Origin of the sequence: Lentzea rhizosphaerae, from assembly GCF_042649515.1 — a bacterium.
In the GTDB taxonomy this organism is placed as follows: Bacteria; Actinomycetota; Actinomycetes; order Mycobacteriales; family Pseudonocardiaceae; genus Lentzea; species Lentzea aerocolonigenes.
The window spans coordinates 344418-395773 of record NZ_JBHRZI010000017.1 but is presented as its reverse complement, the minus strand read 5'-3'; the positions used below and the strand labels follow the sequence as shown (position 1 = coordinate 395773).

Annotated in this window: 47 protein-coding genes and 1 pseudogene (1 of these 48 only partly in view); 22 read left to right on the top strand and 26 right to left on the bottom strand. The window is 68.6% G+C overall.

Going from position 1 to position 51356, the window contains the following annotated elements:
• Positions 1–236: 236 nt before the first annotated feature.
• Positions 237–1597, bottom strand: a pseudogene (locus tag ACFOWZ_RS23465) (IS701 family transposase).
• A gap of 64 nt (positions 1598–1661) precedes the next feature.
• Positions 1662–2726, bottom strand: a complete 1065-nt coding sequence (locus ACFOWZ_RS23460; protein WP_382375827.1) for an LCP family protein — start codon at positions 2724–2726, stop codon at positions 1662–1664.
• Between the two features lie 34 nt (positions 2727–2760).
• On the opposite strand from ACFOWZ_RS23460, the gene ACFOWZ_RS23455 reads away from it, so the two are divergent.
• From ACFOWZ_RS23455 to ACFOWZ_RS23425, 7 genes are all read left to right on the top strand, one after another.
• On the top strand, positions 2761–3180 hold the full coding sequence (locus ACFOWZ_RS23455) for a DUF6542 domain-containing protein (RefSeq protein ID WP_382375825.1): 420 nt from the start codon (positions 2761–2763) through the stop codon (positions 3178–3180).
• Positions 3181–3262: 82 nt separating this feature from the next.
• The gene (locus tag ACFOWZ_RS23450) at positions 3263–5155 is read left to right on the top strand and encodes a bifunctional polysaccharide deacetylase/glycosyltransferase family 2 protein (protein WP_382375823.1); all 1893 of its coding nucleotides are present in this window, start codon (positions 3263–3265) and stop codon (positions 5153–5155) included.
• 150 nt (positions 5156–5305) lie between these two features.
• Positions 5306–5869 carry a TetR-like C-terminal domain-containing protein gene (locus tag ACFOWZ_RS23445; protein WP_382375821.1) on the top strand — a complete coding sequence of 188 codons (564 nt, stop codon included), beginning with the start codon at positions 5306–5308 and terminating at the stop codon, positions 5867–5869.
• A 78-nt stretch (positions 5870–5947) separates the two neighbouring features.
• Positions 5948–7144 (top strand): cytochrome P450, encoded by a 1197-nt coding sequence (locus tag ACFOWZ_RS23440; RefSeq protein WP_382375819.1) that lies wholly within the window; start codon positions 5948–5950, stop codon positions 7142–7144.
• Positions 7141–7335 (top strand): ferredoxin, encoded by a 195-nt coding sequence (locus ACFOWZ_RS23435; protein WP_382375817.1) that lies wholly within the window; start codon positions 7141–7143, stop codon positions 7333–7335. The genes ACFOWZ_RS23440 and ACFOWZ_RS23435 overlap by 4 nt, the downstream gene beginning before the upstream one ends.
• 305 nt (positions 7336–7640) lie before the next feature.
• The gene (locus ACFOWZ_RS23430; protein ID WP_382375815.1) at positions 7641–8570 is read left to right on the top strand and encodes a hypothetical protein; all 930 of its coding nucleotides are present in this window, start codon (positions 7641–7643) and stop codon (positions 8568–8570) included.
• A 280-nt stretch (positions 8571–8850) separates the two neighbouring features.
• Complete coding sequence (locus tag ACFOWZ_RS23425) at positions 8851–11775, top strand: AfsR/SARP family transcriptional regulator (RefSeq protein WP_382375813.1); 2925 nt, start codon at positions 8851–8853, stop codon at positions 11773–11775.
• Here the strand turns inward: ACFOWZ_RS23425 and ACFOWZ_RS23420 are convergent.
• The 5 genes from ACFOWZ_RS23420 to ACFOWZ_RS23400 form a co-directional block, all read right to left on the bottom strand.
• Positions 11772–12572, bottom strand: a complete 801-nt coding sequence (locus ACFOWZ_RS23420) for a phospholipid scramblase-related protein (protein ID WP_382375811.1) — start codon at positions 12570–12572, stop codon at positions 11772–11774. The genes ACFOWZ_RS23425 and ACFOWZ_RS23420 overlap by 4 nt on opposite strands.
• Positions 12573–12660: 88 nt before the next feature.
• The gene (locus ACFOWZ_RS23415; protein ID WP_059362331.1) at positions 12661–12852 is read right to left on the bottom strand and encodes a ferredoxin; all 192 of its coding nucleotides are present in this window, start codon (positions 12850–12852) and stop codon (positions 12661–12663) included.
• Entirely contained in the window at positions 12849–14066 is a 1218-nt protein-coding gene (locus ACFOWZ_RS23410) for a cytochrome P450 (RefSeq protein ID WP_382375809.1), read from the bottom strand. The genes ACFOWZ_RS23415 and ACFOWZ_RS23410 overlap by 4 nt, the downstream gene beginning before the upstream one ends.
• Positions 14063–15658, bottom strand: a complete 1596-nt coding sequence (locus ACFOWZ_RS23405; protein ID WP_382375807.1) for an ABC-F family ATP-binding cassette domain-containing protein — start codon at positions 15656–15658, stop codon at positions 14063–14065. The genes ACFOWZ_RS23410 and ACFOWZ_RS23405 overlap by 4 nt, the downstream gene beginning before the upstream one ends.
• Positions 15659–15765: 107 nt before the next feature.
• Positions 15766–16302, bottom strand: coding sequence for a TetR/AcrR family transcriptional regulator (locus ACFOWZ_RS23400; RefSeq protein WP_382375805.1), 537 nt, complete (start codon positions 16300–16302; stop codon positions 15766–15768).
• A 71-nt stretch (positions 16303–16373) separates the two neighbouring features.
• On the opposite strand from ACFOWZ_RS23400, the gene ACFOWZ_RS23395 reads away from it, so the two are divergent.
• The 3 genes from ACFOWZ_RS23395 (at position 16374) to ACFOWZ_RS23385 (ending at position 19898) form a co-directional block, all read left to right on the top strand.
• Positions 16374–17420 carry an FAD-dependent monooxygenase gene (locus ACFOWZ_RS23395; RefSeq protein WP_382375803.1) on the top strand — a complete coding sequence of 349 codons (1047 nt, stop codon included), beginning with the start codon at positions 16374–16376 and terminating at the stop codon, positions 17418–17420.
• 219 nt (positions 17421–17639) lie between these two features.
• Positions 17640–18809 carry a nitric oxide synthase oxygenase gene (locus tag ACFOWZ_RS23390; RefSeq protein WP_382375801.1) on the top strand — a complete coding sequence of 390 codons (1170 nt, stop codon included), beginning with the start codon at positions 17640–17642 and terminating at the stop codon, positions 18807–18809.
• 24 nt (positions 18810–18833) lie between these two features.
• Positions 18834–19898, top strand: coding sequence for an APC family permease (locus ACFOWZ_RS23385; RefSeq protein WP_382375854.1), 1065 nt, complete (start codon positions 18834–18836; stop codon positions 19896–19898).
• A 40-nt stretch (positions 19899–19938) separates the two neighbouring features.
• On the opposite strand, the gene ACFOWZ_RS23380 is transcribed toward ACFOWZ_RS23385, so the two are convergent.
• Both ACFOWZ_RS23380 and ACFOWZ_RS23375 read right to left on the bottom strand, forming a co-directional pair.
• Complete coding sequence (locus ACFOWZ_RS23380) at positions 19939–20247, bottom strand: zinc ribbon domain-containing protein (RefSeq protein WP_382375799.1); 309 nt, start codon at positions 20245–20247, stop codon at positions 19939–19941.
• 253 nt (positions 20248–20500) lie between these two features.
• Positions 20501–21073: a helix-turn-helix domain-containing protein gene (locus ACFOWZ_RS23375; protein ID WP_382375797.1), complete on the bottom strand. Its 573-nt coding sequence runs from the start codon at positions 21071–21073 to the stop codon at positions 20501–20503.
• Positions 21074–21175: 102 nt separating this feature from the next.
• Between ACFOWZ_RS23375 and ACFOWZ_RS23370 the strand changes: the two genes are divergently transcribed.
• From ACFOWZ_RS23370 to ACFOWZ_RS23360, 3 genes are read left to right on the top strand one after another with little or no spacing between them, the layout of a single operon-like run.
• Positions 21176–22273, top strand: a complete 1098-nt coding sequence (locus ACFOWZ_RS23370) for an NAD(P) transhydrogenase subunit alpha (RefSeq protein WP_382375795.1) — start codon at positions 21176–21178, stop codon at positions 22271–22273.
• Complete coding sequence (locus ACFOWZ_RS23365; RefSeq protein WP_045309221.1) at positions 22270–22536, top strand: NAD(P) transhydrogenase subunit alpha; 267 nt, start codon at positions 22270–22272, stop codon at positions 22534–22536. The genes ACFOWZ_RS23370 and ACFOWZ_RS23365 overlap by 4 nt, the downstream gene beginning before the upstream one ends.
• Complete coding sequence (locus tag ACFOWZ_RS23360) at positions 22533–23891, top strand: NAD(P)(+) transhydrogenase (Re/Si-specific) subunit beta (protein ID WP_382375793.1); 1359 nt, start codon at positions 22533–22535, stop codon at positions 23889–23891. The genes ACFOWZ_RS23365 and ACFOWZ_RS23360 overlap by 4 nt, the downstream gene beginning before the upstream one ends.
• On the opposite strand, the gene ACFOWZ_RS23355 is transcribed toward ACFOWZ_RS23360, so the two are convergent.
• Genes ACFOWZ_RS23355 through ACFOWZ_RS23345 form a run of 3 tightly spaced genes read right to left on the bottom strand, consistent with a single transcriptional unit; the run spans position 23857 to position 27730 of the window.
• The gene (locus ACFOWZ_RS23355; protein ID WP_382375791.1) at positions 23857–25830 is read right to left on the bottom strand and encodes a diguanylate cyclase domain-containing protein; all 1974 of its coding nucleotides are present in this window, start codon (positions 25828–25830) and stop codon (positions 23857–23859) included. The genes ACFOWZ_RS23360 and ACFOWZ_RS23355 overlap by 35 nt on opposite strands.
• Positions 25831–25882: 52 nt before the next feature.
• Complete coding sequence (locus ACFOWZ_RS23350; protein ID WP_382375789.1) at positions 25883–26686, bottom strand: SAM-dependent methyltransferase; 804 nt, start codon at positions 26684–26686, stop codon at positions 25883–25885.
• Between the two features lie 9 nt (positions 26687–26695).
• Complete coding sequence (locus ACFOWZ_RS23345) at positions 26696–27730, bottom strand: MFS transporter (protein ID WP_382375787.1); 1035 nt, start codon at positions 27728–27730, stop codon at positions 26696–26698.
• Between the two features lie 57 nt (positions 27731–27787).
• Here ACFOWZ_RS23345 and ACFOWZ_RS23340 point away from each other — a divergent pair, with 57 nt between their 5' ends.
• Genes ACFOWZ_RS23340 through crcB form a run of 3 tightly spaced genes read left to right on the top strand, consistent with a single transcriptional unit; the run spans position 27788 to position 28918 of the window.
• Positions 27788–28228, top strand: a complete 441-nt coding sequence (locus ACFOWZ_RS23340; RefSeq protein WP_382375785.1) for a MarR family winged helix-turn-helix transcriptional regulator — start codon at positions 27788–27790, stop codon at positions 28226–28228.
• Between the two features lie 4 nt (positions 28229–28232).
• A complete protein-coding gene (locus ACFOWZ_RS23335; RefSeq protein WP_382375783.1) occupies positions 28233–28583 on the top strand; it encodes a fluoride efflux transporter FluC in 351 nt (116 codons plus the stop codon).
• Entirely contained in the window at positions 28580–28918 is a 339-nt protein-coding gene (gene crcB / locus ACFOWZ_RS23330) for a fluoride efflux transporter CrcB (RefSeq protein WP_382375781.1), read from the top strand. The genes ACFOWZ_RS23335 and crcB overlap by 4 nt, the downstream gene beginning before the upstream one ends.
• Here crcB and ACFOWZ_RS23325 read toward each other — a convergent pair.
• The 3 genes from ACFOWZ_RS23325 to ACFOWZ_RS23315 all read right to left on the bottom strand — a co-directional run bounded on the left by ACFOWZ_RS23325 (position 28863) and on the right by ACFOWZ_RS23315 (position 34411).
• On the bottom strand, positions 28863–31526 hold the full coding sequence (locus ACFOWZ_RS23325) for an NACHT domain-containing protein (protein ID WP_382375779.1): 2664 nt from the start codon (positions 31524–31526) through the stop codon (positions 28863–28865). The two genes, crcB and ACFOWZ_RS23325, sit on opposite strands and share 56 nt — an antisense overlap.
• 88 nt (positions 31527–31614) lie before the next feature.
• Positions 31615–33876, bottom strand: a complete 2262-nt coding sequence (locus ACFOWZ_RS23320; RefSeq protein ID WP_382375777.1) for a HelD family protein — start codon at positions 33874–33876, stop codon at positions 31615–31617.
• A gap of 106 nt (positions 33877–33982) precedes the next feature.
• Positions 33983–34411, bottom strand: coding sequence for a MarR family winged helix-turn-helix transcriptional regulator (locus tag ACFOWZ_RS23315; RefSeq protein WP_382375775.1), 429 nt, complete (start codon positions 34409–34411; stop codon positions 33983–33985).
• Between the two features lie 135 nt (positions 34412–34546).
• Here ACFOWZ_RS23315 and ACFOWZ_RS23310 point away from each other — a divergent pair, with 135 nt between their 5' ends.
• The 3 genes from ACFOWZ_RS23310 to ACFOWZ_RS23300 are packed head-to-tail and all read left to right on the top strand — an operon-like array spanning position 34547 to position 36091.
• A complete protein-coding gene (locus ACFOWZ_RS23310; protein WP_382375773.1) occupies positions 34547–35149 on the top strand; it encodes a hypothetical protein in 603 nt (200 codons plus the stop codon).
• 1 nt (position 35150) lies between these two features.
• Positions 35151–35369: a DUF6343 family protein gene (locus tag ACFOWZ_RS23305; RefSeq protein WP_236703275.1), complete on the top strand. Its 219-nt coding sequence runs from the start codon at positions 35151–35153 to the stop codon at positions 35367–35369.
• A 56-nt stretch (positions 35370–35425) separates the two neighbouring features.
• Positions 35426–36091: a TetR/AcrR family transcriptional regulator gene (locus tag ACFOWZ_RS23300; RefSeq protein WP_382375771.1), complete on the top strand. Its 666-nt coding sequence runs from the start codon at positions 35426–35428 to the stop codon at positions 36089–36091.
• On the opposite strand, the gene ACFOWZ_RS23295 is transcribed toward ACFOWZ_RS23300, so the two are convergent.
• The 3 genes from ACFOWZ_RS23295 to ACFOWZ_RS23285 are packed head-to-tail and all read right to left on the bottom strand — an operon-like array spanning position 36079 to position 39035.
• Positions 36079–37419, bottom strand: coding sequence for a dihydrolipoyl dehydrogenase family protein (locus ACFOWZ_RS23295; protein WP_382375769.1), 1341 nt, complete (start codon positions 37417–37419; stop codon positions 36079–36081). The two genes, ACFOWZ_RS23300 and ACFOWZ_RS23295, sit on opposite strands and share 13 nt — an antisense overlap.
• A gap of 21 nt (positions 37420–37440) precedes the next feature.
• A complete protein-coding gene (locus ACFOWZ_RS23290) occupies positions 37441–37800 on the bottom strand; it encodes a VOC family protein (RefSeq protein ID WP_382375767.1) in 360 nt (119 codons plus the stop codon).
• A gap of 11 nt (positions 37801–37811) precedes the next feature.
• A complete protein-coding gene (locus ACFOWZ_RS23285) occupies positions 37812–39035 on the bottom strand; it encodes a hypothetical protein (RefSeq protein WP_382375765.1) in 1224 nt (407 codons plus the stop codon).
• A gap of 143 nt (positions 39036–39178) precedes the next feature.
• Here ACFOWZ_RS23285 and ACFOWZ_RS23280 point away from each other — a divergent pair, with 143 nt between their 5' ends.
• Together ACFOWZ_RS23280 and ACFOWZ_RS23275 are read left to right on the top strand one after the other, a co-directional pair.
• Positions 39179–40525, top strand: coding sequence for a S8 family serine peptidase (locus tag ACFOWZ_RS23280; protein ID WP_382375763.1), 1347 nt, complete (start codon positions 39179–39181; stop codon positions 40523–40525).
• Between the two features lie 200 nt (positions 40526–40725).
• Complete coding sequence (locus ACFOWZ_RS23275) at positions 40726–41229, top strand: DUF3145 domain-containing protein (protein WP_382375761.1); 504 nt, start codon at positions 40726–40728, stop codon at positions 41227–41229.
• Positions 41230–41294: 65 nt separating this feature from the next.
• Here the strand turns inward: ACFOWZ_RS23275 and ACFOWZ_RS23270 are convergent, their stop codons facing one another.
• The 6 genes from ACFOWZ_RS23270 to ACFOWZ_RS23245 all read right to left on the bottom strand — a co-directional run bounded on the left by ACFOWZ_RS23270 (position 41295) and on the right by ACFOWZ_RS23245 (position 49451).
• Positions 41295–41825 (bottom strand): hypothetical protein, encoded by a 531-nt coding sequence (locus ACFOWZ_RS23270; RefSeq protein ID WP_382375759.1) that lies wholly within the window; start codon positions 41823–41825, stop codon positions 41295–41297.
• A gap of 576 nt (positions 41826–42401) precedes the next feature.
• Positions 42402–44120 carry an ABC transporter ATP-binding protein gene (locus ACFOWZ_RS23265; protein WP_382375757.1) on the bottom strand — a complete coding sequence of 573 codons (1719 nt, stop codon included), beginning with the start codon at positions 44118–44120 and terminating at the stop codon, positions 42402–42404.
• The gene (locus tag ACFOWZ_RS23260) at positions 44120–45742 is read right to left on the bottom strand and encodes an ABC transporter ATP-binding protein (RefSeq protein WP_382375755.1); all 1623 of its coding nucleotides are present in this window, start codon (positions 45740–45742) and stop codon (positions 44120–44122) included. Before ACFOWZ_RS23260 ends, ACFOWZ_RS23265 begins: the two co-directional genes overlap by 1 nt.
• A 142-nt stretch (positions 45743–45884) precedes the next feature.
• Positions 45885–46043: a SapB/AmfS family lanthipeptide gene (locus ACFOWZ_RS23255; RefSeq protein WP_156094277.1), complete on the bottom strand. Its 159-nt coding sequence runs from the start codon at positions 46041–46043 to the stop codon at positions 45885–45887.
• Between the two features lie 39 nt (positions 46044–46082).
• Positions 46083–48650 carry a class III lanthionine synthetase LanKC gene (gene lanKC, locus ACFOWZ_RS23250; protein ID WP_382375753.1) on the bottom strand — a complete coding sequence of 856 codons (2568 nt, stop codon included), beginning with the start codon at positions 48648–48650 and terminating at the stop codon, positions 46083–46085.
• A gap of 591 nt (positions 48651–49241) precedes the next feature.
• A complete protein-coding gene (locus tag ACFOWZ_RS23245) occupies positions 49242–49451 on the bottom strand; it encodes a hypothetical protein (RefSeq protein WP_382375751.1) in 210 nt (69 codons plus the stop codon).
• Positions 49452–49479: 28 nt separating this feature from the next.
• On the opposite strand from ACFOWZ_RS23245, the gene ACFOWZ_RS23240 reads away from it, so the two are divergent.
• Positions 49480–49827 (top strand): hypothetical protein, encoded by a 348-nt coding sequence (locus ACFOWZ_RS23240; protein WP_382375749.1) that lies wholly within the window; start codon positions 49480–49482, stop codon positions 49825–49827.
• 110 nt (positions 49828–49937) lie between these two features.
• On the opposite strand, the gene fabF is transcribed toward ACFOWZ_RS23240, so the two are convergent.
• Both fabF and ACFOWZ_RS23230 read right to left on the bottom strand, forming a co-directional pair.
• Positions 49938–51173, bottom strand: a complete 1236-nt coding sequence (gene fabF, locus ACFOWZ_RS23235) for a beta-ketoacyl-ACP synthase II (protein ID WP_382375747.1) — start codon at positions 51171–51173, stop codon at positions 49938–49940.
• On the bottom strand, positions 51170–51356 hold the 3' portion of the coding sequence (locus tag ACFOWZ_RS23230; RefSeq protein WP_030465146.1) for an acyl carrier protein. It continues 50 nt past the right edge of the window; 187 of the gene's 237 nt are visible here — the last part of the coding sequence; its start codon lies beyond the right edge, outside the window; its stop codon occupies positions 51170–51172. The genes fabF and ACFOWZ_RS23230 overlap by 4 nt, the downstream gene beginning before the upstream one ends.

The following is a 51356-nucleotide window of genomic DNA, read 5'->3' as shown; positions in this document are numbered from 1 at the left end:
ATTACATTCGCCGCTAAGTACAGCCAACTGACGGACACGACACCGTGAGAGCGCGACTACCGGCGCTTTTGCTGCCCAGACTCCTGGTCGACCTGACAAAGCACTACTAGTAGTGCTCTGTCAGGTTAGTCGGTAGTTGTTGTGGCGTAGCGGTTTCACGGTTTGGTGGTAGGTTTGGCACACGCCGGTCCAGGTCGCGAGGAGCTGTTGCAGTTCGCGGATGACCTTGTAGAGGGTCAGGCCGGCGCAGCCGCTTTTGGGTCGCGTCGCAGCTGGGTGAGGAACAGGTGTGCGGCGGTGACCAGGGTGACGTGGCGGTGCCAGCCTTGCCAGGAACGGCCTTCGAAGTGGTCCAGGCCCAGGCCGGTCTTGAGTTCGCGGTAGTCGTGCTCGATCCGCCAGCGGATCTTGGCGTAGCGGATGAGGTCGGTGTGGCTGGTGGTGGCGGGAAGGCTGGACAGCCAGTAGGTGACCGGTTCGGGCTCGTCGTCGGGCCATTCGGCGATCAGCCACCGCTCGGGCAGGACGCCGTCCTCGCCGTCACGGGGGACGCGGTGCCCGGCGGGACGGACCCGCAGGAACACGAACTGGGAGGACAGGGCGCCCTTGCTGCCTTCGCGCCAGGTGATGGTGAGCGCGGCTTCACGGCCGGCGGCGGCCACGTGCCGAGCCAGGCTGACCGGCTCGTCCGGGTAGGCGGGCGTGTCAGCGGGCGGGCGGCCGCACCGGCCTGTCCCGGACCATTCCCGTGCGACGGGAACCGCTTCGCTGGTGTGGGCCAAGGCCTCGCCTTTGAGCTGCACGCTGTAGGCGATGTCCCGCTCGTCGAGCGCGGCACGGAACTGGCCGTTGTCGCCGTAACCGGCGTCGGAGACCAGCACTGGCGGCCGCAACCCGTGTTCGGCGAGTTCGTCGAGCATCTCGACGGCCAGCGTCCACTTCGGACGATGGCCTTCTTCTTCGGGTATGCCGCACCGGTCACGTCGTGTCCTGGCGGCCTCGGTGACCGCCGCCACGTCCACCTCGACCCCTGCATCGGCTCGCTCACCGGCCGGTGCGGCGGCTCGTGGTGCGTTCTTCAGCGTCTTGCGGCGCTTGGCTTTGGCCGCCTTGACCGCGGCCGGACCGGCCTTGGCGGTGTCCCAGGACTCCGGCAGGAACAGCCGCCAGCCCAGCGGGCAGGAGGCGGTGTCGGTGACCGCGTGCACGCTGACCCCGATCTGGCAGTTGGCGACCTTGCCCAGGGTTCCGGAGTACTGCCGGGCCACGCCCGGTGAACTCGTACCGTCTTTGGGGAAGCCGCTGTCGTCGACCGCCCAGGCCACCGGACCGATCGTCTCCACCGCCTTGCGGGCCAGCCGCACTCGCACCGCGTCGGTGTCCCAGGTCGAGGTCGTCACGAACTGCTGCAGCCCTTGGTGATCCACCCCAGTCGTTCCGCCATCGGCTGCATCGACTTGCGCTGTCCGTCCAGCAGCAGCCCACGCAGATACGTCTCCCTCTTGGCCCGCTGATCAGACCGGACCAAAGGGGCGAACACTTCCGCCGCGAAGTCCTCAAGACGTTGCCGGACATAGACAAGCTCGTCAGGGGTCACCCGGACATGAAACCGCCCGGCCCGCCCGGGGTCCCCACGACACGCCGAACCTAACAAAGCACTACTAGTCCACGCACGGAATGCCGTCGTTCGGCGGCGGGGGAGGCGGGGCGGTGGCCAGTTCGGTCACCTTCGCCTGCACCTTGGCCTGGTCGACCTTGTTCACGTCGAGCCCGCCGAGGTGCGCGCTGCCCTCGATCGGCAGCGTGTCGAACCGCACCTCCGACGGCAGGTTCCTGGCGAGGTCCGCCAGGTCGAACCGGGCGTCCAGCACGACGTCCTGCTTCGCCATGTCGATCATCGCCTGCACCGCGGTCACGTCCGCGCCCTTCAACCGCTTCGTCACGGCCGACAGGAACGCCTGCTGCCTGCGCGTGCGGCTCAGGTCGCCGTGCGGCAGCCCGTGCCGCTGCCGCACGAACGACAGCGCCTGGCCGGCGTCGAGGTGCTGCGGCCCCGCGGGGAAGTCCGCGCCGGACAACGGGTCCTTCGTCGCGGCGCGCAGGCAGACGTCCACGCCACCGAGGCCCTCGGCGATGTGGAAGAACCCGATGAGCGAGATCTCCACGAGGTGGTCGACGGGCTGGTTCAGGAACGTCGACACCGTCTCGACCTGCGCGCGCCGTCCGGCCTCACGTCCCGCGCGTTCCAGCTCCCGCTTGTCGTGCGTCCCGGCGGCGCGCAGACGGTCCTCCTCGACGATCTTGGCCCGGCCGTACGCCTCCTTGATCTTGCCCTCGCCGCCGGACGACAGCGGCACGAGGTTGTCGCGCGGCACGGACATCGCCACCGCGGGCCCGGAAGCGGGGATGTGCAACAGGATCAGCGTGTTCGCGTTGTAGCCGCCGCGGTCGCTCTCACCCGCCTGCATGCGCCGCAGCACGTCGTCGGGCAGCGGCTCGCCGTGCAGGTCCAGCCGGGTGGTCAGACCCATGATCAGGATGTTGCGGCCGGACGTCGAACGGGGAGCGTCGTCGAGTGCGTAGGACCGCTCGACGCTGGTCGAGATGGTGGACACGGTGGACCACGCGATGCCCGCGGCGACGAGGACCACGGCGCACAGGCTCACCCACGCGGTGCGCAGCAGGACGAGCAGGACCGTGCGGTGACGGACACCACGTGATTTCACGAACGAGACACCCCCTGAACTATTCTAGGTGGTCATGGGGGTTGAGCTGCCGAGTCTGGCGGCGGTCGCGGTGCTGGCGGTGTTCGCGCAGGCGGGAATCTGGCTCGACGGAGACAACCTCGGCGTGCCCTTCGGCGTGTGTCTGGTGACGGGTGCGGTGATCGCTTCCGCACTCGTGCGTCGCGTTGGGTTGTGGACGGTGGCACCGGCGCCACCGGTCGTGTTCGTCGTCGTCGCCGCGGGCAACGCCGCGTGGCAGCGGCAGTCACACCGGCAGTCGTGGTGGGGGAGCAGCGAGGAGTTCGCCGCCGACGCGGTCCCGTGGTTCGTGGGCGGGTTTCCGTCGCTGGCGGCCGCGGTCGGGGCGGCGCTGGTCGTCGTGGCCGTCCGCATGATCACTTGGGGGAAAGAGAAGTGCAGGTCTTCGTCGACGGCAACGGCGGCAGACGGGTAGTCGCGAGGCTGGTCAGCCTGACTGTCGCGAGTGGACTGATCGCGTTCGCCGCCGTGGTCGGTGGCACGCTGCTGGGAGCGTGGTGAACCGCACTCCGCGGGTGCACTGGATCTCCATCCTGCTCGGCCTGCTCGTGCTGATGAGCGTGGTGTCGTTCCACGCCTACACCGCGGTCAGGCCCGAGCCGGTGCGGCACGTGGGAGCCGTGCGGGAGTTGCCGGAGCACACGCTCGCGCTGGCTTTCCACGGCGGCCCGGATCCGAAGTGGACACCGCGTGCGCTGGACGTGCTCAGGGACGCGGGGATCAAGGCGACCTTCTTCGTCACCGGTACGCAGGTCACCCGCAACCCCGAGGTGACCAGGCGGATCGTCGCGGACGGGCACCAGATCGGCATCGACGGCTTCCGCGCGGAGGGGGATCACACCAACCCGTTGAACCTGGAGTTCGCCCAGGCCGCGCTGGCCGACGCGCTCGGCGTGCACGCGCGGCTGGTCGGCGCGCCGGCCGAGGTCGACAGCGGTGACCGCGACTTCCAGGACATCGGCACGCTGGTGCGGATGTCGTTGCGGGAGAAGGGAGGCGTGGTTCGGCTGCACGACGACGGCAGCATCGGCGCCGACATCGCCCGCGAGCTCGTGAAGGCACCTGGCTACCGGTTCGTCACGGTCACCGGCGACCAGGCGGTCGAGGCCGGCGCGGCGGAACGGTTCACCGGCACCGTCACCACGTGGTCGCAGCGCAACGGCGGTGTGGTGCTCGTGCTGCTCGGCACGGCCATCGCGATCGCCGCGCTGCTCGGCATCCTGCGCACGCTCATGCAGCTGGGTCTCGCGCACACCGACCGACGGCTGCGACGGGAGAGCGAGCAGGCGCCGCCGCCGTGGTTCGCGCCGCCGGTCTCGGTCGTCGTCCCGGCCTACAACGAGGCGCTGAACATCGCCGCCACCGTCCGGTCGATCGCCGCCAACAACCACCTCGCCGACGTCGAGGTGATCGTGGTCGACGACGGCTCGACCGACGGCACCGCGGACCGCGCCGAGGAGCTGGACCTGCCGGGCGTCACCGTCATCAGGCAGGCCAACCAGGGCAAGCCCGCCGCGCTCAACGCGGGCATCCGCCGGGCCAAGCACGACGTGCTGGTGCTGCTCGACGGCGACACGATCTTCGAGCCGGACACGATCGGCCAGCTCGTGCAGCCGTTCGCGGACAACGGCGTCGGCGCCGTCTCGGGCAACGCCAAGGTGGGCAACCGTCAGGGTGTGCTCGGACGCTGGCAGCACCTCGAGTACTGCGCCGGTTCCAACCTGGACCGGCAGATCCTGCACGCACTGCGCTGCATCCCGACGGTGCCGGGCGCGGTCGGCGCGTTCCGCAAGGCCGCGATCACCGACGTCGGCGGGGTCAGCGACGCCACGCTGGCCGAGGACACCGACCTCACGATGGCGGTCACGCGCGCGGGGTGGCGGGTCGCCTACCGGCCCCAGGCGAAGGCGTGGACCGAGGCGCCGGTCACCGTCCCCAGCCTGTTCCGTCAGCGTTATCGCTGGTCGTACGGCACTTTCCAGGCGATGTGGAAACACCGCGGCGCGCTGGTGGAGCGCGGGCCGATGGGTCGGTTCGGGCTCATCTACCTCGTGGTGTTCCACCTCTTGCTGCCGCTGCTGGCCCCGATGATGGATCTGTATGTTGTATACGGTTTTCTGGTGGCGGATGCGCCCCTCGCGGCCGTCGTGTGGACGGTATTCCTTCTACTGCAGACAGCGAGCGCGGGCTACGCGCTGAGGCTGGACGGCGAGTCGCTCAAACCGTTGTGGGCATACCCCCTACAGCAGATCGTATACAGGCAGCTGATGTACGCGGTCGTCATCCAGTCGTTGATCACGGCGGTCCACGGCACCCAACTGCGGTGGATGTCGGTGCGGCGGACGGGTCGGCTCGCGGACGCACCTGGCGGTACGGTGCACGTCACCTGAGTAAGCCACGACGCGAGTTCGCGTCGGTCGTCCGGTTTCCTCTTCGGGTCAACCGCCGCAGGCGATTCGGGCCGAAGCGGAGGCCGGACGACCGACTTGAAGGCGAACTCGCCGCCGTCTGCGGAGCAGCGGCCGAAGACAAGGAAGTCGGTGGGTCGCACGCCCTTGGACGCGCCCGCGCGTCAGCAGGAGCTCTTCTCCGCCGTGCTCGCCGTGCTGGCCGAGGTCGGCTACGCCCGGTTCAACATGGATCTCGTCGCGGCCAGGGCACGCGCCAGCAAGGCGAGCCTCTACCAGCGCTGGCCGTCGAAGGCGCGGCTGATCACGGCCGCGTTGAAGGCGAACCTGCCCGAGCTGCCGCAGCCGGACGAGGGGACGTTCGCCGAGGACGTCCGGCAGATCCTGCGCGCGTGGGGCGAGCCCTCGCCGTTCGACACCGCCGGGATCTTCCTCGGGTTGCTGGAAGGCAGTCGCCAGGACGCCGATCTCGCGTGCCTGCGCGAGGAGCACATCGACCGCGCCTACACGGAGCACCTCCAGATCGCGGTGGACCGGGCGAAGGCGCGCGGCGAGCTCCCGGAGCGCCTCGACGCCGGCATCCTCATCACCGCCCTGATCTCGACGTTCGTGCTGCGTTCCGACGAGCACGGCGTGATCGACGGCATCGTCGACGGGCTGCTGAGTCCGCTGATCGGTACCTTTCGGACCAAATAACTCGTCAGATCGTAGTTTCTTCGCTACGTTCGGTCATGGTGTCAAAAGAACAGTTCTGTTCTGTTGAGGGGAAACGCCGTGACCGAAGCTGCCGTCTGCCCAGTCCCGCACGAGAACCGCACGCATCCGCTCGGTGCGCCCGCCGGCTTCGAGGAGGCCCTCGGCAACGGCCCGGTGAAGATGCTCTGGCCCAACGGGGTCGAGGCCTGGGTCGTCAGCAGCTACGCCGGCGTCCGCCAGGTGCTCTCGGACAGCCGGTTCAGCGCCAACAAGGAGGGCGCGCCCGAGATGCGCACCGAGGGCGAGCAGGTCCTCGGCCTGCCGGAGCCGGGCAACATGAACGTGATGGACGGCGACGAGCACCTGCGTCTGCGCCGGCCGTTGTCCCGCGCGTTCATGGTCAAGCGCCTCAACGAGATGCGCCCGCGGATCCAGGAGATCGTGGACCAGCACTTCGACGAGATGGAGCGCAGGGGCGAGCCGGCAGACCTCGTGTCGTCGGTGTGCCTGCCCGTGCCGTCACTGGTGATCGCCGAGCTGCTGGGCGTCGCTCCGGAGCACCAGGAGCTGTTCCAGGCCACCTCCAGGGAGATGTTCGGCAAGAACGGCTCGAGGGCCGAGTACGAAGCGAAGGCCGCGGAACTCGGTGAGGTGCTCGCGAAGGTCGTGGAAGAGAAGAAGGCGTCGGGCTCCACCGACGACCTGATCGGCCTGATGGTCAACGACACCGACTTCGAGATGGACGAGCTGCTGATGCTCGCCATCGGCCTGCTCGCCGCCGGTCACGAGACGACGTCGAACTTCTTCGGCCTGTTCACGCTGACGTTGTTCGAGAACCCCGACCAGCTCGCGGTGCTGAAGCGCGACCCGAGCCGCGCGGACGTGATCGTCGAGGAGCTGCTGCGCTACACCATCGGCAAGCTCGGCGGCGCGGGCCTCGCGCGCAGGGCGCTCGAGGACGTCGAGGTCGACGGCGTGACCATCCGGGCGGGCGACTGGGTGACCGTGTCGTCCCACGCGAACCTCGACGAACAGCTGTGCCCGCACGCGGGCGAGCTCGACCTGGAACGCAGGGCGGTGCCGCACCTCGGGTTCGGGTTCGGCCCGCACCAGTGTCTCGGCGCGAACCTCGCTCGCGCGGAGCTGCAGATCCTGCTGCGCACGTTGTTCACGCGGTTCCCGGACGTGCGCCCGGCGATTCCCGTGGCCGAGATGGCGTTCCGCGAGGACATGATCACCTATGGCGCGGCCGCGATCCCGGTGGTGTGGTCGTGACGGTCCGGATAGACCAGACGAAGTGCATCGGATCGGGCCAGTGCGTGCTCGCCGCACCGGACGTGTTCGACCAGTCCGACGAGAACGGACTCGGCCTCGTGCTGATCGCCGAGCCCCCTGCCGAGCTGCTGCCGGGCGTGCGTGACGCCGTGGACCGCTGTCCCGCTCAGGTGGTGAGCCTGGAAGAGTGACCTGATCGGCCGTTCCGGTGAGGTGTCATCACGGGAAATTGATTCAGTTCCGGTGCGCTGACACCTCGATGGCCCCTTTCCGATCACCATGATCGTCCAGAATCGTAAGCGCGACCACCACGGCGTTGTGGTGGTCGCGTCCCCGTTGCCCTGGAGAGTCGAAAGACCCTTCCCGACCAGGCCGAACAGCGGGATGGTGACGGCGGCGCGGTGAGTACCGGCGGTGTGTAACGGGTACCTGCACGGGTGTCCGGCGCACGTCAGGAGGGCCAGCTATGTTCAACGGCGATGCATTTCCAGCTCGCGTGGACAGAACCGACGTGCGGCATGTCGAAACGTTGACCAGCGCGCTTCGGGCACTGGATTACGAATACGGCGGCGGTTCCTGCCGGGACGCCTGCGTCGCGCTGTTGAACTGGGCGAACCCGCTGCTCGACACCGGCTCGTCCGGACCGGTTCTCCAACGCCTCCAGGTCGCCATCGCGGACCTGCACAACCTGGCCGGCTGGGCGTCGTTCGACATGGGCCTGCTGGAGTCCGCACACCTGCACTTCGGCCGTGCGATGCAACTCGCGCGCGTGTCGGGCAACACCGAGTTGGAGGCCAACATCCACTACCGGATGGGCCGCGTGCACCTGCACTACGAACTCGCGGAAGACGCTTTGGCGTCGTTCCAACGAGGTTTGCCCATCGCACAGGCCAGTGGGTCCACGTTGGCCGTGTCGATCCTGCACGCCAACGAGGCGTGGGCGTTCGCGAAGATGGGTGCGGAGAAACAGGCGTTGCGCCAGTACGCCCGTGCGGAGGAAGAGTTTGAACGCGCGGAAAGCGAGGACGCACCGCCGTGGGCGCGGTTCTTCGACCTGGCCGACCTCGTGTCTATCGGCGGCATGGTGCACACGGAGCTCGCACGCACCTGTGACGTCAAGTACGCGCGGTCAGCGATCCCGTTGCTCACCAGGGCGATCTCGTCCGGGGGAGAGGACGCGTCACGCAGCCAGTCGTTCCGGCTGGCCGCACTCGCGATGAACTACCTGGTGCAGAACGAGACCGAGCAGGCGCGAGACATCGGGGAACAGGCGATCGCCGTGTCCGGCGCCATCCGCTCGGCCCGCACGCGTGATCGCATGCGGCCGTTGAAGCAGGAGGCGGACCGGTTGCGTGGCAACGAAGCCGCGGACGAGCTGTCGTCGCGCCTCAGCGCGTTCATGAGCACTTCGCAGGGTGCGGCCTGAGGTCGTGAAAGGCGTCGCCGGGGCCCGAGGAGAGGTTTGGGCTTCGGGCCCCGGCGACGCCATGGCCCGAGCAACGTCTAGCTGGGGGGCCTCGACGTCGCTCGGAGTCTGGTGTGGGCGGTCAGCAGCGGATGTCGGTGCGCGCCCGGTAGATCTGCGCGCCGGAGCCGAGCAACTCACCCGCGGCGATCGCTGTTGACCTCTTCATGGGCGAGAAGCATCACGTGACCCGCTGACATTTCGCTGACACTTGGGGTTACCGCCTGGTTAGGATCGGGCCATGCAACGGCGTTGGGGGTTCAGGGTTCTGGGATCGTTGCAGGTCATCGACTCCGGCCGGGTCGTGGAACTCCGCTCGGCCAAACAGCGTGTCCTGCTCGCGGCGTTGTTGATGAAGGCGAACGCGCCGGTTTCTTCGTACGAGCTGATGGAACACCTCTGGGGTGAAGAACCGTCCGGCTCGGCGCGCGCGACTCTGCAGACGTACGTCATGCGGTTGCGACAGTCGCTGGACGACCTCGCCGACCGCCAGCTCGTCCGGACGTGGCCGACCGGCTACTCGATCCACGTCGACGACGACCAGCTCGACCTGCTGACGTTCCAACGGCTGCGGGCGGAGGCGCGGCGCGCACCCGACCTGGAGACCGAGGCCCAGCTGCTCGGTGAGGCCGCGGCGCTGTGGCGCGGGCCCGCCCTGGACCAGGTGTCCTCGCTGCGCATGGAACAGACCGACATCCAGCGCCTCAACGAGCAGCGCTGGGAGGTGCTGGAACGCCGCAACGACGCCGAACTGCAGCTCGGGCGGCACGACCAGATCGTCGACGAACTGAGGTCCGTCGTCGCGGAACACCCGCTGCGCGAACGCTTCTGGTACCAGCTGATGCTCGCCCTGCACCGCTCCGGCCAGCAGGCGCAGGCACTCGACGTGTACCGCAGGGCCAGCGAGGTGCTCGCCGACGAGCTCGGCATCGACCCCAACGCCGAACTGCGCGCCCTGCACATGGAGGTGCTGGCGGGCTCCTCCACGCCTGTCGCCGTCCAGTCCGGACCGTCCTGGCTGCCGCCCGCGGTCGGCGACTTCTCCGGCAGGGCAGAGGAGGTCGCGCGGCTCACGGCGGGCTTGCGCGCCGGCGGGACGTGGACGATCACCGGTCCGGGCGGCGTCGGCAAGACCTCGCTGGCCGTGCACTGCGCGCACCTCGTGCGGGACGCGTTCCCGGACGGCCAGTTGTACCTGAACCTGCGCGGCGGCGAGCAGAAGCCCGTCGAACCGGCCGCGGCCCTGGACCGGTTGCTGCGCGGCCTCGGCGTGTCCGGCGGTGCCATTCCGTCCACTGTGGACGATCGGGTCGACCTCTACCGGGATCTGTTGTCGGACCGGCGGATCCTGGTCGTGCTGGACAACGCGATCAACGAGGCGCAGGTTCGGCCGTTGCTGCCGGGCACGACCTCCGGCGCGGCGCTGGTGACCTCACGGGCGGCGCTCGCCGGCCTGGAGGCGGCTCACGTCGTGCCGTTGGACGTGCTGCCTTCGTCCGACGCGCTGGCGCTGCTGCACGCGGCCGTCGGCGAGGCCCGCTGTGCCGCGGAACCCGATGCGGCACAGGAGATCGTGACGTACTGCGGCAAGCTGCCGCTGGCGTTGCGGGTGGCGGCGGCACGTCTGGTCGCCCGCCCGCACTGGCAGCTCGCGAAGCTCGCCGGCCGGTTGTCCGACGAACGCCGCCGGTTCGACGAGCTGTCGCTGGGCGACCTCGACGTGCGGGCGTCCCTGGCCCTGTCCTACGACGGGCTCGACTCCTCGCACCGCACCGCGTTCCGGCTGCTGTCGCTGGTCGACACCCCGGACTTCCCGGTGTGGATGGCGTCTCCGCTGCTGGGCATGGACCTCGACGACGCGGAGGACCACGTCGAGGCACTGGTCGACGCCCGCCTGGTCGACTACGCGGGCCGCGACGCCCTCGGACAGGTGCGGTACCGGCTGCACGACCTGCTGCGCGCGTTCGGCCGCGAGGCGGCGTCGGAGGACCCGGCGATCGCGTTGAAGGTGATGTTCGAGCAGTGGCTCGACCTCGTCACGCGCGCGGACGTGGAGCTGCCGCACCAGGCGATCAGGCTGGAACCCGTTGCGCTGGAACGGTTCGACCTCGGCGACGCGGCCGAGTGGTTCGACGCGGAGTGGCAGAACCTCCACGCGGTGATCACGCAGGCCGCCGCGCTCGGGCTGGGCGCTCTGGCCGCCGAGCTCGCGATCCGGTCGGCGGCGTTCTGCGACCTGCGCGCGCGGTTCGACGACTGGGCGCAGATCAACGAGCTCGGGTTGTCCTGCGCCCCGCCGGAGCGCAGACCGGTCCTGATCCAGCAGCGGGGAATCCTGTGCGGCCGGTTGCACCGCTACGTCGAGGCGTCGGCCGACTTCGCCGCCGCCCAGGAGGGTTTCGCCGCGTCCGGTGACGTGTGGGGCGAGGCCTACGCCTGGTACGGAATGGGCTGGATGCACGAGTGGAGCGGCCGGTCGGCGGAGGCCCGCGAGGCTCATCGTGAGGCCATGACCCGGTTCGTGGCGTCGGGGAACCCGCACGGCGAGGTCGAGGTGCTGTGCTCGCTGGGCGCCATCGAGCGGCGTGCCGGTGGGCTCGCCGCGGCGCGGGACTACCTGGAACGGGCGCGGCGCATCGCCCGTCAGCTCGGCGACGAGCAGAGCGAGCTGATGGCGACGCTGGAGCTGGGGCGGCTGCACCAGTTCACCGGTGAGCTGGAGATGTCGGCGGCGTTCCTGCGGTCGTCGCTGGCCGCCGCCCAGAAGCTCGGTGATCCGGACTTCGCCGCGAACATGCGGGTGTTCCTCGCCGACACGCTGATCCGGTCCGGGCAGATCTCGCTGGCCGAGGAGCAACTGCGGCAGGCGTGGGAGTTCTTCGAGGAGCACGACGACGAGCACGGCCGGATCTGGGTGTGGCGCTTGAGATCCGCGCTGGCCGAGACGCCGGAAGAGGCGGTGCGCCTGGCCTCGCTGGCGCTGGAGCACGTGCGGGGGATGGACTCGCCGCCGGAGCTCGGGCGGTCGTTGCGGGTGATGGGCGACGCCCTGGAGCGCGCCGGACGCGTGGAGGAGGCCCGCGAGCACTGGCGGCAGGCCGAGGAAACGCTGACGGCGGCGGGGTTCCAGGCGGAGGTCGACGAGCTCCGCCTGGCGACCGGCTAACCCTGGTTCTGGCTGAGCACCGTGTCGACCGTGACACCGGACGCCACGATCATGCTCAGCAACGGGTCCGGCACCTGGCGGTGGAACTGCACGACGTAGTTGTCCGCCGTGGAGAACATCGCCTTCGAGAAGCCCTGCCACGTCTTGGTGATGCGCGCGACCTCGGTGTCGGTGTGGTCGCGCAGCGAGAAGTTCCACGCGCGCCAGTTCTCCGCGTAGATGCCGCCGATCTGCATCCCGTTGCACACGTAAGCGAACCGGACCTTGCCGAACACGTTCTCCTGGACGATCTCGCCGATCGGCATGCCGTCGCCGCGTTCGACGATCACCTTGGACTTCCACATCGTCGCCGGGCGGGTGACGCGCAGCCGCGGATGCCCCTGCGCGTCCCGGATCTCCAGCCGCACGTCGAGCATCGAGTCGAGCTTGGTGAAGGCGCGCAACGCTTTCGCGGCGCCGGACTGGCCGACCTGTTCGACGGTGCCGATGTGGCGGGCGTGCTGGTCGTAGATGACGTAGGAGTTCGACATCTCGATGAGCTTCGCCTTCTGGTTCACCACCAGGACGGGCTCGGTGAACAGCGTGCCACCGCCACCCTGCACGACGCCCTGGACTCCGGCGCGCTGGACCTGCTGGGCCACCTTCTCCTGGCCCGTGCCGCCCATCTGGAGCTCCGCGTGGTGCGCGTCGTCCTGCTGCTGGCGCGGCTGCACGTGGGACGTCCACTGCGTGCCGTCCCACCAGCGGACGAAGCGCGGGTCGGCGTTGTCCGGGTACCAGCCGGGCGCGGTGTTCACAGCGTGAGCGTACGACCTCACGACGACCGGCGGGGGTGCCAGGCGACAGGGCACTTGTCGTCGCCTGGCAGCTCTTCCCGCGGGCGGATCAGCTGATCGTGATCGCGCTCGCCGGGCACAGACTCGCCGCTTCCTTCGCGGTGGCCTCGTGCGCGGCGTCCGGGTGCTCCTGCAGGAGCACGACCGTGCCGTCCTCTTCGCTCTGGTCGAAGAGGTCCGGGTCGGTCAGAACGCACATTCCCGAACCGCAGCACTTCGACTGGTCGACGGAAATCCTCATGCCGACCACGCTACTGGCAACGAGTGGACTCCGTAGATCCCCATGTCGGTGCGCAGCGGCACCTCCTCCGGCGCCACGTCGAGCCGGAGGTCGGGAAACTCCTGGAACAGCCTGGAGAACCCGATCCGCATCTCGATGCGGGCGAGCTGCTGGCCCAGGCACTGGTGGATGCCGTGCCCGAACGCGACGTGCCCCGACGCGGGCCGGCGCAGGTCGAGCTCCTCGGGGTTGCCGGGGAACTTGTCGGGGTCGCGGTTCGCCGCCGGCACGTGCATCAGCACGGTGTCGCCCGCCCTGATCAGGTGTCCGTCGATCTCCACGTCCTCGACCGCGGTGCGGACCGGTCCGAAGTGGATGATCGACAGGTACCGCATGAGCTCCTCGACGGCGTTGTCGATGACGTCCGGCTCGTCCTTGAGGATCTTCAGCTGATCAGGGTGCTGCAGGAGCGTGAACGTGCCGATGCCGAGCATGTTCGCCGTGGTCTCGTGACCGGCGAGCAGGAGCAGCATCGCCATGTTCGACGCTTCCTCGTCCGTCGGCTCGCCGGTGGCCAGCAGGTCGCTGATCATGTCGTCGCCACCGGGGTTGGCCTTCTTGCGGGCGATGAGCTCCCGCATGAACTCCTGGATGCGCGCCATGGCCTCCATGGACTCTTTGAAGGTCGAGTCCAGGCTCAACATCTTCGCGGTGTCCTCCTGGAACCTGTGCCGCTCGTCGTAGTCGACGCCGAGCAGCGCGCAGATCACCAGTGACGGCACCGGCAGCGCGAACTCCTTGACCAGGTCGGCCTTCCCGTTCAACGACCGCATGTGCTCGAGCTGGTCGTCGACGATCGTGCCGATCCACTCGGACAGCTGGTTCATCCGCCGGACCGTGAACTGACCCTGCAGCATCTTGCGCAGCCGGGTGTGGTCCGGTGGGTCCTGGCTGAGGAACATGCCGGGCTCGACCTTGCGGGCCTCTGCCTGCTCGGGCACGTCGCCCTGGAAGCGCGTGTCGAGCATGTGGTGCTTCTCGGGGTTGTTGCTGAACTTGGGGCTTCCCAGGATTTCCCGGACCTGGTGATGTCCCGTGACCAGCCAGCCGAGGTGACCGTCGGTGAACCTCAGCCTGCTGATGCGGGCCTTCTCACGGATCTCGGTCACCTCGGCGGGCGGGTCGAACGGGTTCTGGCGCGTTGTGGGCAGCTCGTCGGAGATCAGTTCGGTCATCTCGCACACCTCCCAGTGCTCGGCAGAAGACCTTCTTCCGAAGCTACAGAACTTTCATGACTCCGTGAAGGTGAATTGAGCGTTACGGTCCGCCACGAGGCGAAATCTGTCCGCATCTGACGGTCGTGGGTCGCGACGGCCACGGCCGCGCGGGTCTGGAGCAGTGCTTCCGTCAGCTCGTCGACCAGAGCGATCGACAGGTGGTTGGTCGGTTCGTCGAGCAGCAGGACGTGCGGGCCGCCGCTCAGCAGGATCGCCAGCTCGAGCCGCCTGCGCTGTCCAGTGGACAGCCTGCCGACCGGGCGCGCGAGGTCTTTCCCTCTGAGCAGGCCGAGTTCCTCCACGCGCGAACACAGCTGGGCCGCGGTGGCGTCCTCGTTCTCGAACGTGGACTCCTGGGCCAGCAGCGCGACGCGGCCGGCGTGGTGGACCGTGCCCGTCGCCGGTGTCAGGCGACCGGCCAGGACGTCCAGCAGCGTCGACTTGCCGGCCCCGTTCGGACCGGTGATGAGCAGCTTCTCGCCCGCGCTGAGCGAGATCGGTTCGGTGAGGTTCAGCCTTTCGGGTACTTCGAGCGGGGTGGCGTGCAGCAGGTCGCCGCTCGCCTCCAACTCCGGCGGGGTGAAGCGCAACGGTGGCGGGGGAGCGTCGACGCGCTGGTCGTCCAGCTCTTCCAGCCTCCGCGCGACGGTGCGCATCTTGTTCGCCGCGCGCGTGCTGCGCTTGTGCTTGAACGCGCCCTTCGGCGGGCGCCAGGCGTCCTTGAGGCGTGACTGGGCGCGTTCGACCTTCTCAGCCAGCTCGTCGTGCTCGGCCTCCTCCTGGGCGAACCGCTGCTCCCAGCGCAGGCGTTCGGCGCGCTTGGCCTCCTTGAACGCGCGGTAGCCGCCACCGTGCAGGTGCACCTCGCCGTCCGGGGACGGGTCGAGGTCGAGCAGCTGGGTGCACACGTCGTCCAGCAGCGTGCGGTCGTGGCTCACGAGCACCACGACACCGTGGTGCTGCTGGAGGCGTTCGGTCAGGAAGGTCAACGCGCTCGCGTCGAGGTGGTTGGTCGGTTCGTCGAGCAGCAGGACGTCCGCGCGTTCGGCGAGCAGGCACGCGAGCCGGACGCGATAGCGTTGTCCCACCGACAGAGTCGCCAGTGCGGCCGACCTGTCGTGGTCGGCGTCCAGTGCCTTCAACGCGATGCCGGCGCGGCGTTCGGCGTCCCACGCCTCGATGGCTTCGGCGTGGGCGAGGGCTTTCTCGTACCGCTGCTCGTCGAAGGGCTCCGCCGCACTGTCCAGTTCGGACAGCGCGGTGCGGCTTTCGCGCAGCGCTTCTGACAGCAGGTCCCCCACCGTTTCGCCGTCGTGGAACGGCATTTCCTGTCGCACCAGGCTCAACGAACCGTGGCGCGTGACAGTTCCCTGGTCTGGAGCCAGGTCCTCGGCGAGCAGGCGGAGCAACGTGGTCTTGCCGCGGCCGTTCTCGCCGATGATGCCGAGACGCTGGCCTGCCGAGACCTTCAGCGAGATGCCGTCGACGACGGGGACGGCCTCATAGCCCTTGGTGAGATCTTGGGTCGTCAAATGAACGTGCGAGCGCACGGGGATCCTCTTTTGGGTATGCGAAATCAGGACGTGTTGCGTGGTGGCACACGTCCGTGATCAGAGGTAGAAGACCCCGTACCCGAATCCCATGAGATCCACGGTACTTACGGTCGCAACGCCTTTTCGACCGCCCGCTTGAGGTCCCGCACGTTCTCCTCGGTGCCGGGCGTCGGTCCGGTCGTGCTGCCGCCGCCGACGAGCCGGTAGAAGAGCAGGCCCTCGATGAACGCGGTGATGTGCGCGCCGGAGCGTTCGGGATCTTCGTGGCCCAACGCCTGTGCGAGTGCGGTCGCCTGCTCGCGCGGGGAGTGGGTGAGGATCGTCTTGAGCTCCGGGTGGTGCGTGGCTTCGAGCATCGCCGCGTACCTGGCGAGCGTCCGGTTCCGCTCGACGAGCCAGCCGTCGATCGTCCGCGCGATACCGCCGGCGAGGTCGTCGGGGTCGAGCACGATCTCCTGCTGCTCCTGCACCGCGAGCCGTTCCACGAACCCTTCGATCAACGCCTTGCGGGTGCGGAAGTACGCGCTGGTGGAGCCCTCCGGCAGGCCGGCCTGGCGGTCGACCGCGCGGTGGGTGAGGCCGCGCATGCCCTGCTCCGCCACGAGCTGGATCGCGGCGTCCGTGATCAGGTCCTTGCGCATGTGTCGCTTGTCTCCCTCCACCGCCGCATTCTACAGGTGTAGATTTCTCTACACCTGTAGAGGAGGGTGCGATGAAGGCGATCGTGGTGGGCGGCGGCATCGGCGGACTGGCGGCGGCGGTGTCGTTGCGGCGTGTCGGCTGGGAGGTCGTCGTCCACGAACGTGCCGCGGCGTTCGGCGAGATCGGCGCCGGCGTGGGGGTGATGCCGAACGCGGTGCGTGCACTGGAGTGGATGGGCGTGGCGGACGAGGTCCGGCGACTGGGCACCCCGCGCGTGTCCGGCGGGGTGCGGGCGTCGGACGGGAGGTGGCTCACGCACCTGCCCGACGTCGGCCAGGAGAAGGTCATCGCGATGCACCGGGCCGATCTGCACGGCGTCCTGCTGCGCGCGTTGCCGTCGGAGATCCTTTTCAACAACGCCGAGGTGACCGGCGTTGAGGAGCTGGACGCAGACCTCGTGGTGGCGGCGGACGGCATCAACAGCCGCCTCCGCGCGGAGCTGCTGCCCGACGCGCCGGGACCGGTGTACGCGGGGGCCACGGCGTGGCGAGGGGTGGCGCCGGGTCCCTTCGACCTGCCGATCACGCAGACACTCGGTCCCGGCGGCGAGGCGGGGATCCTGCCGCTGGGGGACGGCAGGGTGTGCTGGTACGTCGCGACCGTCGCGCCCGCCGGGGCGGACCTGGATCCGGCCGAGGTGTTCGCGGACTGGCACGACCCGTTGCCGGAGCTGGTGAGATCGACGACCGACGTGCTGCGGCACGACATCTACGAGCTGCCGCTGCTGCCCACGTTCGTCTCGGGGCGGGTGGCGTTGCTCGGCGACGCGGCGCACGCGATGACGCCGTACCTCGGGCAGGGGGCGTGCATGGCGCTGGAGGACGCCGTGACGCTGGCCGCGGTCGACGGTGATCTCGCCAGGTACGACGCGGTGCGCCGGCCGCGCACGCAGGCGGTGTGGAAGGGTTCGCGGATGGCGGGGAAGTTCGGCATCGAAGTGCGCTCGCTGGTCGCGCTGGCGTTGCGCAACTTCGTGCTCCGGGCGTTGCCGGCATCGATGGCCGTGCGAGGCATGACTCGCTTCTCGTCGTGGCAGGTTCCCGCCATGCCACGGTGAAGTTCACTCGAACGGGTCGAATCCACCAGTGAACTAGATCACTGGTCAATGTTTGGTGTCGGCGAGATAACAGTCCAAAACCACCCTTTGTCGCGTCCTTTGTCACCCGGTTGCGGTATCAAGCACTCGCTGAACGTGTCGGACGCGGTCCAGTGATCCAGATGGCGTAGCGCTAGAGGCGGTTTCCCGTACACGAAAGCGCAACTACGGTGCCTCGCCATGACCCCCGTCCCGACTGATGTGATGCCCCGTTCCCTCACGGCGCTTCCCCCGGCGCAGGTCGAGAACACCCAGATCGACATCGCCGAGGCAGAGGACTTCGTCCGCCAGCACCACGCCGAGCACCCGGATCTCGGTCCGGTCGAGGCGCGACTGGCCGAGGTGCACGCGGAGATCGCCGCGACCGGCACCTACCGCCACACGACCGCCGAGCTGACCTTCGGCGCCCGTGTCGCCTGGCGCAACAGCTCCCGCTGCATCGGGCGCCTCTACTGGCGGAGCTTGAAAGTGCGCGACCAGCGCGAGGTGTCCGCTCCCGCCGACGTGGCGGCGGAGTGCGTCGAACACCTCCGCGTGGCGACCAACAAGGGCAAGATCCGCCCCGTCATCACGATCTTCGCCCCGGCCGAGCCCGGCATGCCCGCCCCGCAGATCCTCAACGAGCAGATCGTCCGCTACGCCGCCTACCGCGGCACGGACGGCGGTGTGCTCGGCGACGCGCGCAACCTCGCGCTGACCGAGCTCGCGTTGAAGCGGGGCTGGCAACCGCCCGCCACGCGCGGCCCGTTCGACGTGCTCCCGCTGATGGTGTCCTGCGAAGGGCACGAGCCCGCACTCGTCGACATCCCCGCCGACGCGGTGCTGGAAGTTCCCCTCTCCCACCCGGAACTGCCGTGGCTCGGCGCGCTCGGCGTGAAGTGGCACGCCGTCCCCGCGATCAGCAACATGCGCCTGCGCATCGGCGGCATCGACTACCCGTCGGCGCCGTTCAACGGCTGGTACATGGGCACCGAGATCGGCGCCCGCAACCTCGCCGACCACGACCGGTACGACCTGCTGCCGTACATCGCCAAACGAATGGGCCTGGACATGTCGTCGGAGGCGACGTTGTGGCGCGACAGGGCTTTGATCGAGCTCAATCGCGCCGTCCTGCACTCGTTCGGCGAGGCCGGGGTCACGATCACCGATCACCACACCGAGTCGCAGAGGTTCCTGACGCACCTGGAGAAGGAGGAGGCTGCTGGACGTTCGTGCCCCGCTGACTGGTCGTGGATCGTGCCACCCGTGTCGGGCGGGCTCACCCCGGTCTACCACCGGTACTACGACTCAGGTGAACTCCTGCCGAACTTCTTCCCTGCTGCCAAGACCGGTTGTCCGGTGGTGCACTGACCGGGGCAGACTGACCGGGTGCAACTGACCCGGAGCCTGTCCCTGACAGACGCCGTCTTCGTCGGGCTCGGCTCGATGATCGGCGCGGGTGTTTTCGCGGTGTTCGCCCCGGCCGCGGCGGCGGCCGGGTCCGCACTGCTCGTCAGCCTCGTCATCGCGGGCGTGATCGCCTGCTGCAACGCGTTGTCGAGCGCCTGGCTGGCCGCGAAGTACCCGCAGTCCGGCGGCACGTACGTCTACGGGCGCGAGCGTCTCGGCCGGATCTGGGGCGACCTGGCCGGCTGGGCCTTCGTCCTCGGCAAGACGGCGTCGTGCGCGGCCATGGCGCTGACGGTCGGCAACTACGTCGGTGCACCCAAACTCGTGGCGGTCGGCGCGGTGGTCGCGTTGACCGTGCTGAACCTGACAGGTGTCCAGAAGTCCGCGCTGGCCACCAGGATCATCGTGTTCGTCGTTCTGCTCGTGCTGGCCTTGACGACCGTGACAGCACGGGACGCGGCGGTGCCGGCTGACTTCCTCCCGTCCGGCATCCTCCCCGCCGCCGCGCTCCTGTTCTTCGCGTTCGCGGGCTACGCGCGCATCGCCACCCTCGGAGAGGAGGTGAAGGAACCCCAACGCACGATCCCGCGTGCCGTGGTCATCTCGCTGGTGATCACGCTGGCCGTCTACGCGATCGTGGCCGTGACCGCGCTGAACGCCCTGGGCGGCGACCTGGCGACGAAGACCCTCGCCGACGTGTCGCCGACCTGGGCCCCCGTCATCCGGGTCGGCGCCTGTCTCGCGGCGCTCGGCTCGCTGCTCTCCCTCCAGCTGGGGGTGAGCCGGACGGCGCTGGCCATGGCGCGCGACCGCCGGCTGCCGGGCTTCCTGGCGGACCTGCGGGCAGCCGAGATCGCGACCGGCTTGGCCGCGATCGCGCTGGTGCTCGCCGTGGACGTCACGCGCGCGATCGTGTTCAGCTCGTTCTGCGTGCTGCTCTACTACGCGATCGCCAACGCCAGCGCGTGGACGCTCGGTAAGCGCGTCGTGCCCGCGATTGGGCTGGTGGGGTGCCTGACGCTCGCCGGCGCGGTTCTCTGGCAACTTTGAATGCTCCCCGCCCTGCGCGGGCTGTGTGGGGACTTTCGACTCAGGCTGCCTGTTCGTCCGGCGGACGAGCAGGTCTTGTGCCGTCAGCGCCGACCGGGTTCAAACCTGCCCGGACCAGCATCACCGCCGCGGAGTTCTTGTCCCTGGGGGAGATGACCCCGCACGACGTGCAGGTGTAGGTGCGTTCGGACAGTGGCAGCGCGTGCTTGGTTCTCGCACCGCATGCCGCGCAGTCCATCGTGGTGTGTTTCGGGTCCACCAGCCGCAAGTCGCGGCCGTGTTTGCGGGCCATCGCGATCAGCTCACGCTTGGTGGCGCCGATCGCGGCGTCCGCGGCCTTGCGGGCCATCGTGGATTTCGGCAGGAACTTCGGCCGGCCGGGCGACTTTCTTCTGGATCTTCGCCGCTTGTCGCCTGGCGTGCCGGTGCCCCTTCGAACACCGGTTGGCCCTTGGCCGGGCGGCGACGGGCCATCATCCGCTGATACCGCGCCAGACCCTTCGCGGCAGTCTTGCCGTGCTCGGGGTGGGGCAAGTCGTGTGCGTCGCTGGTCGTGGTGGCGAGTTCCCTCACCCCCCAGTCGACACCGATCACCCGGCCAGTCAAAGGCAACGTCTGGACTTGCGTCTGGACAACGAAGGAGCAGTACCAATGGCCGAGACTGTCGCGGTACACACGTGCCGACGACGGCACGGCAGGCAACTCCCGCGACCACACCGGCCGCACCACGATCCCGCCCGCCAGGTGCAGCACCTTGTCACGCAACCGGAACCCGCGCCGGTGTAGTTGAGCGACGGCTCGGCCAGCGCCCGCTTCTTGAACCGCGGCATCCCGGCACGCCGCCACTGCGGCACCCGCTCCCGCACATCCTTGAGCGCCTTGGCACGCGACGCTCCGAAATCCCGGATTACTTGCTGCTGCGCCACCGACGACCCCGCGCGCAACCACGTACGCCCGGCCCGCCAGTCCGTCAGCAGTTTGTCCAACTGGGCCGGGCCACACGTCCGCGGGTCGCCGGGATTCTCCCGGTTGTGCCGATGAGTCTCACGCGACTGCGCAACGCACTGGTTCCACACCCACCGGCAACGGCCCCACTCCACCAGCAACGCACGACGGGCCGACGGCGACAAGCGCAGCCGGTAGGAGTACCGGGCCACACCCGCGTCGCCCGCCATGCAGACCACGTTACCGAACACATGTTCGACCCTGTTGAGTGGTCGCGCTTCTGGCAACTGTGATGTGGCCCAGGTCACCTTTGATCGCGTAACGTGCGTACGGTGAGAGTGGGAACACCCGCAGAGTCGCGGCCCGCCGAGCGTCGCGTCGCCTGCGTACCGGAAACGGTGTCGTCGTTGGTCGATGCCGGACTGACCGTGCACGTCCAGGAGGGCGCCGGCCGTCACGCGCACGCCCTCGACGCCGCCTACCGCGCGGCCGGGGCCACCGTGACGCCCGAGGACCCGACGGCGGGGTCCGACGTCGTGGTGTCCGTGCAGCCGTTGACCGTCGACCAGGCGTCACGGTTGAAGCCCGGCGCCGTCACCATCAGCTTCCTGCAGCCCGGTGGCGAGCGGGAGTTGCTGGAGGTCTACCGCGACCGCCGCGTCACGTCGTTCAGCTTCGACCTGCTGCCGCGGGTGACGCGCGCCCAGAGCGCCGACGCCCTGTCGTCGCAGGCGTTGGTGTCGGGTTACCGGGCGGTCCTCGTCGCCGCCGAACGACTACCGCGCTTCCTGCCGATGTTCACCACCGCCGCGGGCACCGTGCCGCCGGCCAAGGTGCTGGTCCTGGGCGCCGGTGTCGCGGGACTGCAGGCCATCGCGACCGCGCGCAGGCTCGGTGCTGTCGTCGAGGCCTACGACGTGCGCAAGGCCGCGGGCGAGGAGGTCCGCAGCCTCGGCGCCAAGTTCCTCGAACTGGACCTGGAGACGCAGTCCGGCGTCTACGCGTCCGTGCAGTCCGAGGAGTTCCTGGAACGCCAGCGGGACCTCATCGGTGAGCACGTCGCGGCGTCCGACGTCGTGATCACCACGGCCGCGATCCCCGGCCGCAAGGCCCCGGTGCTCGTGACGACCGACATGCTCAAGGCGATGGCGCCCGGCTCCGTGTTGGTCGACCTGGCCGCGGAGTCCGGTGGCAACTACGCCGGATCCGTTGCGGGCAAGGAGATCTGGGTCGGCGACGTGCTGGTGCACGGCGCGCTGAACCTGCCGTCGTCGATGCCGGTGCACGCGAGCCGCCTGTACTCGCGCAACGTCCTGAACCTGCTCAAGCTGATGATCGTGGACGGGGCCGTGCTGCCGAACCTCGACGACGAGGTGCTCGACGGCTGCTGCCTCACCCACGACGGTCAGATCCGCAAGGAGTTGCCGTGATCGACCTGCTGACGATCTTCGTGCTGGCCGTGTTCGTGGGCTTCGAGGTGGTCTCGAAGGTGTCCACGATCCTGCACACGCCGCTGATGTCCGGCGCGAACGCCATCCACGGCGTGATCCTGGTCGGCGCGATCCTGATCACCGGGTCCGCCGAGAGCACCCTGGAGCTGGTGCTCGGGCTGCTCGCGGTGTTCCTGGCCACGGTCAACGTGGTGGGCGGGTTCGTGGTGACGGACCGGATGCTGGAGATGTTCCGGAAATGATCGTCCAGCTGATGTACCTCGTCGCCGCGCTGTGCTTCATCCTGGCGCTGAAAGGCCTGAGCTCGCCCAAGTACGCGCGCTACGGCAACTTCATCGGCGCGTTCGGCATGCTGGTCGCCGTCGTCACCGCGTACGTCCACGGCGTCGTCCACAACGGACTGTGGATCCTGATCGCCGTCGCACTCGGTGTCGCCGTGGGCATTCCGGCGGCGCGGTCGGTGAAGATGACCGCGATCCCGCAGATGGTGGCGCTGTTCAACGGAGTCGGTGGCGCCGCGGCCGCCCTGGTCGCGCTCGCCGAGTTCTTCGCGGTGCCGGACAGCAGCGTGATGTTCCGGCTCGCGACCGTGCTGACGGTGCTGATCGGCTCGGTCAGCTTCTCCGGTTCGGTGGTCACGTTCCTGAAGCTGCAGGAACTGATGACGACCCGTCCGGTGCTGCTGCCGGCCGGGCAGCAGCTCGCGATCGCGGCCGGCGTCTCGTCGGTTGTCTTGTGCGCCTTGACGGTCGTGACGCCGACCGGGTTGCTGCTGTGGCTGCTGGCGGCGATCGGGCTCGCGCTCGGCGTGCTGTTCGTGCTGCCTGTCGGTGGCGCGGACGTGCCGATCGCGATCTCGTTGCTCAACGCGTTCACCGGCCTCGCGGTCGCCGCGTCCGGCTACGTGCTGGCGAACACGCTGCTGATCGTCGCGGGCACGCTCGTCGGCGCGTCCGGCACCATCCTGACCCGGCTGATGGCGCAGGCCATGGGACGGTCGCTCGCGAACATCCTGTTCGGCGCGTTCAAGGCTGCTCCCGTTGCAGCGCTTGGGGAAGAGCAGCGGACGGTCAAGTCCGGCACCGTCGAGGACGTCGCGATCCTGCTGGGCTACGCGAACAACGTGGTCGTGGTGCCCGGTTACGGGCTCGCCGTCGCGCAGGCGCAGCACGCCGTGCGGGAACTCGTGTCGCAGCTGGAGAAACGCGGGGTGTCGGTGTCGTACGGGATCCACCCCGTCGCGGGCCGCATGCCGGGGCACATGAACGTGTTGCTGGCCGAGGCGGATGTGCCGTACGAACAGCTCAAGGAGCTCGACGACGTCAACCCCGGGATCACCTCGGTCGACGTGGCCGTGGTGGTCGGCGCGAACGACGTGGTGAACCCCGGTGCGCGCGACGAGCCGTCCAGCCCGATCTACGGCATGCCGATCTTCGACGTGGACCGCGCGAAGTCCGTGGTGTTCATGAAACGGTCGATGCGGCCCGGTTTCGCGGGCGTCGACAACGAGCTGCTGTACAACCCGAAGACAACGCTGCTGTTCGGTGACGCGAAGGACTCGCTCACGAAGCTTCTGGCGGCGGTGAAGCAGTTGTAGCCAGCAAGTCCGTCACCTCGGCGGCGGTCAGTGCCGGCAGCAGCCCGATCACGGCGTCCGCGCCGATGGACCGCCAGTGCTCGGCGTCGGTGAGCGTGTGCACCTCGTCGACGCCGAACCGCACGCCGAAGCTGTGCACGGTCGTGATGAGGTCGCGCATCGCCTGGCGCAGCGGGGAATCCGGGTCGGGTGCGGGGGCGCGGGTGATCACGGCGCCCACCGGCACCTCGGTCAGCACGGCCAGTTCGTCGTGCCCGCCGTGGAAGCCGTCCAGCGCCGTGACGATGCCGCTGTCGTGCAGCACCGCCGCGTTGTCGTCGCCCGCGAGCACCGACGAGATGTCGAGCGCGACCCGCAGCCGTTCTGGCGGCAGGCCCGTTTCGTCGAGCGCTCGTTTGACGTCGGCGACCAGGTCCTCGTCGCGGGACTGCAAGGCGCCCAACGCGACGTGCAGCGTGGGCGCCCGGTCACCGAACTCCTCCACCCATCTCGCCGCCTGCGCGCACGCCTCGCGCAGCAGCCACCTGCCGATCGGCAGCGACAGACCCGTCGAGTCCGCGAGCGCCATCGTGTCGTTGTGGCTGAGGTCGTCCCAGTGCAGGCGGGCGACGGCGCCGAGCACCTCGCGGGACTCGAGGCCGTGCAGCGGTGCGTAGACGATCTCGATCTCGCCGTGTTCCCACGCACCCGGCATGGACGCGGCCAGCGCGTACTTGCCGCGGCGGCGGGCGTCGTCGTGCGGGTCGTGCAACGCCCACTGCCGCTTGCCGCGTGCTTTCGCCTGGCGCAGCGCGGCGTTCGCGCACCGCATCAGCTCGGCCGCGGTCGCGAACGCCGGTGGCCGGTCGACCACGCCGATGCTCGCGGACAGCGCGATGCCGTGATCGTCCACAAAGGTCGGTTCGGCGAGCGCGTCCTGGATCTCCTCGACGGTCGAGGTGACGTTGTCCGAGATCGTCATCATCGCGAACTCGTCGCCGCCGATCCTCGCCACCACGGCGTTCTTCTCGGCGGCGAGCCGGCCGAGGCGGTTCGCGACGATCTTGAGCAGCTTGTCGCCGGTCTCGTGGCCCAGGCCGTTGTTGACGACCGAGAACGCGTCCAGACCCAGGTGGTACAACGTGATCGCCTGGCTGTCGGGGCGCCGTTCGACCTGCGTGGCGAAGTGCTGGCGGTTCGACAGGCCGGTGAGCGAGTCGTGCAGCAGCTGGTGGTCCAGGTTGCGCTGCAACAGGTGCAGCTCGCTGATGTCCTCGACCATCGTGACGTGGTGCGTGGGCTCGCCGTCCGCGTCGCGCAGCAGCGAGGCCGCGAGGTGCACCCACACCGGCTCGTCGTCCTCGCGGATCAGTTTGCGCTGGTCGCGGAACCTGTCGACGTGCCCGGCGCGCACCTGCCGGTACGACGACGCCAGCGCGGCCTTGTCCTCCGGGTGGAAGAAGTCGATCAGGTGCCGCCCGGTGAGGTCGGCGCCCGACTCCAGTCCCACAATCTCGGCGAGCGTGTCGTTCGCCTCGACGCACCTGCCGTCGAAATCCGTGATCGCGATGCCCAGGGCGGAGGAGGCGAACACCTCCTGGAACCGCGCCTGGCTGACCTTCAGCGTGCGCTCGACCCGCTGTTTGGCCCGCACGATGGCGACCTTGATCTGTTCCTGCTGGTCGAACGCGTCCATCCGCATGGCCTGCGCGTACGCGGCGCTCAACCGGGCGAGCACAGGTAGTTCGAACGTGGGCGAAAGAAGCTCGATCGTGGCACTCAGGGAGTCAGGGCCGGTTGCGTGCAGTGACACCAATCGATTGGCTACCGATTCAGGTGACTCCGGCAGCTCCCGCAGCGACTCGAGCAGAGCCTGCTCGATTTCGGCGCGGGACAGCGGGATGTACGCAGTTGACGTCAGCGCGTGCATCCAGCGGGCGGCGAGCTCCGGAAGTTCCATTCTGTGCACAGAGCGTACGGATTCCCCGCCCCTTGGCCAACATCAACGAGGGTCAGATCTTGCGGCCCACAGCGGCACAAATGCCTGCCTTGTCCGGATCATCGGTGTTCGTGGCCTCCGGGCGCCACAACGGCAGCGGCACGATGCCGGGCTCGACGAGCTCGAACCCGCCGAAGAGCCCTTCGACCTCGCTCATCGTGCGGGGGAACATCGGGTTCTGGCTCTTCTTCATCACCTCGACGATCCCTGCCATCTCCTCGGGCTGGAGGTCCTGGGTGAACTGCGAGAACGCGAGGTAGCTGCCCTGCGGCACGGCATCTCGGTACGCCGCGACGATCGCGCTCGGGTCCGCTTCCGGTGGCACGAAGTGGAAGACGCCCACCGCCAGCACGCCGACGGGCTGCGTGAAGTCGATGAGACCGCTCTCCCGCGCCGCCTCGAGCACGGCGTCGGGCTTGGTCATGTCCTCCTGGACGATCTCCGCGCGCGGGTCGCCCTCGAGGATGAGCTGGCTGTGCGCGACCGCGACCTCCTCGAAGTCCACGTACACGACGTGGGCTTCGGGGTCGGCCTTCTGGGCGATCTCGTGCACGTTGCCGACGGTCGGTATGCCGGAGCCGAGGTCGAGGAACTGGCGGATGCCGTTGTCCATCATGAACAGCACGGCCCTGCGCAGGAACGCCCTGTTCAGCCGCGCGATCGTGCGCGCGTTCGGCTGGGCCTGCAGGAACTTCTCCCCGAGCATCCTGTCCGCCGCGAAGTTGTGCCCGCCTCCCAGCAGGTAGTCGTAGAGACGAGCAGCGCTCGGCTTCCCCGTGTCGAGGCCTTCCGGAACCCAGCTCACCTGTTCAGACATGGGCCCAGGCTACTGAAAAGCGTGAATCAGCGCCGTGGCCACGGCGACGCCCAGCGCGGTGCCGAGTCCTCGCGCGACGTTGACCAGCCCGCTCCCGACCCCCGCCGACGCCTCCGGCAGGGCACCCATGACGCGTTTCGTGCAGGCCGGCGCGATGATCCCGAGCCCGATGCCGGCCGTGACGAGCTGAAACACAAGCGGCACAGGCAGGACCACCGCGACCGCGGTGATCAGCGCGCCGACGGCGATGCCCGGTTTGTGCAGTGTGGTCGCCGCGATGGCGAACCCCAGCGGCAACGCGGCCGTCGTGAACCCTATGTGCGCCAACGGTTGGTTCAGGGTGAACGGCAGCAACGTCATCGGTGCGAACAACGCGGCGTAGGTGAGCAGCACCCCGGCCAGTCCCGGCAGGACCTTCCAGTTCGGCCTCGCGCGCTCGGCCCTGGTCTTCGTGCGGGGCAGCAGGTAGTGCCCCGCGACCACGGCGACGACCCCGATGGGCACGTTGATCGCGAACACGGCCTGCCACCCGTGGTGCTCGGTGAGGTACCCGCCGAGCAACGGCCCCGCCGCGAGCCCGGCCGCCTGCGCCGCGGCCTGAACGCCGAGCGCACGCCTGCGCTGCTCGGGCGCGACCGCGGTGGTGACCAGCGCGACGCTGTTGGCCTGCAACATCGCCGCACCCACCGCCTGCGCGATCCGGGCCGCGACGAGAGCGTCGAAACTCGGCGCGTACACACACGCGACGGACGCGCCAGTGAACAACGCGAAGCCGTAGATGTAGACGATCTTGCGCCCGACCCGGTCCGCGATCCTGCCCATTGGGACGAGCAGCGCCACGAGTGTGATCAGGTAGCTGAGCGAGATCCACTCGGGATCGCCGCCGAAGTGCGCGCTCATCGCCGGGAACGCCAGCGTGACGATCGAGGCGTCGAGCTGCCCCATGAACGCCCCGAAGCAGACGGTCGCGATGACGAGCCACGGCGCGTACGACCGGCGGGCGATCCACGCCGGTCTGGGGGACTCCGTGACGAACCAGTTCATCGTACCCAGATTATATCTGACCCAGAGCTATTGCTGAACGTTCAGTACTATTTCTGCATGTCAGACGAAGCCCGCACGCTCACCGACGTCGTCACTCGCCTGCGCCGGGCGCTGCGGACGAGCATCCGTGCGGACTGGCCGTGGGAATCCCTGCCGATGGCGCAGGTAGAGCTGCTGCAGACCCTCGCAGAACGCCCGCCGATGAAGGTCGGTGATCTGGCCGGCGCCCTCCGCCTGGCCCCGAACACGGTCTCCGGCCTGGTGTCCCAGCTGATCGACTCGGGCCTGGTGGTCCGCGGCGGAGACCCCAAGGACAGACGGGTAGCACGACTGTCCGTCTCACCACGTGGACACGAACAGCTCCTCGTCTGGCAGCGTGAACACGAGAAGCGAATCGGCTCCGCCCTGTCGAAGCTGGAACCTTCCGAACGCGAGGACGTCGTGCGCGCCCTGAAGGCCCTGGACCACCTGGTCGAGCACCTTGCCGAACCAACCTGATCCCGTGGACCCGGACGTCGACCTCCACGTCCCCGCCCAACGCACCGAGCTGCACCTGCCGTTCGTGGCACTGGTGTCGTTGGGCGGCGGGCTCGGCGGGGTGTCGCGCTACGGCCTGTCGCTGCTCGTGCCGGGCACGTTGGGACTGTTCGTCATCAACGTGCTGGGGTCGTTCCTGATCGGCGTGCTGATGGGGTTGGTGCCGCGGCCGTTGGTGCGTGCGTTCTTCGGCGTTGGGCTGCTGGGCGGGTTCACGACGTTCTCGTCGTTCGCGGTCGGCGGCACGGTGTTCCTGTGGCTGACGCCGGTTTTTGCTGTGCTGGCGGCGTTTCTTGGGTTGCGGGTGACGCGATGACCGTGCTGGCGGTGTTTTTCGGGGCTGCGCTCGGGGCACCGTGCCGGTATCTGCTGGATCGGTTCGTGCAGTCGCGGCACACGTCGGATTTCCCTTGGGGGACTTTGACGGTGAACGTCGTCGGGTGCTTCCTCATCGGGCTTCTCGTTGGGACGTCTTGGATGCCGCTGCTCGGGGTTGGGTTTTGCGGTGGGCTCACGACGTATTCGACGTTCAGCTATGAGACGGTGAAGTTGCTGGAGGCCGAGAAGTACCGGCTGGCGCTGCTGAACGTCGTGGTCAGCGTGGCGCTGGGGGTGGGGGCGGCTGCGCTGGGTCTGGCGCTAGCACGCTGATCTCGCCGCGCATCCAGCGCTCCAAAAAGCTGTGCACTTCAGGCCGCAGGTCGAGCTTCTTCAGCCGGTCGACGGCCGTGTCGAACTTGCCGGTTTCCTGGTTCAGCCGGGCGGAGATGAGCGCCTTGAACACACCGTCCAGGCCATCGCGGTCAGCAACGGCTCTTCCACGTCCTTCCAACGATGGCAGGGCGAGCATCAGCTTCAGACCGTCGACCTGGCTGCTGACGGGTATCGACACCATGTCGGTGACCTCGAACTCGGCGAAGCTCAGCCACGGAGTCGGTGCCTCGGCCAAGGTGACGCCGAGGGCCTCACCGGCTTTCTGAGGGATCAACGGACTGCACCGGGCTGCGCACCACCGGGCTGCGCTCATCCGCCCGAAGGTGTAGAAGGAGTACGCCTTGAAGAGGGATCGAATGCCGGATCGGCGAACTGTCCGGCACAGCGCGGCGGGTTCCGTTCGTGCGACGAGTGGGGCCAGCGGTGGGGTCTCGCGCATCTCGGTGAGGAGCGAGCCGTGCCTCGCCGCGATCTCGGCGTACAGCTCCTCCGGCACCACCAGTTCGTCCGCCAGGTGCTCGAGGGTGAACGCCGCACCGACTTCTCGCGCGCGGACGAGCGTGTCGAAGCGATCGACGAGGGCCTGGTGCACGGTGGGCAGATTGGCGTGCGACGAGCTGCTCAAGCAGTCCATCAAGGCGTGGTCGACGTCGACGCAGCCGATGTCGTGCCTGACGACACGGTGGTCGAGGGGGAGAAACACCGATCTGTCGACTGCTGCTTCGGTGATCGTCCGGACGACACGGGTGCTCGGACAGATGTGGTGCAACGACCGCACGGCGAAGTCCAGGCCGTCGCCGACCAGTGCCGCGGTCAACAGCTCGTCCGCCCCGTCCTCGACGTTGCGTTCGTAGAGTTGCAACGCGATCTGCGCGACGACCTCCCACTGGTTGATGGTCGGGCGCAACGCTTCCCACAGCGCGTCGGCGCTCCGGTGGGTGCGAACCAGGTGCTCTGCGGCGAAGTACTCCAGGAACGTCCGGTGCGTGAAGCCGAACTGCGGCTCGGTGCCAGTCGCGCCGACGTCGGTGAGCACCCATGCGCGTCCGGTGCAGAAGGCGAGGAACTGCTCAGCGGTCGCGACGGACTCGTCGTGGTCGTCGAGCTTGGGCTCCAGGTAGTCGGTGAGCGTCCTCACGATCCTGCTGCGGGGCTGCGGTTTGCCGGACTCCGGTGCGCTGAACATCCGCCACGCCAGGTGTTGCACCGCGCCGCGCAGCTTTCCTTGGAACTTGAACGGCAGTTGGATGTCGCGCTGGGAGTCCCACTGCTCGAACAGCAACAGCGTGCAGCGCTCGTAGACCTGGGCGAGGTTGCGCGGCAGGTAACGGTCGCTGGAGTACATGGCGCACAACAACGTCAGCAACAGCGGATTGCGACGCAGCTCCGGAATCTGCGCACTGTCCCGCATGAACGACCGCGCGAGCCGCTCCTGCTCGGCCGGGGAGGTGGCCTCGTCCAGCACGAACCAGTTGCGCACGTACGTCCCGACCTGCTCGTCGGTGAACTCGGGGATGCGTGCGGTCCTGAACAGGTTGGGAGTCAGAGGTGCCTCTTCGTACCCGATCCTGCGGGCGGTGACGACGATCGGCACCATCGGGTACAGGTGAGCGAACCCTTCCACGAGCGCGACGACCCTGCGCCGCAACTCCGTCTGCACGATCTCGTCGAGCCCGTCCAGGACCACCACGGCTCGCCCGTTGCGCAACAGGTACTCGACCGCGTTCTTCGGCGGTTTCACGTTGTACGGGGCGCGACTGCGCATCTCCAGGTAGTGCAGGAGGTCGTGACCACCGTCGTCGAAGGAGGTGGTGAACTCCCGAAGCACCAGGAGGAACGGCACTCTGCCGGATCCGTCGAGAGCCACGTCGTGCGCGAACTTGGCTGCCAGCGTCGACTTGCCGGCGCCGGGATCCCCGAGGATCACCGTCCGGTCTCCGGGGATGCCGAGGCGGGAGCCGCCGCGTGATTCGATGTCAGGTCGCACGTAGAGCTGGTCGTAGTGCACGGCCCGGCTGACCCCGAGATGCGGCAACCTGATGGTGCTGTGCAGCGCGACAACCTGCTTGAGCATGCGAGCGGCGAACGTGTGGAACGCGGTGAGCGAGGTCAGCTGAGACAACATCGCCGTGTTGCCGGTAGCCATGGCGCCCAGGTCCTGCTCGCGGACGTGGTGGCCGGAGCCGGCGAACAGCGGGCGGATGTTCTCACACGTGGTGGTCAGTGTGCCGGTGACGACGTCGGATGCCCTGGCCAGGAGCTCCGCCGGGACTCCAGCAAGCCGGAGTCCCTCGTGGATCTGGTCCTTCGCCTTGCCCGTCAGGGTCGAGTGGACGCGGACCTGCACCGCGATGGCGGCGAAGTCGGGGGAGCGCAGGTAGTCGAGGAGCAACTCGGCGTCGGAGCCGAGATCCACGAGGAGTCGCTCCGCGTGCGGTGTCCAGAGGGCGGCCGGAGGGGGTTCGGTGAAGCCTGCCAGTCGATCCGAGAGCTGGTCGCTCACCTCGACGACGGTCTTCGTGATGGCAGACCCGATGCTCCGCAAGTAAGGCCTCCTCCGCAACGAGGTTCCACGCTCATGCGGTTGTCGTCGCACGAGCGCGGATCGTTTCCTCGAGGAGGCCTCCGAGCGATCAGTCCTTCAGTCGGGCCAGCACATCGGGCAACGTGCCGGTGTGCACGACACCGAGCCGTTGCGTCGCACGCGTCAGAGCCACGTACAAATCCGAAGCCCCGCGCGGCGACTCCTCCAGAATCCCCACGGGGTCAACGACGACGACCGAGTCGAACTCCAGGCCCTTGGCGTCGGTCACCCCGAGCACCACGACCTGGGCCTCTTCCAGGTCGTTGCCCATCGACGATCCCGGCACCGCTGCGACCACGGCGGAACCGACGGACTGCAGCAGCGCGTCCGGCACGATCACCGCGATCTTGCCGTTGCCGACGGCCGACACCTCGTCCGCGATCAGCGCGGGAACGCCTGCCTCGAACGACGGCACGCGCGAAACCCACGGCGGCACACCGGTTTCGCGCACCGACGTCGGTGGCACCAGGGACGAGTCGACCGACGCGAGCACGTCTGCGGCGACCTCCATGATCTCGGCCGGCGTGCGGTAGTTGACGGTCAGTTCGGTCAGCCGCCAGCGGTTCTGCACGTACGGGGACAGGACGGAGCCCCACGAGGTGGCGCCGCCGATGTCGCCGGTCTGCGCGATGTCACCTACCACCGTCATGGACTTCGACGGGCAGCGCCGCATCAGGGTTCGCCACGCCATCGCCGAGAGTTCCTGGGCCTCGTCCACGATGATGTGGCCGAACGTCCAGGTGCGGTCGGCGGCGGCGCGTTCCGCTGCCGTTTCGTAGCGGTCCACGCCGTGGCGTTCGGCCAGGCGGTAGGCGTCCATCAGGTCCGTGGCCATCAGGATTTCGGGGTCCGCGTCGTCTTCCAGATCGAGGATGTCGAGGACGCCCTGCGCGTACTCGATGGCCTGGCGGCGCTGGCGTTCGGCGCGGGCCTTGGCCTCGGTGTCGTCCTCGCCCAGCAGTTCGGCGGCCTCGTCCAGCAACGGCACGTCCGCCGGGGTCCAGTCGTCGCCGACGCGCTGCAGCAGATCGCGTTCCTCGCGGGTGAACTTCGACATCGCGCGGTTGCGGCGCTTCGGGTTCGCGTAGAGCTCGGAGAGCAGTGAGAACGGCGTCAGCACCGGCCACAGCGACGAGATCGCGGCCTGCACCTCCTCCGACTCGCGCAGCTCCCGGCGGATGTCGTCGACGTCCGCCTTGTCCAGCAGGTGCCCGCCGAGTCGTGAGGTGACCATCGAGGCGAGGGTCGAGATGATCTCGCGGGCGAACGTGCGGCGGGCCTCGTTGTGCGGGCGGCGGGTTCGGCGCGCCCTGCCGCGCGCGTCCGAGATCGCGCGCCGGTCGAGGCGCAGCACGTCGTTGTCGAAGCGGATCTCGACGAACGACGGCGCCTCCTGGCGGTCGCGCACGGCCGCCGCGATCACGTCCGCCATCTCCAGGCGGCCCTTGATCGCCGCCACCGCGGCGGACTCGCGGCCCGTCGCCGTCAGGTTCGGGTACAGCTCGCCGACCGTCGACAGCAGAACGCCCGTCTCACCCAGCGACGGCAGGACCTGGCTGATGTAGCGCAGGAACGTCGTGTTCGGGCCGACCACGAGCACGCCGCGCTTCGCCAGTTGCCGGCGGTGCGTGTACAGCAGGTACGCGGCGCGGTGCAGGGCCACGGCGGTCTTGCCGGTGCCCGGTCCGCCCTGCACGACGACGACGCCGTTGAGCTCGGAACGGATGATGATGTCCTGCTCGGCCTGGATCGTCGCGACGATGTCGCTCATCTGGCCGGTGCGCGACTCGTTCAGCGCGGCGAGCAGCGTCGCCTCGCCCGTCAGCCCCTCGTTGCGCGACGGCTCGACCGAGTTGATGTCGAGCACCTCGTCGTCGAGGCCGATGACCTTGCGCGAGCGCGTCCGCAGGTGCCTGCGCCGCCGCACGCCGTCGGGCGAGGCGGCGGTGGCGAGGTAGAACGGCCTGGCGGCGGGCGCTCGCCAGTCCATCAGCAGCGGCTCGTATTCCTTGTCCTCGTCGAAGAGACCGATTCGTCCGATGTAGAAGCGGTCACCGTTGTGGAAATCGAGCCGGCCGAACGCGAGCCCGTTCTCCACCGCGCTGTACTGAGCCAATTGATCTGTGTACATCGCGACGGAGGTGTCGCGCTCGGACCGCATCTGGTGCGTGCCGCCAGTTTGTCGCAACGATTGTGCGAGTCGTTTCGACGTCTGTTCGCGGAGGTCGTCGAGCCGGCCGTACAACATGGCCACGTATTCCTGCTCCGGCTCCATTTCGGCGAGCCGGAGGTCATCGGAGGGGCTTGACAACTTGCCTCTTTTCTCGTTACGATGCAACATCGGGTTTTATCCTGAGTTGCGCTGTAGTTCATAAAGCACAGTCTGCCCGCACCCCAGTCGTGCGAGCGCAGACTGTCTAATCTACACGCATATCCGCGTGATGCAGGTACGCCTTCCGCAGCAGTGTGGTGAGTTCGACGCGTTCCTGTGACGTCAACGGCGCCAGCAGCTCGTCTTCGTGCGCCCTGGCCGTCTCCAGCCGCTCCCGCAGGGCCCCTCTGCCCTCGTCGGTGATCGACACGGTGAACCGCCGCCGGTCCCTCTCGTCCCTCCTGCGCTGGGCGAACCCGCGCTGCTCGAGATCGTCGAGCACCGACACGAGGTCGCTGGGATCCATCTGCACCCGGTCGCTGATCCGCTTCTGCGCCACCGCCTCCTGCTCGGACAGGAACGCGAGGACCGTCACGTGCGGCCCGCGGAGCTCGTGGCGGGCCAGCCGGCGCACCTCCCTGACCAGCCCGAGCATCAGGTAGCTGGGCAGATGCAGAAGCTGATCAATGCTCATGTACTCAGCATAGAAAAGATCTGTCCCCCGATCGTGGATAGCGCTGCGTGATGAACACGCCTGGAAGTGCGCTGTGCGGGTGAGCGATGGGGTGACGTTTCTCCGCAAACCACCCGCAGGCGGCAAGGTGGGGGTATGACGCGTGCGGAGATCGTCCGGCTCGCCCGCTGCGTGGTGCGCCGGCCCAGGTGGCAGCTCGTCGTCGCGGTGCTGGTGTCCGCGTGGACGCTCGCCTGGGTGCTCGGCCAGCTGGCCGCCGACCCGCCGAGCCCGCTCGGCGTGCTCGGCTGGACCGGCATTCCCCTCGACGCGGCGTCGCGGTGGGCGCAGGAACGCAGGGACGGTCTCGTCTGGCTCGCCACGCTCGGCGGCCTGAGCTGGGCCGCGACCACCGAACAGGGTCAGCTGCCCGCGCTCGCCGGGTGGTTCGCGGTGCTGGTCGCGGGAGAGGCCGCCGGGTACGAGCACGCGGTCCAGCGGGCGATGCTCAGCATGGTGGTGTTCCTGGTCGTCCTCGCGGTCGTGTCGCTGACCGGACGGCGAGCGTTCGTCGTCGACCGCGTCGCCGTCATGCCGAAGGACGTGGTGCGAGCGGGCATCACGGCCGCCGTGCTCACCGCCGTCGTCCCGCTCATCGCCCCCGGTCTGGCGCTCACGCGGCTCGTCCGGCCCTACGTGACGAAACCTCCCCGGCCGCTGCGCCGGGTTGAGACGCCGCTGCTGCGGGAAACCGGGTGACGTGAGCGACTACCTGCCACCCCCGGCGCCGCCGCGCAGTGCGTTGACGCTGCGGTTGTGGCTCGCCGGATTCGGCCTGGTCTTCAACTCGGTGGCCGGGTGGCTGGCACTGCGAGCTGACCTCTTGTGGCTCGGGATACTGCTTTTGCTACTCGCCGTTGTCTGCCTTGTCGACTTCGGTTGGGTAGTTCATCGCAAACGGCGCGGAGATCCCGGCTGAAACCTGTCAGGAACCTGTGCTTGGGCTGACGCACTCTTGTGGATAAAGATGTCCGAGTGCATGAAGACCCGGCCAAAGGCAGGTTAGCCAGGGTGATGCGTCGCCAGCCGGTGCAACAGCGTGGCGCGGCAACGGTTACCGCGATCCTGGACGCTTGTGCGAGCCTGCTGAACGAATACGACTACGACGACATCACGACCGCGCGCATCGTCGATGTGGCCGGAGTGCCCATTGGTTCCTTCTATCAGTACTTTCCCGACAAACGGTCCGTTGTGCACGCTCTGGCACTTCGCGGGATGGAGACCTATCTCCGCGAGGTCGAGGAGCTCTTCGCCACCGATCTGATCGCGGACACGTGGCGCGAGGCCATGGCCCAGGTCGTCGCCGTGTACACGCGCATGGTGGGCGAGGTGCCCGGCTTCGGACGGGTGCGGTTCAGCGACATGCTGGACAGCCACCGGCTCGACGCCAGCGTCGACCAGTACGAGCTGATGGCGGAACGGCTCGCCGAGATGTTCGTCAACCGGTTCGGCGCGCCCGGCGACGCCCCGGTGGTGCTGACGTTCCGGATCGCCGTGCAGACCGCGGACGCGCTGTTCAAGCTGGCCGAACGGGTCGGCCCCGAGGACAGCGCGTACGTGGTCGGCACGGCGAACGAGCTGCTTGCCAGGGTGTTGCGACCCCTGCTGGACGAGCCCCAGGATCGGACTCAGAGGCCGTAGGCCTCGAGCATCCGCAGCCAGACCTCGCTGATCGTCGGGTACGAGGGCACCGCGTGCCACAACCGGTCCACGGTGACCTCACCGACGATCGCGACCGTCGCCGAGTGCAGCAGCTCGGCCACGTCCTGACCGACGAACGTGACGCCGACCAGCGTCCGCGTCCGCTCGTCCACGACCATGCGCGTCTTCCCGCGGTACCCGTCCGCGTGCAGCGACGAACCGGCGACCGCGATGTCGAGGTCGACCACCTTCACGTCCCGGCCGGCCTTGCGCGCCTCCTCGGCGGTGTGCCCGACGAACGCCACCTCGGGGTCGGTGAACACCACCTGCGGCACCGCGACGTGATCCGCCCACGCCTGGCCCGCCGACCACTGCTTGGGCTCGAACCCGCGTGAGCGCTCCAGGATCGCCGTGCCGACCGCCCGCGCCTGGTACTTGCCCTGGTGCGTCAGCAGCGCGCGCCCGGTGACGTCACCCGCCGCGTACAGCCACCGTCCGTCCACACCGGACACCAGGCCGGAGTCGTCGATGGTCAGCGGCTTGCCGTCCTTGGTCGCCGGCACGCGTCCGGTCGCGACGAGGATCTCCGACCCCTTCACGACCCTGCCGTCCTGCAACGTCAGCGCGCCCGGCGCGATCGCCGACGCACGGGCGCCCAGCAGCACCTCGACGCCGTCCTCCTGGAGACCCTCGACGACCAGCGGCCCGACGAACTCCTCCATCCGCGGCAACGGCCGGTCGCCGGACACCACGAGCGTCACCTTCGACCCGAGCCGCGCCCAGGCCTGCGCCATCTCGACACCGACGACGCCACCACCCAGCACCACCAGCGAGTCCGGCACCTCGCGCGCCGACGTGGCATCGCGGGACGTCCACACGGGAGTGTCGGCGATGCCTTCCAGCGGCGGCATCTTCGGCACGCTGCCGGTGCACACCACCACGGCCTGACGTGCGCGGTGGACCTCGTTCCCGACGGTGACCTCGCGTTCGCCGGTGACCTCACCGTCGCCGCGGATGACCGTGATGTTCTCCGACTCGGCCCACTCGACCTGGCCGCTGTCGTCCCAGTTCGAGGTGAAGCCGGTGCGCCGCTCCAGCACCGCGGCGGGATCGAGCGATCCCGCGTTCACGCCCTGCACGCGCCGGGCGGCCGCGAGTGCGTGACCGGGCCGCAGCAGTGCCTTCGACGGCATGCACGCCCAGTACGAACACTCGCCGCCGACCAGCTCCTTCTCGATCATGGCGGTGGACAGGCCACCGGCGGCCGTCCGCCACGCCACGTTCTCACCTACGGGGCCACCACCGATGACGATGACGTCGAAGTCCATGCGGCCCACAGTAGGCGTGTTCTAAGGCAGCCACACGAGGCAGAACGGATGCCCGACGGGGTCCGCGTAAACCCGGAACGTGTCGTCGTTGTCCTTCTTCACCAGCCGCGCGCCGAGCTCCAGCACCTTCGGTTCCGCCTCTTCGACGTCCTCGACCAGCACGTCGAGGTGGAACTGCTGCGAGCCGTGCGGATCCGGGAACGCAGGCGGCTGGTAGTCGCCGGAACGCTGGAACGCCAGCCGCGTGCCGTTCGCGACGATCACCACCCAGGTCTCGTCACCGCCCGCCTGGCGTTCGGCGCCGAGCAGCTTCTCGTAGAACGACGCCAGCTCGGAGGGATCAGGACAGTCGAGCACCACAGAGCGAAGTTGTCCGATCATGCCTCCACCTTCTAACGGGTGGCGGGCAGCCGCAACGCTTGCTTGGCGACGGGGTCGAGCGTCTGGTCGCCCGCGCCGCCGGACCACACCACGAACGCGAGCTGCACGTGGCTGCCCTTCAGCCTGCTCGCGAACGCCGCGTTCTCCAGCGGTTTGCCGTCGAGCCCGTTCACCCCGCCCGATCCCGGCTGGGCGACGACCGAGTGCAACGCCTTCGCGCTCGGCGCGTCCAGCAGATCCAGGTCCACGACCATGACGCTCGCCTGCTTGTCCTTGACCGTCGTCTCGTAGGTGGCACGCAGGACCTCGCCGCACTCGTTCGCGATCAGCCACGCCTTGACGTCGCCGAACGCCGGTGCCTGGCAGTCCTTGTCCTTCTTCATCTCCTTCGGCACGAACGTCGTGCCGTCGACGACCACCGTCGTCGGCTGCGTCGTCGACGGTGCCGGCGTCGCGTCGGCCGGCTTGTCGTCGCCGGGCAGCGCGACCAGCAGCCACACGAGCAGGATCAGCGCGACCAGCGAGCCCGCCGTCACGTAGAGCCAGGGCAAGCGTTTGCGCGGCACGAGCGGCTTGGCGTTGACCTTCGGGATGAGCATCGTGCTCGCCGACGCGAGGTCGGGGGAGACCGCGTCGCTGAAGCCCTCGGCGAGCAGCGACCGCGCCTCCGGTGGCGTGCCGGTGTTCTGCAGGATCGCGAGGAGCTTCACCGCGTGGTCCGCCGTGCACGGCACCGTCGACGTCGCGAGCTCGCGGGCGGCGGAGAGCACAGTGGACGGTTTGGGGTGCAGCACCCGCACGCCGCGGTTGAGGTCGACGGTCGGCTGCACGACCTGGCTCACGAACGGGCCGACCGCCACGACCGTGCTGACCGGCAGCGGTTCCGCGCGCATCGCCTGAATCCGTTGCGCCACGGCGGTCGCGGCCGCCACGGCCTCGGTCGCCGGGTTCGGCGCGCCGTCCTGGGAGACCAGGGGCCAGCCGTCGATCTTCCACTGGCCGCCGAGCGGGGCCTCGAGCTTCACCGCGGGATCGGGCAGGTCGACGCCGACGATCACCAGAACACCCTTGGGCAGCACGACGATCGCGTCGAGCGGCACCGGGCAGTCGGGCGGTTGCACGCCGGTCAGCGCGACGCCGCCGAGAACCCCCGTACCCGCGCCGCACGCCGTGAGGGCGGCACGGACGTCCGCCCCAATGGCCGAGGGTTCAGCACCCAGACGGATCAGCCGCACGAGTCCACACCTTTCCGCACGGGGGGACACGGTAGCGGTCCGGGGTCGGTCGACCGCATCCAGTCGAGACGTTGCGTGACACCCGTCACCGATAAGTGGATCACTCGTTAGTTGGATTGCCTGCCTATGTTCACGGAGGGTCCATGTTCAAACGCGCCGCCCTGCTCGCTGTAGTGCTCGTGGCCGCCTCTACCCCTGTCGGGGCCGCCCAGACGGCATCCACGGTGTACGTCCACGGCACTGATCTCACCTCCGCCGAGAGCGCGGTGGAGGCGGCCGGTCTGCAGAAGCTCACGAGCTTCCGCAAGATCGGCGTCGTAGCCGCACGCGGCACGTCGACACAGATCTCGTCCGCGCGCGCCAAGCCGGGCGTCACGAACGTCGAGATCGCGAAGCCCGCCAAGTTCCTGGGCTCCTCCGGCACCGTCGCCACGCGCAGCCGTGAGGCCCAGCAGGCGTCCGGGCTGACCGGTGCCGGCGTCTCGGTCGCGGTGATCGACTCCGGGGTGGACCCGACGCACCCGGCGTTCGCCGGCGGCAAGATCGTCCGCAACCTGAAGAGCCTCTGCGCCGCTGACGGGTCGACGGACACCAGCTGCATCGTGCCGGTCCCGAACTTCGTCGACACCGACACGACTTCGCTGGGTGGCCACGGCACGCACGTCACCGGCATCGCGATCGGTACCCCGTACCAGCTCGCCGACGGCACGCAGGTCGGCGGTTCGGCGCCGGGTGCGAAGGGCGTCGTGATCTCGACGGGTGCGGCGATCCTCATCCTCGGCGCGGACGCCGCGCTGAACTGGGTGCTGGAGAACCACAAGGCCCCGTGCGGCGCCGGTGTGCCCGCCGCGACGTGCCCGCCGATCAAGGTCATCAACAACTCCTATGGGCCATCTGGCGGCGGTGCGTTCGACCCTGCCTCCGTGACGGTCAAGCTGCAGCGGCAGCTCGTGGCCGAGGGCGTCGTCGTGGTGTGGGCGAACGGCAACGACGGCGGCGACGGCTCGACCAGCCTGTCCAACCCGCCCGGTCAGGACCAGACGCCCGGCGTGATCTCGGTGGCGTCCTACAACGACCAGGGCACAGGTACTCGTGACGGCGCGCTGTCCGACTTCTCCTCGCGCGGTCTCGCGTCGAACTCGGCCACGTGGCCGGACATCTCGGCTCCCGGTGAGAACATCGTGTCGGCCTGCCGCCTGTACCTGCCGATCTGCGCGACCGGCCTGCAGCCGCAGAACGGCCCTGGCCTGCTCGATCTCGGCACGTACAACACGATCAGCGGCACGTCGATGGCGGCTCCGCAGATCGCCGGCATCGTCGCACAGTTGTTCGGGGCCAAGCCTTCCGCGACGCCCGCCGACATCGAGCGCGCGCTCAAGTCGACGGCCCACAAGTACGGCACCGGGTACACGCCGGTCGGCCCCTACACCTCGTCGTTCGACAAGGGCACGGGTCTGGTCGACGTTGTCGCCGCGGTAAACGCGCTGTAGATCACGATCACGCATCACTCGGCCGGGGAGATCGGGACTTAAGACCTGTATCTGCCCCGGTCGGGTGATGATCGAGCTGGTTCTTATGGCGGACATGCCTCAAGTCGAGGCAGAATGCAGCAAGCGGGCTTTCACGGTGATCACCTCACTCGGCAAAGGCGTAGGGGAAGACGTCCCTCGTCGAGTAGCGGAGGTCAGCAGTGAGCACCCGTGGCAGCACCAGTGGCGTGGTCTACGTCCACTCGTCGCCGTCTGCGGTCTGTCCGCACGTCGAGTGGGCGATCTCGGGCACCCTCGGTGTCCGAGTGGACCTCAGGTGGGCAGCGCAACCCGCGGCACCAGGCCAGTTGCGCGCTGAATGCGCGTGGACCGGAGACGCCGGCACCGGCGCGAAACTCGTGGCTGCGCTGCGCGCGTGGCCAATGCTCCGTTTCGAGGTGACCGAGGAACCGTCCCCCGGTCAGGACGGCGAGCGCTTCTGCTTCGCTCCCGTTCTCGGGCTGTGGCACGCCCGCACGTCGGCCAACGGTGACATCGTGGTCAATGAGGATCAGCTTCGTGCTCTCGCAGCCAGATCCCGTGGTGGTGAGTCCTTCGCCCACGGCGTGGACGAGCTGCTCGGCGCGGCGTGGGACGACGCGCTGGAACCGTTCCGCCGCGCAGGAGACGGCGCGCCGGTGACCTGGCTGCACCGCGTCGGCTAATCCTTGTCTTCGGCGCGAAAAGCACGTTGGGGCCGTTAGATGGCCGAAACGTGCTTTTCGCGCCGTTACTGGCGGCGTGCGATCACCGGAGGACGAGGCCGTTGCCGCGCCTGCTCGTACGCGCCGCGTAGTTCTTCTACGACCTGGTCCGGTTCCGTACGCAGGCGTGACGGGACTGTGTGCACCACGATGATTCCGGCAGCAGTCATTCGGTTGTGCCGCTTCAGTGTCTTCGCGTAGTCCTCGGGCCTGAAGTGGTACTCGTACGAGTCGATCTCCCAGGCGAGCCCGACGTCGTCGAGCCAACCGTCCGGTGTGGCCAAATGAGAACCGTTGGACAGGAACAGTTCCTGGTTCCACCGCATCCTGTCGAAGCCACTGCGAAGAGCGAGTTCTCTGGCCCAGGACTCAGCCGGGGACCGGATGCCATCGATCAGTTCCCGAAGAACTTTGCGGGGCGCTGCACTGCCTCGGCACGAACCAGCGTCCAGCTCTCGGAGCAAGGCTGTCGGCGTGACGCGGCCGTTTTGAATCGGCTCCGCCAGCAACGACCGGATCTGGTCCATGTCTTTCAACCGGCGTGCGGCGTCGAGCACGCACCGCTCAATCGGTGCGATGGGGAAGCCGTCCATCCACTGCGGCTGTGGCAGCCGGAAGGTGCGTTCGACGAGTACGAAGTCGTGGCTCGCCGGCTGATGACCGTCGTGCACCAGGACGTGGACCTGGGTAGTGGACGGTCCACGGGTCAACCCGTACAACTTCGTTCCGGCGAGCCCTGTGACCAGGGAAGGGCTTCCACAGTAGCGCAAGGCTCCGTCGACTCGTTGCGTCCAGCTAGCAGAGCCGTTGCTCAGCAAGATCACGCCTGGCAGCAGTCGCTGCCACGGGCCGCGTTGCTCACATCGATTCGAGATCGTGCGGGCGGGAACGCCGAGCTCCAAGAGTTCGCGGACCCTGAGCACACCTCGTGGCGCGGCTTCGTCCACCGTTGTCCAGTCTACTTTGGATCGTTTGGGCACGAGGTAACTGTGTCAGCGATCCGCGGGTTGTCGAAGCGTGATCTGCGAACCTGTGGACAACTCGCGATCTTCACCCGGTCGGGGATGGCGCGAAAAGCACGTTCGGGCCATCTATCGGCCCGAACGTGCTTTTCGCGCCAAAAGTGGGTCCCGCTACCGTTTGGGTAGCGGGGTTTCCTCGTGGTGCGTGGGATCCCAGGCCAGCATGAGCTGCCCGTAGAGAGCTGACGTCTTGAGCAGGTGCTCGTGGGCGCCGAGCAGCGGCTTGCCGCCGTCCATGACCAGCACGCGGTTCGCGCGCAACGCCGAGCTCAGCCGGTGCGCGATGACGACGAGAATTCCGTCCCTTCGGGCAAAAGCCCGTTCGACGCGGGCCTCCGCGGCGGGGTCGAGGTGTGAGGTCGCCTCGTCGAGGATCACGACGCTCGCGGACGTCACGTAGACCCTCGCGAGTGCCAGGAGCTGCGCCTCACCGGCGGAAAGTCCTTCGCCCGCGTGGCCGAGCGTCGCGTCCAGACCGCCGAGCCTGTCCAGAAGTGGTTCGGCACCGACCTTTTTCACCGCGTCGGTGAGATCCTCGTCGGTCGCGCACGGCGCGAGCAGCGCCAGGTTCTCCCGCACGGTGCCGGTGAAGAGGTACGTCTCCTGCGGGATCAGCGCGATCGCGTGGTGCCTCACCGCGGGAACGACCTGGTCGACGGGGGCGCCGCCGAACAGGACGTGGCCGGAGTCCGGCGGCATCAGGCCGGTGAGCAGACTGGCCATTGTGGACTTGCCGATGCCGGACGGGCCGACCACGGCCAGGTGGTCGCCGGGCCGCAGGTCCAAAGACAGGCCGCGCACGACCGGTTCCGCGTCGGGACTCCAGCCGAACGTGACGTCCCGCAGCACGAACTCGCCGTTGGACGGGACCTCGTCGCCCGCGTCGCCGGTCGAACGCGGTGCGGCTTCCTGGAGTCGCTTGAGTGCGACCATCAGGCGCATCACGACGGTGCTGGTGGTGCGCGCCAGACCGTGCAGCGCCGGGTTCACGCTGTTCGTCAGGTACACGACCGCCGCCAGCGCCGCGCCCGTGGTCAGCCGGCCGGAGGCGACGAGCGGCGGAGCGAACGCCACCAGCAGCACGATCGGGGCGAAACCACCGATCGCGATCACCGTGGCGCGCAACGAGTTCGCCCACGCCACGACGACGGTCGCCCTGGCCTGCTGGTCGACCTGGTCCGCGATGTCCCGCAGCGCCTCGGTCTCCGCGTGGCACGCCGCCACGTCGCGCAACCCGCTGAGCACCGAGCCGGTGGCTTCCGCGGTGCGCTCGTCGGCCATCACCGCGTCGCGTTGCCGTTTGGCCAGCGACGGCAACATGAGGGCGAACAACACCAGCGCGACCAGGATCGGCGCCACCACCAGCCAGATGAGCGCGGTGGCCGTGGTCGCCAGACCGACGAGCGCGGCGACGGTCGTGACCAGCAACGCGCGGGCCTGGATCAGCACGCCCGCGGTGGCGTCGCGGACGACCTCGACGTGCCGGGTGATCATGGCGACCGCGCTGGCGTCCGGCGTCCCGCGGTGGGACGGGTCGCCCAGCACACCGCTGACGATCCGGGTGACCAGGGCGTCGCGCATGGGTTCGACGACGCCGCCGAGCCGGGCGAACACCTGCCGCTGACCCAGGGCGCCCGCGACGGCGAGTCCCGCGAAAGCCAGCAGCCACAGCACACCGGTCGTCGGCTTGCCCGCGGCGAAGCCCTGGTCGACGGCAGTGCCGACGAGCCTGCCGCCGAAGAAAGCAGGGATGCCCTCGAGCATCGACCAGCCGAGCAGGATCAGCACACCGCGGCGGTGTCCTGCCAGCGTGGAGAGGTAGAAACGCATCACTCGCCCCCGGTGAACACGGCTCGGTAGTCGTCGTCGTCCCACAGCTCCCGGTGCGTTCCCGTGCCGCGCACCCTGCCGTTCTCCAGCCACACCACCAGGTCCGCCCGCGCCGCCGTCGCCGGGCGGTGGGTCACGACCACGCGCGTCCTGCCGGACAGCACCGTCGTGATCGCGGCGTCCACTTTGGCCTCGGTCACGGTGTCCAGACTCGCGGTCGCGTCGTCCAGCACGAGGAGCTCCGGATCTCGCACGATCGCCCGTGCCAAGCCGATTCGTTGCGCCTCACCGCCGGACAGCGGTGCTTCGGCGACCGGCGTCTCGTAGCCCTGCGGCAAACGGATCAGCACGTCGTGCACCTGCGCCGCGACGGCCGCGTCCCGCACCTCGATCGCACCGGAATCCGTTCCATAGCCGATGGAACGGCCGATCGTCGTGCCCAGCAGCGCCGGACGTTCGAACGCGTACCCGACCTCGCCGTCGCGCAGCACCTCGCCGGAGTCCACAGCGGACAGTCCGCCGAGCACGGCGGCCAGCGTCGACTTACCCGCTCCGGAGCTGCCGACGACCGCGCAGAACACGCCTGCGGGAACCACCAGGTCGACGTCGTGCAGCGCGCCCTCGACGGTGACGCCGCGCAGTTCCAGTGCGGCGCCGTGCCGGGGAGCCGCGGACGCCGGACGTCCGGTGATCGGGGTGTCCAGGACCTCGGCGATCCTGGTCGCGGACGCGCGGGTGCGTTCCAGGACGGTGAGCTGGGGCAGCTGGCCGACGATGCCCATGCCGAGCGCGGTGTAGCCGAGCGCCGCGAGCACGTCGCCGGCGGTCAGCCTGCCTTCGAGGATGCCGAAACCGGCGGCGACCAGCACGGCCAGCTCGACAGCCGGCAGCAGCAGTCCCGCCCGCCACATCATCTTCGCCTGCGTGCGCCACATGCCCGCGCCCGCCGCGGCGAGGCGGGGGAGCGGGTGCAGCACCCGTCCGGCCTCACGGCTCGCGATGCCAGCCGCGGCGATCGTGCGCTTGCCGGACACCGCGTCGAGCAGACGGGCCGAGATCTCACCGGAAACCTGCTGGTAGGCCAGCACGTCGTCGGCGGTGAGCTGCATGTGCGTGCGGACCAGCAGCATCGCGAGCGGCACGCTCACCGCGAACACCGCGGCCAGCCGCCAGTCCAGCAGCGCCAGGGCCACGATCGAACCGACCGAGGACACCACGGTGATGATCAGGGACATCAGCGTGACCACGACGCTGCCCGCGTTGCCGCAGTCGCCGGTCACCCTGCTCACCGCGTCACCGGCGGCGAACGGGGACGGATGGCCGAGCGCGAGCAGGTGCCGGGAGAGTTTTTTCCGCAACCACGCGGTCGCGCGGGAGGTGATGCTCGCGGCGAGCACGATGCCGATGGCGTCACCGACGATCTCGGTGGCCGCGAGCAGGAGCAGCCACAGGACCGTGACCAGCACGAACTTTCCGCTCAACGCCATGTCCACGGCGCTGGCGAGCGCCGTGGGGATCAGCAGGCCGCCGGTGGTCGCCACGGCGGCGTTGAGGAGCAGGAGCCACGGGCGGAAGTCGCGCCGGACCGCGGAGAACAGCAGGACGTCACCGGGTTTGGCCATCGGCTGTTCCTCCGGAGGTCGTGAGGGCGCATCATGAGCGAGGGCCCGACAGCTGGCCGGCTGCCGGGCCCTGCAGTTGGCGGGTGAGCGGCATACTTCGCCTATGCCGCTCACTCACCGCGGTGTTTCAGTTGAGGCGATGTCAGCAGGCCAGCAGGCTGACGGTGGAGTGCGAGCACGGGAGCAGCAGCGACGCGTTCGACGCGGTCGTGGAGCCGCCACCGCCGCCGCCACCCGACGCCATCGCGTTGCTCGGGGCCTCGGGGGTGTCCAGGTCCTGCATGTCAAGGATGAAACCCATGACAGTCTCCTTCTTCGAGGGATCTTTCGGGGGTTACTGCTACCGGTCCTGGAGGACCGGGGTCTGTGTCCTTCCCAGGAAGGGAAGGGGTGGACGGTCGTCCACTGTGGACGCGATGGCGAGCAGGACGCCCGCACCGCCGGTGTTGAGGTCCATCGACAGCCGTCGCAGCTGGACGCCGGGGAACGCGAGCCCGCCGCCGTAGCGCACGGCGTGCCATCCCAGCGCGGTGAGGTGCCGCTGGACTGAGCGTTCGAGCTGGTCGTCCGGCGCGTGCCTGTTCGCGTGGGCCAGGGTCGCCATCAGTCCGGCCCGGCCGAGCGTGAACGCGGGCTGGATGACGAACTCGCCGGTGCAGCCGCTGAGCAGGCCCGGAAGTTTCTCGACGCACGGCCTGTCCGGTGCGACCGCGGCGAACTCGGTGAGCACCAGCGCGATGCCGGCGCCGCCGATGCCGACGTACGGCAGTGAGCGGAAGGTGCCGTCGCGCACCTGCAGTGAGCCGTCCAGCGCCACCATCGTCTCGGCGAGGTCGCGTTCGAGCGCCTGCTCGGACAGCCGCAGCCAGCGTCGTTCCTCGGTGTGTTCGAACATCCGCAGGAAGAACAAAGCGGGACCCGACCAGCCGTGCATCAGGCCTGCCTTGGCCTTGTCGCCCGGTGGCGGCACGTCGGCGAGCTGCTTCGCGAGCCGATCGGCGAGGGCTTCCGCCTGCGCCGCGTACCCGTCGTCGTGCCGGGTGTCCGCGAAGTGCAACAGGTTGAGACCGATGCCGGACAGGCCGGCGCTCAGCCCGTGGTCCTGGGTGGACGGGAGCAACGCCGCGTAGCTCTCGACGATCTCGGACGCGATGTCGTGGTGCCCGAAGTTCTCCAGCACGTGCGCGATGCCGTGCGCGCCGACGAAGAAACCGGGCTGCTTGGGCGGATCCCGGCGCAGTGCGTCGATCAGCCAGTCCTCGTGCTCCGGGAAACGACCCTCGCCCGCGACGTCGAGCGCGTGCAGCACACCGGCCGCGCCGAACCCGAAGCCCGCACCGCCGACCTCGAACTGCTCGATGTCGCCCGGGAAGAGCCGGTCCTGCCGTTGCGGCGTCGCGCTGTGCAGGATCGCCGTGGCGATCTCCTTGCGCACCACCGTCCAGTCGGGTTCCGGGTCGTCGAAGGCGGTGAACGCCGGGTCGGACGGAGGGTCGACGCGCGGCGTGAGGACGTCCGCGATCGACTGGCAGTAGGAGTCGGTGAGTCCGAACCGCTGCTGGATCACGTGCAGGTGCTGACCGAGCTTCGCGGGGGAGAGCTCGAGCACCGCGTTGAGCGGCAGGAAGATCCACAGCTTGAGCGCGGCGAGCGGGTACTCGTCGATCTCGAAGCCGTCGCGGTCCTGCGGCGCCTGGAATCCCGGCGCGCCGAGTGTGGGCCGGTGGAGGTCGTCGATCGTGGACGACAGCTCGAAGTCGATGAGCGAGACCCCGTCGTCGTCGTCGACCAGGATGTTGAGCGTGTGCAGGTCGCCGAACACGACCCCGCGCTCGTGCACCCTCGTCATCAGGGCTTCGATCCGGTCGATCAACGCCAGCGCCCGCGGCCGGTACTCGGCCAGCTGCTCGTCGGTGACTTCCTTGTGCGTCAACGGGTAGTTGTGGCCGAGCCACTGCCCGAGCGAACGCCCCGGCACGAACTCCATGGCCACGAACAGGTGCTCCCACTCGGTGAAGCGGTCGTACACCTCCGGCACGCCCTCGACACCGGCGAGCCGCGTGAGGATCTCGTACTCGCGCTCCAGCCGTGCCACGGCGTCGCGTCCCTCGCGGTCGAGGCCTGCGTGCGGCCGCGCCTCCTTGAGCACGACCTCCTTGCCGTCGCTCTTGCGCGTGGCCAGGTAGACGCCGCCTCCGTTGGAGAAGTGCAGCGAACTCCTGATCTGGTAAGGGAACTTGTCCGGGTCGCCGGCGTTGCGCTCGGCCAGGTGCGGCGCGAGGAACTCGGGCAGCTCGATCCAGTCCGGCACGCTGAAGACCGGCTTGCGCTTGTCGGGGACGAGCTCGCCGTCCGGGCCCTCGATCGCGAGCACCTGCTGCCCGTCGACCTCGAGCCACTGCTCGGAGAACCCGCCGTAGCGCACGTAGAGCGGTCCCTTGCCGTACCGCAGGTCGCTGAGGATGTAGGCGCCGTGCTCGCCGTCGAGGAGCGCCGCGAGCTCGGTGACGATGCTCTGCAGCTCCTCGGTGCTCTGCGGGTAGATCGTGATCAGCTTGCCGCTGCCCTCACGGGGCGCGTACTTGGAGTTGCGGGCGAGCACGATCGAGGCGGTCCGCAGGTATTTGAACGGGATGCGCCGTTCAGTGCAGTAGTCGTACGTCGCCTTGAGGACCTTTCCGGCGTTGTCCAGACCCGCCGAGACGTGCACCTTCCAGCCCTGCTTGGGCAGTTGCACTCCCCGGGGGTGCAGGTGCCGCCAGACGTTGCGCTCGGCCTGCACCCAACCGGCGGGCAGAGGCGGCAGCTCACGCGAATAGTCGTCCCCTGGGAGGTCGCTTTCGGTGCTGCTCTGCAGATCGTAGAACCGTCGATCTGCGAAGCAGAACGCCTCGTATCTGAGGTCCACCGAATTCCCTCCTCAACCGTTTTGCGTTTTCTTGGACGCCGCATATTCCCGCACAATTCGGCGCCTATGGCCAATCCGCCGTTCGAGTCATATGGGTAGCCCGTTCGTGGTCAAATGAGGGCTGGTTACCGGCGCGTATGTCACTGTTCGTGATGAGGTTTGGGACCATCTCACCCGCCTGCGAGGTTTGCTGAGTGGCGAGTCAGCCCACCTGTCCTGGGCTTTTTCTAAACGACACCGTATCGTTCTGCATGTGCTCAGGTCCGTGAGCTGGGCTATTCCAAGCGGATCTTGACGTATAGTTAGGGGGTAACAACCGTCGTATACGCGCCGTGTTGTGTAGTCTTTCCGGGTGAAGCCGTCATTGGGTTCCAATGCGTGTTTAGTGCGGCCGATCGGCGGTACGGACTCACCTGAACGAACCTATTCGTAGGATGAGATTGCCTCTCAACCTTTTATGTAGCAGTCATTGTCTTGCTACATGCAACTTGCAGTATTGGTGTTTAATGTAGTCTTTCGGGTGAAATTCGAGTTTCGATGTAACGGGACACGTTTTGTGAGCGGTCCTCTGCTGTCCGGCGTGTCGTGCGGCTAGGCTGCGTGCGTGGGGAGCGTGGCGAGCCGCTGGCTGGTGCCGGCCGTGGTTGTGATCACCGGTGCCGCGGTGGCGGCCGGGATGGTGGGGCGGACCGTGTACTCGCGGCCGGCCGAGGCGAAGGGGGCGCCGGCTGTTCCGTCCTCGTCCGTCGCCGGGCCGTTGCCGGGGTCTGCCGAGGTGCGGTTGAGTCCGGACTCGTTCACACATCCGGACCGGACTTCGGTGCAGACGGTGCTGCAGAAGTACTTCGACTCGATCAACGACCGGGATTTTTCGGCTTGGCGGGGTGTTGTGTCGGCTCGGCGGGGGTCGGCTACTGGGGAAGCTGCTTGGGTTTCCGCGTATGAGACCACTCGGGATGGTGGGGTGGTGGTGCAGCGGATCGAGTCCGATGTGGTTGCTCGGCGGTTGCGGGTGTTGATCTCGTTCGTGTCCACTCAGGAGGTTTCCAAGGCTCCTGTCGCGCTGCCGGAGACGTGTATTCGGTGGCGGGTGGTGTATGTGATGGTGTGGGAGGACGGGGAGTTGAAGGTGGACGAGGCGCCGGAGAACCGGAACCCGCAGATGTCGAAGTGTTGAGGTTGCCTCTGCTCGCGTGTGATCGGTTCCCTGTCCCCGTCCTGCCCCTGAAAGCACAACGCCCCGGTCCGCTTTCGCGGGCCGGGGCGTGTGGGTGGAGCTGGGTGTGGCTAGGCCTGGGTGAAGGCCAGGGCCACGTTGTGGCCGCCGAAGCCGAACGAGTCGTTCACCGCGGCTTCCAGCTTGATCTTGCGTGGTTCGCCTGCCACCACATCCAGCGTTACGGCCGGGTCCAGGTTCTCCAGGTTCAGAGTCTGGGGGACGATGCCGTCGCGGATGGACAGGACGGTGACGATGGCTTCCACTGCGCCTGCTGCGCCCAGGAGGTGGCCCAGGGCGCCCTTCGGGGCGGTCAGGACCGGGTGGTCGCCGATCGCCTTGCGGATTGCCACGGTTTCTGCGACGTCGCCCACCGGGGTGGAGGTGGCGTGGCAGTTCACGTGGCCCACGTCGGCCGGGTCGATTCCGCCTGAGCGCAGGGAAGCTGCGATCGCGCGGGACTGACCGACGCCCTCGGGGTCGGGGGCGGTGATGTGGTAGCCGTCGGCGCTCGTGCCGATGCCTGCCAGGCGGCCGTAGATCTTGGCGCCCCTGGCTTCTGCGAACTCACGGCGTTCCAGGACCATGACTCCCGCGCCTTCGCCGAGGACGAAGCCGTCGCGGGCCGTGTCGAACGGGCGCGAGGCCTTTTCCGGCTCGTCGTTGCGGGTGCTCATGGTGCGGGCCTGCGAGAAGCCCGCTACCGGGATTGCCGTGATGCACGCTTCGGCGCCGCCTGCCACGACCACGTCGGCTTCGCCGGACATGATCATGCGGTAGGCCCACGCGATGGCCTCTGCGCCTGACGCGCAGGCGGAGACCGGGGCGTGGACGCCTGCCTGGGCCTTGAGTTCCAGGCCCACGTGGGCTGCCGGGCCGTTCGGCATCAGCATCGGGACGGTCAGGGGCGACACCTTGCGCAGGCCCTGCTGTTCCAGGAGGTCGTCCTGGGTCAGGAGGGTGATCGCGCCGCCGATGCCCGTGCCGATGATCACGGCCAGGCGCTGGCGGTCGACGGTGTCGTCGTTGTGGCCGGCGTCCGCCCACGCCTGGCGGGACGCCACGATGGCGACCTGCTCGGAGCGGTCCAGGCGCCGTGCTTCGACTCGGGGGAGCACCTCGGTCGGGTCGACGACGAGCTGTGACGCGATCTTGACCGGCAGGTCGTACTTCTCGACCCAGTCGTGGGTCAGGGGGCGGACCCCGGATTTGCCGGCCAGGAGCGCGTCCCAGGTCGACGTGACGTCACCACCGAGCGGGGTGGTGGCACCCAGCCCGGTGATGACGACCTCGATGCCGGAAGTCACTTGTTGCTGGTGATGTAGTTCACCGCGTCACCAACGGTCTTGAGGTTCGCCAGCTCGTCGTCCGGGATCTTCACGCCGAACTTGTCCTCAGCCTGGACGGCGATCTCGACCATCGACAGCGAGTCGATGTCGAGGTCGTCCACGAAGGACTTCTCAGCGGTGACGTCGTCGGCGGCCACACCG

Coding starts and splice junctions, on each gene's coding strand:
- ACFOWZ_RS23455 (WP_382375825.1), top strand. CDS start 2,761: ATGGGGGTTGAGCTGCCGAGTCTGGCGGCGGTCGCGGTGCTGGCGGTG.
- ACFOWZ_RS23425 (WP_382375813.1), top strand. CDS start 8,851: ATGCAACGGCGTTGGGGGTTCAGGGTTCTGGGATCGTTGCAGGTCATC.
- ACFOWZ_RS23415 (WP_059362331.1), bottom strand. CDS start 12,852: ATGAGGATTTCCGTCGACCAGTCGAAGTGCTGCGGTTCGGGAATGTGC.
- ACFOWZ_RS23410 (WP_382375809.1), bottom strand. CDS start 14,066: ATGACCGAACTGATCTCCGACGAGCTGCCCACAACGCGCCAGAACCCG.
- ACFOWZ_RS23400 (WP_382375805.1), bottom strand. CDS start 16,302: ATGCGCAAGGACCTGATCACGGACGCCGCGATCCAGCTCGTGGCGGAG.
- ACFOWZ_RS23395 (WP_382375803.1), top strand. CDS start 16,374: ATGAAGGCGATCGTGGTGGGCGGCGGCATCGGCGGACTGGCGGCGGCG.
- ACFOWZ_RS23390 (WP_382375801.1), top strand. CDS start 17,640: ATGACCCCCGTCCCGACTGATGTGATGCCCCGTTCCCTCACGGCGCTT.
- ACFOWZ_RS23380 (WP_382375799.1), bottom strand. CDS start 20,247: ATGGCCCGCAAGGCCGCGGACGCCGCGATCGGCGCCACCAAGCGTGAG.
- ACFOWZ_RS23375 (WP_382375797.1), bottom strand. CDS start 21,073: ATGGCGGGCGACGCGGGTGTGGCCCGGTACTCCTACCGGCTGCGCTTG.
- ACFOWZ_RS23360 (WP_382375793.1), top strand. CDS start 22,533: ATGATCGTCCAGCTGATGTACCTCGTCGCCGCGCTGTGCTTCATCCTG.
- ACFOWZ_RS23355 (WP_382375791.1), bottom strand. CDS start 25,830: ATGGAACTTCCGGAGCTCGCCGCCCGCTGGATGCACGCGCTGACGTCA.
- ACFOWZ_RS23350 (WP_382375789.1), bottom strand. CDS start 26,686: ATGTCTGAACAGGTGAGCTGGGTTCCGGAAGGCCTCGACACGGGGAAG.
- ACFOWZ_RS23345 (WP_382375787.1), bottom strand. CDS start 27,730: ATGAACTGGTTCGTCACGGAGTCCCCCAGACCGGCGTGGATCGCCCGC.
- ACFOWZ_RS23340 (WP_382375785.1), top strand. CDS start 27,788: ATGTCAGACGAAGCCCGCACGCTCACCGACGTCGTCACTCGCCTGCGC.
- crcB (WP_382375781.1), top strand. CDS start 28,580: ATGACCGTGCTGGCGGTGTTTTTCGGGGCTGCGCTCGGGGCACCGTGC.
- ACFOWZ_RS23315 (WP_382375775.1), bottom strand. CDS start 34,411: ATGAGCATTGATCAGCTTCTGCATCTGCCCAGCTACCTGATGCTCGGG.
- ACFOWZ_RS23310 (WP_382375773.1), top strand. CDS start 34,547: ATGACGCGTGCGGAGATCGTCCGGCTCGCCCGCTGCGTGGTGCGCCGG.
- ACFOWZ_RS23295 (WP_382375769.1), bottom strand. CDS start 37,419: ATGGACTTCGACGTCATCGTCATCGGTGGTGGCCCCGTAGGTGAGAAC.
- ACFOWZ_RS23290 (WP_382375767.1), bottom strand. CDS start 37,800: ATGATCGGACAACTTCGCTCTGTGGTGCTCGACTGTCCTGATCCCTCC.
- ACFOWZ_RS23280 (WP_382375763.1), top strand. CDS start 39,179: ATGTTCAAACGCGCCGCCCTGCTCGCTGTAGTGCTCGTGGCCGCCTCT.
- ACFOWZ_RS23265 (WP_382375757.1), bottom strand. CDS start 44,120: ATGCGTTTCTACCTCTCCACGCTGGCAGGACACCGCCGCGGTGTGCTG.
- ACFOWZ_RS23260 (WP_382375755.1), bottom strand. CDS start 45,742: ATGGCCAAACCCGGTGACGTCCTGCTGTTCTCCGCGGTCCGGCGCGAC.
- ACFOWZ_RS23255 (WP_156094277.1), bottom strand. CDS start 46,043: ATGGGTTTCATCCTTGACATGCAGGACCTGGACACCCCCGAGGCCCCG.